The 54,209-nt window shown below is 66.4% G+C and carries 60 protein-coding genes and 2 pseudogenes (1 of these 62 running past the window's edge); 34 read left to right on the top strand and 28 right to left on the bottom strand.

What is annotated here, in order from left to right; translation table 11 throughout:
• A protein-coding gene (locus tag ACZ46K_RS02060; RefSeq protein ID WP_464743575.1) for an MFS transporter crosses the window boundary here: on the bottom strand, nt 1–361 show its start. The gene continues 875 nt to the left of window position 1, outside the view; only the first 361 of its 1,236 coding nucleotides appear in the window; it begins with the start codon at nt 359–361; its stop codon lies off the left edge, out of view.
• Nucleotides 362–366: 5 nt separating this feature from the next.
• Nucleotides 367–1,716 (bottom strand): FAD-dependent oxidoreductase, encoded by a 1,350-nt coding sequence (locus tag ACZ46K_RS02055; RefSeq protein ID WP_464743573.1) that lies wholly within the window; start codon nt 1,714–1,716, stop codon nt 367–369.
• 100 nt (nt 1,717–1,816) lie between these two features.
• Between ACZ46K_RS02055 and ACZ46K_RS02050 the strand changes: the two genes are divergently transcribed.
• Nucleotides 1,817–2,704, top strand: coding sequence for a helix-turn-helix domain-containing GNAT family N-acetyltransferase (locus ACZ46K_RS02050; protein ID WP_330137278.1), 888 nt, complete (start codon nt 1,817–1,819; stop codon nt 2,702–2,704).
• Entirely contained in the window at nt 2,701–3,033 is a 333-nt protein-coding gene (locus ACZ46K_RS02045; RefSeq protein ID WP_330137277.1) for a thioredoxin family protein, read from the top strand. The genes ACZ46K_RS02050 and ACZ46K_RS02045 overlap by 4 nt, the downstream gene beginning before the upstream one ends.
• A 366-nt stretch (nt 3,034–3,399) precedes the next feature.
• Here the strand turns inward: ACZ46K_RS02045 and ACZ46K_RS02040 are convergent, their stop codons facing one another.
• From ACZ46K_RS02040 to ACZ46K_RS02020, 5 genes are all read right to left on the bottom strand, one after another.
• The gene (locus tag ACZ46K_RS02040; protein WP_054807697.1) at nt 3,400–4,248 is read right to left on the bottom strand and encodes a F510_1955 family glycosylhydrolase; all 849 of its coding nucleotides are present in this window, start codon (nt 4,246–4,248) and stop codon (nt 3,400–3,402) included.
• Between the two features lie 39 nt (nt 4,249–4,287).
• A complete protein-coding gene (locus ACZ46K_RS02035; protein WP_464743571.1) occupies nt 4,288–6,420 on the bottom strand; it encodes a copper-translocating P-type ATPase in 2,133 nt (710 codons plus the stop codon).
• 52 nt (nt 6,421–6,472) lie between these two features.
• Nucleotides 6,473–7,138, bottom strand: a complete 666-nt coding sequence (locus ACZ46K_RS02030; protein WP_054807709.1) for a DUF305 domain-containing protein — start codon at nt 7,136–7,138, stop codon at nt 6,473–6,475.
• A 77-nt stretch (nt 7,139–7,215) separates the two neighbouring features.
• Nucleotides 7,216–8,745 (bottom strand): multicopper oxidase family protein, encoded by a 1,530-nt coding sequence (locus ACZ46K_RS02025; protein ID WP_464743569.1) that lies wholly within the window; start codon nt 8,743–8,745, stop codon nt 7,216–7,218.
• Nucleotides 8,738–9,019, bottom strand: a complete 282-nt coding sequence (locus ACZ46K_RS02020) for an SHOCT domain-containing protein (protein ID WP_054807804.1) — start codon at nt 9,017–9,019, stop codon at nt 8,738–8,740. The genes ACZ46K_RS02025 and ACZ46K_RS02020 overlap by 8 nt, the downstream gene beginning before the upstream one ends.
• Nucleotides 9,020–9,234: 215 nt before the next feature.
• On the opposite strand from ACZ46K_RS02020, the gene ACZ46K_RS02015 reads away from it, so the two are divergent.
• Both ACZ46K_RS02015 and ACZ46K_RS02010 read left to right on the top strand, forming a co-directional pair.
• Nucleotides 9,235–9,942 (top strand): winged helix-turn-helix domain-containing protein, encoded by a 708-nt coding sequence (locus ACZ46K_RS02015; protein ID WP_054807803.1) that lies wholly within the window; start codon nt 9,235–9,237, stop codon nt 9,940–9,942.
• Nucleotides 9,939–11,084 (top strand): ATP-binding protein, encoded by a 1,146-nt coding sequence (locus tag ACZ46K_RS02010; RefSeq protein ID WP_054810380.1) that lies wholly within the window; start codon nt 9,939–9,941, stop codon nt 11,082–11,084. The genes ACZ46K_RS02015 and ACZ46K_RS02010 overlap by 4 nt, the downstream gene beginning before the upstream one ends.
• Before the next feature lie 132 nt (nt 11,085–11,216).
• Here ACZ46K_RS02010 and ACZ46K_RS02005 read toward each other — a convergent pair whose 3' ends face one another.
• The 4 genes from ACZ46K_RS02005 to ACZ46K_RS01990 are packed head-to-tail and all read right to left on the bottom strand — an operon-like array spanning nt 11,217 to nt 13,832.
• A complete protein-coding gene (locus tag ACZ46K_RS02005) occupies nt 11,217–11,651 on the bottom strand; it encodes an arsenate reductase ArsC (RefSeq protein ID WP_330137273.1) in 435 nt (144 codons plus the stop codon).
• 27 nt (nt 11,652–11,678) lie between these two features.
• The gene (locus ACZ46K_RS02000) at nt 11,679–12,329 is read right to left on the bottom strand and encodes an arsenate reductase ArsC (RefSeq protein WP_054807253.1); all 651 of its coding nucleotides are present in this window, start codon (nt 12,327–12,329) and stop codon (nt 11,679–11,681) included.
• A gap of 25 nt (nt 12,330–12,354) precedes the next feature.
• Nucleotides 12,355–13,395 carry an ACR3 family arsenite efflux transporter gene (arsB, locus tag ACZ46K_RS01995; RefSeq protein ID WP_330137280.1) on the bottom strand — a complete coding sequence of 347 codons (1,041 nt, stop codon included), beginning with the start codon at nt 13,393–13,395 and terminating at the stop codon, nt 12,355–12,357.
• A 35-nt stretch (nt 13,396–13,430) separates the two neighbouring features.
• A complete protein-coding gene (locus tag ACZ46K_RS01990; RefSeq protein ID WP_054719241.1) occupies nt 13,431–13,832 on the bottom strand; it encodes an ArsR/SmtB family transcription factor in 402 nt (133 codons plus the stop codon).
• 63 nt (nt 13,833–13,895) lie between these two features.
• On the opposite strand from ACZ46K_RS01990, the gene ACZ46K_RS01985 reads away from it, so the two are divergent.
• From ACZ46K_RS01985 to arsA, 3 genes are read left to right on the top strand one after another with little or no spacing between them, the layout of a single operon-like run.
• Nucleotides 13,896–14,318, top strand: a complete 423-nt coding sequence (locus tag ACZ46K_RS01985) for an arsenate-mycothiol transferase ArsC (RefSeq protein ID WP_464743566.1) — start codon at nt 13,896–13,898, stop codon at nt 14,316–14,318.
• A gap of 38 nt (nt 14,319–14,356) precedes the next feature.
• On the top strand, nt 14,357–14,752 hold the full coding sequence (gene arsD / locus ACZ46K_RS01980; protein WP_054807250.1) for an arsenite efflux transporter metallochaperone ArsD: 396 nt from the start codon (nt 14,357–14,359) through the stop codon (nt 14,750–14,752).
• 56 nt (nt 14,753–14,808) lie between these two features.
• Nucleotides 14,809–16,602 (top strand): arsenical pump-driving ATPase, encoded by a 1,794-nt coding sequence (gene arsA, locus ACZ46K_RS01975; RefSeq protein WP_464743564.1) that lies wholly within the window; start codon nt 14,809–14,811, stop codon nt 16,600–16,602.
• Nucleotides 16,603–16,899: 297 nt separating this feature from the next.
• Here the strand turns inward: arsA and ACZ46K_RS01970 are convergent.
• Nucleotides 16,900–17,187, bottom strand: a pseudogene (locus ACZ46K_RS01970) (acyl-CoA thioesterase domain-containing protein); the annotation flags it as partial.
• Nucleotides 17,184–17,453, bottom strand: a complete 270-nt coding sequence (locus ACZ46K_RS01965) for a hypothetical protein (protein WP_054807252.1) — start codon at nt 17,451–17,453, stop codon at nt 17,184–17,186. The pseudogene ACZ46K_RS01970 and the gene ACZ46K_RS01965, both read right to left, overlap by 4 nt.
• A gap of 189 nt (nt 17,454–17,642) precedes the next feature.
• Between ACZ46K_RS01965 and ACZ46K_RS01960 the strand changes: the two genes are divergently transcribed.
• The 19 genes from ACZ46K_RS01960 (at nt 17,643) to ACZ46K_RS01870 (ending at nt 29,105) form a co-directional block, all read left to right on the top strand.
• On the top strand, nt 17,643–18,218 hold the full coding sequence (locus tag ACZ46K_RS01960; protein WP_330137270.1) for a hypothetical protein: 576 nt from the start codon (nt 17,643–17,645) through the stop codon (nt 18,216–18,218).
• A gap of 56 nt (nt 18,219–18,274) precedes the next feature.
• On the top strand, nt 18,275–19,330 hold the full coding sequence (locus tag ACZ46K_RS01955; protein ID WP_464743561.1) for a DUF3560 domain-containing protein: 1,056 nt from the start codon (nt 18,275–18,277) through the stop codon (nt 19,328–19,330).
• Nucleotides 19,331–19,506: 176 nt separating this feature from the next.
• Nucleotides 19,507–19,734, top strand: a complete 228-nt coding sequence (locus tag ACZ46K_RS01950) for a hypothetical protein (RefSeq protein WP_054807945.1) — start codon at nt 19,507–19,509, stop codon at nt 19,732–19,734.
• A gap of 9 nt (nt 19,735–19,743) precedes the next feature.
• Entirely contained in the window at nt 19,744–20,052 is a 309-nt protein-coding gene (locus tag ACZ46K_RS01945) for a hypothetical protein (protein ID WP_464743559.1), read from the top strand.
• Between the two features lie 24 nt (nt 20,053–20,076).
• Complete coding sequence (locus ACZ46K_RS01940; RefSeq protein WP_054807947.1) at nt 20,077–20,367, top strand: hypothetical protein; 291 nt, start codon at nt 20,077–20,079, stop codon at nt 20,365–20,367.
• A gap of 41 nt (nt 20,368–20,408) precedes the next feature.
• Complete coding sequence (locus tag ACZ46K_RS01935) at nt 20,409–21,038, top strand: 3'-5' exonuclease (protein WP_464743556.1); 630 nt, start codon at nt 20,409–20,411, stop codon at nt 21,036–21,038.
• Nucleotides 21,039–21,052: 14 nt separating this feature from the next.
• A complete protein-coding gene (locus ACZ46K_RS01930; RefSeq protein WP_054807975.1) occupies nt 21,053–21,970 on the top strand; it encodes a hypothetical protein in 918 nt (305 codons plus the stop codon).
• Between the two features lie 246 nt (nt 21,971–22,216).
• Entirely contained in the window at nt 22,217–22,426 is a 210-nt protein-coding gene (locus ACZ46K_RS01925; protein ID WP_054807974.1) for a hypothetical protein, read from the top strand.
• A gap of 47 nt (nt 22,427–22,473) precedes the next feature.
• On the top strand, nt 22,474–22,953 hold the full coding sequence (locus tag ACZ46K_RS01920) for a hypothetical protein (protein WP_464743554.1): 480 nt from the start codon (nt 22,474–22,476) through the stop codon (nt 22,951–22,953).
• A 98-nt stretch (nt 22,954–23,051) separates the two neighbouring features.
• Nucleotides 23,052–23,273, top strand: a complete 222-nt coding sequence (locus tag ACZ46K_RS01915; protein WP_464743552.1) for a hypothetical protein — start codon at nt 23,052–23,054, stop codon at nt 23,271–23,273.
• Nucleotides 23,274–23,377: 104 nt separating this feature from the next.
• A complete protein-coding gene (locus tag ACZ46K_RS01910) occupies nt 23,378–23,818 on the top strand; it encodes a helix-turn-helix domain-containing protein (RefSeq protein ID WP_464743550.1) in 441 nt (146 codons plus the stop codon).
• 119 nt (nt 23,819–23,937) lie between these two features.
• Nucleotides 23,938–24,753, top strand: a complete 816-nt coding sequence (locus ACZ46K_RS01905; RefSeq protein WP_464743548.1) for an N-formylglutamate amidohydrolase — start codon at nt 23,938–23,940, stop codon at nt 24,751–24,753.
• On the top strand, nt 24,746–25,873 hold the full coding sequence (locus ACZ46K_RS01900) for a hypothetical protein (RefSeq protein WP_464743546.1): 1,128 nt from the start codon (nt 24,746–24,748) through the stop codon (nt 25,871–25,873). Before ACZ46K_RS01905 ends, ACZ46K_RS01900 begins: the two co-directional genes overlap by 8 nt.
• A 270-nt stretch (nt 25,874–26,143) precedes the next feature.
• The gene (locus tag ACZ46K_RS01895) at nt 26,144–26,293 is read left to right on the top strand and encodes a hypothetical protein (protein WP_330137256.1); all 150 of its coding nucleotides are present in this window, start codon (nt 26,144–26,146) and stop codon (nt 26,291–26,293) included.
• Nucleotides 26,294–26,595: 302 nt separating this feature from the next.
• Nucleotides 26,596–26,808, top strand: a complete 213-nt coding sequence (locus ACZ46K_RS01890) for a hypothetical protein (RefSeq protein ID WP_054807891.1) — start codon at nt 26,596–26,598, stop codon at nt 26,806–26,808.
• Nucleotides 26,809–27,136: 328 nt separating this feature from the next.
• On the top strand, nt 27,137–27,577 hold the full coding sequence (locus tag ACZ46K_RS01885) for a hypothetical protein (RefSeq protein WP_464743544.1): 441 nt from the start codon (nt 27,137–27,139) through the stop codon (nt 27,575–27,577).
• 36 nt (nt 27,578–27,613) lie between these two features.
• Nucleotides 27,614–27,931: a hypothetical protein gene (locus ACZ46K_RS01880; RefSeq protein WP_054808041.1), complete on the top strand. Its 318-nt coding sequence runs from the start codon at nt 27,614–27,616 to the stop codon at nt 27,929–27,931.
• 77 nt (nt 27,932–28,008) lie between these two features.
• The gene (locus tag ACZ46K_RS01875; protein WP_464743542.1) at nt 28,009–28,644 is read left to right on the top strand and encodes a hypothetical protein; all 636 of its coding nucleotides are present in this window, start codon (nt 28,009–28,011) and stop codon (nt 28,642–28,644) included.
• Complete coding sequence (locus ACZ46K_RS01870) at nt 28,641–29,105, top strand: hypothetical protein (protein WP_464743540.1); 465 nt, start codon at nt 28,641–28,643, stop codon at nt 29,103–29,105. The genes ACZ46K_RS01875 and ACZ46K_RS01870 overlap by 4 nt, the downstream gene beginning before the upstream one ends.
• 115 nt (nt 29,106–29,220) lie before the next feature.
• Here ACZ46K_RS01870 and ACZ46K_RS01865 read toward each other — a convergent pair whose 3' ends face one another.
• On the bottom strand, nt 29,221–29,526 hold the full coding sequence (locus tag ACZ46K_RS01865; RefSeq protein ID WP_054807852.1) for a helix-turn-helix domain-containing protein: 306 nt from the start codon (nt 29,524–29,526) through the stop codon (nt 29,221–29,223).
• Nucleotides 29,523–29,873, bottom strand: coding sequence for a type II toxin-antitoxin system RelE/ParE family toxin (locus ACZ46K_RS01860; protein ID WP_054807851.1), 351 nt, complete (start codon nt 29,871–29,873; stop codon nt 29,523–29,525). The genes ACZ46K_RS01865 and ACZ46K_RS01860 overlap by 4 nt, the downstream gene beginning before the upstream one ends.
• A 397-nt stretch (nt 29,874–30,270) precedes the next feature.
• On the opposite strand from ACZ46K_RS01860, the gene ACZ46K_RS01855 reads away from it, so the two are divergent.
• Nucleotides 30,271–30,684 carry a DUF3846 domain-containing protein gene (locus tag ACZ46K_RS01855; RefSeq protein WP_330137249.1) on the top strand — a complete coding sequence of 138 codons (414 nt, stop codon included), beginning with the start codon at nt 30,271–30,273 and terminating at the stop codon, nt 30,682–30,684.
• 334 nt (nt 30,685–31,018) lie between these two features.
• On the opposite strand, the gene ACZ46K_RS01850 is transcribed toward ACZ46K_RS01855, so the two are convergent.
• Nucleotides 31,019–31,969 (bottom strand): phosphatidylserine/phosphatidylglycerophosphate/cardiolipin synthase family protein, encoded by a 951-nt coding sequence (locus tag ACZ46K_RS01850; protein ID WP_464743537.1) that lies wholly within the window; start codon nt 31,967–31,969, stop codon nt 31,019–31,021.
• Between the two features lie 234 nt (nt 31,970–32,203).
• On the opposite strand from ACZ46K_RS01850, the gene ACZ46K_RS01845 reads away from it, so the two are divergent.
• Nucleotides 32,204–32,686: a GNAT family N-acetyltransferase gene (locus ACZ46K_RS01845; RefSeq protein WP_464743579.1), complete on the top strand. Its 483-nt coding sequence runs from the start codon at nt 32,204–32,206 to the stop codon at nt 32,684–32,686.
• A gap of 525 nt (nt 32,687–33,211) precedes the next feature.
• Here the strand turns inward: ACZ46K_RS01845 and ACZ46K_RS01840 are convergent.
• Nucleotides 33,212–33,442 carry a hypothetical protein gene (locus tag ACZ46K_RS01840; RefSeq protein ID WP_464743535.1) on the bottom strand — a complete coding sequence of 77 codons (231 nt, stop codon included), beginning with the start codon at nt 33,440–33,442 and terminating at the stop codon, nt 33,212–33,214.
• A 207-nt stretch (nt 33,443–33,649) separates the two neighbouring features.
• Here ACZ46K_RS01840 and ACZ46K_RS01835 point away from each other — a divergent pair, with 207 nt between their 5' ends.
• On the top strand, nt 33,650–33,898 hold the full coding sequence (locus tag ACZ46K_RS01835) for a glycosyltransferase (protein WP_054805788.1): 249 nt from the start codon (nt 33,650–33,652) through the stop codon (nt 33,896–33,898).
• Between the two features lie 147 nt (nt 33,899–34,045).
• Here ACZ46K_RS01835 and ACZ46K_RS01830 read toward each other — a convergent pair whose 3' ends face one another.
• The 4 genes from ACZ46K_RS01830 to ACZ46K_RS01815 all read right to left on the bottom strand — a co-directional run bounded on the left by ACZ46K_RS01830 (nt 34,046) and on the right by ACZ46K_RS01815 (nt 39,842).
• On the bottom strand, nt 34,046–35,002 hold the full coding sequence (locus tag ACZ46K_RS01830) for a hypothetical protein (RefSeq protein WP_054805789.1): 957 nt from the start codon (nt 35,000–35,002) through the stop codon (nt 34,046–34,048).
• A 276-nt stretch (nt 35,003–35,278) separates the two neighbouring features.
• A complete protein-coding gene (locus ACZ46K_RS01825; protein WP_054805790.1) occupies nt 35,279–38,356 on the bottom strand; it encodes a type I restriction endonuclease subunit R in 3,078 nt (1,025 codons plus the stop codon).
• Between the two features lie 3 nt (nt 38,357–38,359).
• On the bottom strand, nt 38,360–39,553 hold the full coding sequence (locus ACZ46K_RS01820) for a restriction endonuclease subunit S (protein WP_464743532.1): 1,194 nt from the start codon (nt 39,551–39,553) through the stop codon (nt 38,360–38,362).
• On the bottom strand, nt 39,546–39,842 hold the full coding sequence (locus ACZ46K_RS01815; RefSeq protein WP_054810080.1) for a hypothetical protein: 297 nt from the start codon (nt 39,840–39,842) through the stop codon (nt 39,546–39,548). Before ACZ46K_RS01815 ends, ACZ46K_RS01820 begins: the two co-directional genes overlap by 8 nt.
• Nucleotides 39,843–39,906: 64 nt before the next feature.
• On the opposite strand from ACZ46K_RS01815, the pseudogene ACZ46K_RS01810 reads away from it, so the two are divergent.
• A pseudogene (locus ACZ46K_RS01810) lies at nt 39,907–41,115 on the top strand (IS3 family transposase).
• Here ACZ46K_RS01810 and ACZ46K_RS01805 read toward each other — a convergent pair.
• On the bottom strand, nt 41,058–42,437 hold the full coding sequence (locus ACZ46K_RS01805) for a type I restriction-modification system subunit M (RefSeq protein WP_464743530.1): 1,380 nt from the start codon (nt 42,435–42,437) through the stop codon (nt 41,058–41,060). The pseudogene ACZ46K_RS01810 and the gene ACZ46K_RS01805 overlap by 58 nt on opposite strands.
• A gap of 777 nt (nt 42,438–43,214) precedes the next feature.
• Here ACZ46K_RS01805 and ACZ46K_RS01800 point away from each other — a divergent pair.
• Nucleotides 43,215–43,772 (top strand): hypothetical protein, encoded by a 558-nt coding sequence (locus tag ACZ46K_RS01800; protein WP_054805792.1) that lies wholly within the window; start codon nt 43,215–43,217, stop codon nt 43,770–43,772.
• 176 nt (nt 43,773–43,948) lie between these two features.
• Nucleotides 43,949–45,997: a hypothetical protein gene (locus ACZ46K_RS01795; protein WP_054810083.1), complete on the top strand. Its 2,049-nt coding sequence runs from the start codon at nt 43,949–43,951 to the stop codon at nt 45,995–45,997.
• 30 nt (nt 45,998–46,027) lie between these two features.
• Here the strand turns inward: ACZ46K_RS01795 and ACZ46K_RS01790 are convergent, their stop codons facing one another.
• Entirely contained in the window at nt 46,028–46,159 is a 132-nt protein-coding gene (locus ACZ46K_RS01790) for a hypothetical protein (protein WP_464743528.1), read from the bottom strand.
• Between the two features lie 156 nt (nt 46,160–46,315).
• Here ACZ46K_RS01790 and ACZ46K_RS01785 point away from each other — a divergent pair, with 156 nt between their 5' ends.
• Nucleotides 46,316–47,188, top strand: a complete 873-nt coding sequence (locus ACZ46K_RS01785) for a hypothetical protein (RefSeq protein ID WP_464743526.1) — start codon at nt 46,316–46,318, stop codon at nt 47,186–47,188.
• Between the two features lie 464 nt (nt 47,189–47,652).
• On the top strand, nt 47,653–48,552 hold the full coding sequence (locus tag ACZ46K_RS01780; protein WP_054805794.1) for a hypothetical protein: 900 nt from the start codon (nt 47,653–47,655) through the stop codon (nt 48,550–48,552).
• A 201-nt stretch (nt 48,553–48,753) separates the two neighbouring features.
• Here ACZ46K_RS01780 and ACZ46K_RS01775 read toward each other — a convergent pair whose 3' ends face one another.
• The 5 genes from ACZ46K_RS01775 to ACZ46K_RS01755 all read right to left on the bottom strand — a co-directional run bounded on the left by ACZ46K_RS01775 (nt 48,754) and on the right by ACZ46K_RS01755 (nt 53,533).
• The gene (locus ACZ46K_RS01775; RefSeq protein ID WP_054811053.1) at nt 48,754–50,007 is read right to left on the bottom strand and encodes an IS256 family transposase; all 1,254 of its coding nucleotides are present in this window, start codon (nt 50,005–50,007) and stop codon (nt 48,754–48,756) included.
• Between the two features lie 109 nt (nt 50,008–50,116).
• The gene (locus ACZ46K_RS01770; RefSeq protein WP_464743524.1) at nt 50,117–50,326 is read right to left on the bottom strand and encodes a hypothetical protein; all 210 of its coding nucleotides are present in this window, start codon (nt 50,324–50,326) and stop codon (nt 50,117–50,119) included.
• Between the two features lie 128 nt (nt 50,327–50,454).
• The gene (locus ACZ46K_RS01765) at nt 50,455–52,503 is read right to left on the bottom strand and encodes a hypothetical protein (protein WP_054805795.1); all 2,049 of its coding nucleotides are present in this window, start codon (nt 52,501–52,503) and stop codon (nt 50,455–50,457) included.
• Nucleotides 52,504–52,567: 64 nt separating this feature from the next.
• Nucleotides 52,568–53,233: a hypothetical protein gene (locus ACZ46K_RS01760; protein WP_054805796.1), complete on the bottom strand. Its 666-nt coding sequence runs from the start codon at nt 53,231–53,233 to the stop codon at nt 52,568–52,570.
• 90 nt (nt 53,234–53,323) lie between these two features.
• On the bottom strand, nt 53,324–53,533 hold the full coding sequence (locus ACZ46K_RS01755) for a hypothetical protein (RefSeq protein ID WP_054805797.1): 210 nt from the start codon (nt 53,531–53,533) through the stop codon (nt 53,324–53,326).
• Between the last annotated feature and the right edge of the window lie 676 nt (nt 53,534–54,209).

Raw genomic sequence — 54,209 nt, 5'->3', positions numbered from 1 at the left:
TGCCGGCCAGCAGCCACCCGGCGTAGAACACCGGCAGCGTGGGGGCGAGCGCGATCAGGACCAGCGCGGGGACCGCGAGGACCGAGCCGGCGGTCATGATCGTGCGCGGTCCGACCCGGTCGAGGATGCGCCCGACCGGGATACCGGTGGCCGCGGTGGCGAGCTGCCCGAGCGAGAACGCCGCGGTGATCGACGTGGGCGACCAGCCGGTATCGGCGGATATCGAGACCGACAGGACCGGGAACGCGTAGTACAGGATGCCCCAGCTGGTGATCTCGGTCAGGCACAGCACCGCCAGCACCCGCCGCAGCCCGGCGCCGGTGAGAGCGCCGGGCTGCGGGCGGGTCGACGTGTCGGTCACCGGCGTTATCCGCCGGTGCGGGCGGAGAGAGTGACCAACTCCGGCTCGGGCGCACCGCAGCACCCACCGGCCGCGGCCTCGGTGGCGGTGTCGGCGGCGGGGTCGTCGAACACTCCGGCGCCGCCGCACACTCCCGTCTCGGGCAGGGTCAGCTCGACGCGGGCGGCGGCATCATGATCACCGGCCAGGGCGGCGGCGATGCTGCGGACCTGCTCGTAGCCGGTCATCGCCAGGAACGTCGGGGCCCGCCCGTAGCTCTTCATCCCGACCACATAGAAGCCCGGTTCGGGGTGGGTGAGCTCGGCGGCCCCGTGCGGGTAGACGGTCCCGCACGAGTGCACGTTCGGGTCGATCAACGGGGCGAGCGCGGTCGGGGCCTGCAGCACCGGGTCGAGGTCGAGGCGGATTTCCGAGAGCCACGACAGGTCCGGCCGGAAGCCGGTGGAGGCGATGATCTCGTCGACTGCCTCGATGCGGGCGCCGGTATCGGAGACCAATGCGACCTGACCGTCGGTGGCGGGTTCGACGGCGGCGGTGCGGAACCCGGTGACCACGGTGAGCAACCCGTCGTCGACGGCCTTTTTGGCGCGCAGTCCCAGGGCGCCGCGGGCGGGCAGTTGGTCGTCCTGGCCGCCGCCGAACGCGGCGCCGATCTCGCCGCGGCGCACCGCCCAGGTCAGGCGGGTGCCGGGGGCGGTGCGGGCGAGCTCGGCCAGCGCCACGATTGCGTTGAGTGCCGAGTGGCCGCTGCCGGCGATGACGGTGTGGCGGCCGGCGTAGCGGGTGCGCACCGCATCGTCGCCCAGGTCGGGGACGCGGTAAGTGATCTTCTCGGCTGCGGCGCGTTCCCCGAGGGCGGGCAGGCCTTCGCCGCCGAGCGGGTTGGGAGTGCCCCAGGTGCCGGAGGCATCGAGGACGGCGCGGGCGAGCAGGCGGGTGTCCGTGCCGTCGCGGTGGCGCACGTGCACCGACAGGGGTTCGGTGTCGCGGCCGGCGTCGACGATGCGGTCGCGGCCGCGGCGAGCGATGCCGACGACCTCGTGATCGAGGCGGACCGCGTCACCGAGAGCATCCGCCAGTGGGGTCAGGTACTGCCCGGCCCAGTCCTGGCCGATGGGGTAGGCGTCGTCGTCGGGCGCGGTCCAGCCGGTGGTGTCGAGGAGGCGGCGGGCGGCGGGGTCGATCAGTTCGGCCCAGCGGGAGAAGGTGCGGACGCCGTGCCATTGCGTGATGGCGGCTCCGGCGACATCGCCGCGTTCGAGCACCAGCGGTTCGAGGCCGCGTTCGCGCAGGTGGGCGGCGGCGGCCAGGCCGATCGGTCCCGCTCCGACGACGACGACGGGCAACTCGCTCATGACAGATCCTTTCATCGATGGGTATCGATCTAAGCTGCCGTCAGAGTATCGATGGTCGTCGATGTATGCAACCATCGATGCCGATCGATATAGTGGGGGTATGACAGCACTCGGCCTACCGCTCACGGCGCCCCCCGGCGCGGAGGTGGACCTCGACGCCCTGAGCCCGCAGGACGCGGCCACCTACGCCGGATGGTTCGCCTGCCTGGCCGAACCCACGCGGGTGCGGCTGCTGCACCACGTCGCCGCCCATCCGTCCGGCATCACCGTCGGCGAGCTCGCCGACAGGCTCGGGATCGGCCAGCCCACCATCTCCCATCACGTCCGCAAACTCGCCGACGTCGGCTTCGTCACCACCGGCAAACACGGCACCAGCACCGTGGTGCGGGTCAACCCGAGCTGCTGCAGCGACCTGCCCAGTGCCGCCGACGCGGTCATGGGGGTGCTCACCGCCCGCCCGTGCTGCCCCGAGGACGTCCCGGCCGACGTGGCCGTGCGTCCACTTGCAGGCGGTGACTGGGAGGCGGTGCGCCGCATCTACGCCGAGGGCATCGCCACCGGCGCCGCGACGTTCACCACCGAGGTCCCCAGCCGCGACCACCTCGAGCACCAGTGGTTGCCCGAGCATCGCTGGGTCGCCGAGATCGACGGACAGGTCGTCGGCTGGGCGGCGTTGAGCTCGGTGTCGAACCGTGAGTGCTATCGGGGGGTGGCCGAGAATTCGGTGTATGTCGGCGACGGGATGCGCGGGCGCGGCGTCGGCAAGGCGCTGTTGCGCGCCCAGGTCATCGCCGCCGATCAGGGCGGATTGTGGACGCTGCAGACCTCGATTTTCCCGGAGAACCGGGCCAGTCTCGCGCTGCACCATTCGGCGGGTTTCCGCACCGTGGGGGTGCGCGAACGCATCGGCCGGCTCGACGGCATCTGGCGCGACACGGTGCTGCTCGAACGCCGCTCCGAGACCGTTCCCGCCACCGAAAATCAATGAGAGCGACTCGGGTGGAGATGGACATCGAACTGCTGTACTTCGACGGCTGCCCGAACTGGGAGGAGGCGCGAGGCCGCCTCGCCGAGGCCCTGGCAGCGACCGGCAACGCCGGTACCCCGATCCGGCTGCGCCGTATCGAGACCCCGGAGGCCGCCGAACGCGCGGCCTTCCCTGGATCCCCGACGATCTGGATCGACGGGATCGATCCGTTCGCTCCCACTGACGGGGTCGGGTTGAGCTGCCGCGTCTACCGCACCGTCACCGGACTCGGGGGCGCTCCGAGCGTCGCCGATCTGATCCTCGCGTTGCGGCAGGCCGAAGACCGGTAGGGATTCGGCGTCGGCTTGACCTTCGAGTCGACTCGAGGGTTTACCGTCGCGGAGTGAGCATGATGCTGATCTCCCAGTTCGCCGAACACACCGGGGTCCCGGCCACCACTTTGCCCTTGGGCTTGCCATACCCCGTACCCGTTTGTCACGGGCAGCCCACTCGGCGCGTCCGATCCCGCACACCCGCCACGCGATCGCTTACTGAACGGAAAAGGAATTGAGTCCACTCTGGGCGCAGTCTCGGGGCCGCAGTTGCTGCCGATCGCTGCCTGACACATCGGAATCGGAGAGGACCACGCTGGACAGCGTGGTCACCACTGGATTCCTCTGCAGTTCCGCAGGATCCGGACCAGTGCTCCTCCGGGGTCAGTTCAGCGGATAGAGCATCTGGGCGGTCGCGGCGTAGGCGGTGTCGAAGTCGACGGCGAGCACTGCCTCGACCGGCCCGACCACCGCGTGCTGCTCCCAGGCCTGGCCGGTGCGGCTACGCCAGGCAGTGCCGGTGGTGTCGATACCCCACAACGAGCCGTCCCGCGCCGCGGACAACAGCGCCAGCGGTGGGGCGTCGGGCACCACCGTGAAGGTGTGTCCGGCGTCGGTGCTGTGTTGCAGCCCGGCGGTGGTGGCCGCCCACACCCCGGCATCGGTGACAGCGAGGGCGGCCGCGGCCATCGGGGCACCCGCGGTCCAGCTGCTGCCGCCGTCGGTGGAGACCAGCAATCCGGTGACGCCATCGAATCCGACCAGCAACTCACCGTCTGTAGCCAGGGCGTGAAAGTCCACCTCGCCGGTCAAGGATTTCGGTATCCAGGTGCGGCCGCCATCGGCGCTGTCGATCAGCCCCAACGGATTCGGCGCCGAACTCGACGGTCCCGGATGCCCGGACGCGAAGAGGCGGTCAGTTCCCGGAGCGCCGGTCAGTCCCATGAAGTCGTCGTCGGAGACGCCGACGCGGCTGGTGCGCCCGCTGTCGGCGATCTCGACGAGGCCGGTGTGGGTGCCAGCCAGCACCGCACCGCCGGAATCGAGGTGCAGACCGTGCAGATGGTCGAGGGCCGGTTCCAACGCTGTGCCGGGCACCTCCGATGCCAGGGTGGACGAATCCGCATCCGCTGGGGTTGTGGATTGTTCGCCGGTCGCGCAACCGGCGAGCACAGCCACCGCAGCAACAGGCACCAGGACACGCGCCCACCGGCGCAGGAGAAAACTCGACATGAGAAGCAGAAACTCGTTTCGGATCGATCGGGCGGCGGTTCAGGTACGAGCCAGGCGGGTGGGGTCGAGGTCGAGGCGGCGCAACAGCTGGGCGTTGAGCGCCACGACGATGGTGGAGACCGACATCAAAATCGCGGCGACCGCTGGGGAGATCGCGACCCCGGCGAAGGCCAGCACCCCGGCGGCAAGTGGAACGGCGATGACGTTGTAACCGGTCGCCCACACCAGGTTCTGCCACATCTTGCGGTAGCTGGCATGCGAGAGCTCGATGATCGACAGCACCGCCCGCGGATCGTTCGCCGCCAGCACGACCCCGGCGGATTCGATGGCCACATCGGTACCGGCACCGATCGCGACACCGACATCGGCCCGAGCCAACGCCGGGGCGTCATTGACACCGTCGCCAACCATCGCCACCGTGTGCCCACGATTCTGCAGTTCGGTGACCTTGGCGTCCTTGTGCTCGGGCAGCACCTCAGCGAACACCTCGTCGATCCCGAGATCGGCGGCCACCGCGTCGGCGACCTGCCGCGCATCGCCGGTGATCATCGCGACCTTCACCCCACGGGCATGCAGCGCGTCGATCGCCTGACGCGATTCCTCGCGCACGGCGTCCTCGAGCGCCACGGCCCCGAGGACGCGGTCCCCTTCGGCGACGTGCAACACCGAGGCCCCCCGCGCCACCCACTGCTGAGTCACTGCGGTGACGTCGGCGGGCACCGCCAACCGCAGATCGCTGAGCATCGCCGGGCCGCCGACCGTCACCTCGGTGCCGGCGACAAGCGCACGCACCCCGCGGCCGGGCAACGACCGGAAATCGGTAGCAGCGGCGCGCTCGGTGGCCGGCACCCGCTCGTCGGCGGCGGCGACGATGGCCCGGGCGACGGGGTGTTCGCTGTCGGATTCGACCGCCGCCGCCAGCGCGAGCAGGTGTTCTTCGGTGATCCCGTGGGCGGCGACGCCGGTGACCTGGTGTCGGCCCTGGGTCAGGGTGCCGGTCTTGTCGAACAGGACCACGTCGACGGTGCGCATGCGTTCGAGCGCGAGCCGGTCCTTGACCAGCACCCCGGATCTGGCGGCGCGTTCGGTGGAGATCGCGATCACCAGCGGGATCGCCAACCCGAGGGCGTGGGGGCAGGCGATGACGAGCACGGTGACGGTGCGCACCACCGCTTCGTCGAGGTTGCCGAGCAACGCCCATATCGCGAAGGTGAGGATGCCGGCGAGGGTGGCAAAGTAGAACAGGAACGCCGCGGCCTTGTCTGCCAGCGCCTGGGCACGGGACGAGGAGGCCTGGGCGTCGGCGACCATCCGCTGGATCCCGGCCAGGGCCGTGTTCTCGCCGACCGCAGTGATCCGCACCCGCAGCGCGCTGTCGGTCGCGACCGTGCCGGCAACCACGGTGTCGCCTACCTGCCGGGTGACCGCCTTGGATTCGCCGGTGATCATCGATTCGTCGACCTCGGCGCGGCCGTCGGTGACGGTGCCGTCGGCGGGCACCCGCGCCCCGGCGCGCACCAGCACCAGATCCCCGAGTTCGAGTTCCTGCAGCGGAACGTCGGCGGTACCGGTCTCGGTGATCTTCTCCGCGGTGTCCGGCAGCATCGCGGCGAGTGCGTCGAGGGCGCCCGACGCCGAGCCGAGGGCACGCATTTCGAGCCAGTGCCCGAGCAGCATGATCACGATCAGCAGCGCGAGCTCCCACCAGAAGTCCAGGTCGAACCCGCCGAGACCCAAGGTGGTGACCCAGGAGGCGAGGAACGCGACGCTGATCGCCATGGCGATCAGCAGCATCATCCCGGGACGGCGGGTTTTGAGCTCGGCCCAGCCTCCGGTGAGGAACGGGGTGCCGCCGTAGACGAAGATCACCGTGCCCAGTACCGGGGGAATCCACATGGCGCCGGGGAAGTCCGGCATGGTGTAGCCGAGCAGGTCGGCGACCATGTGGCTGAAGAACACCACCGGTATCGCCAGCACCAGCGACACCCAGAACCGGCGGCGGAACATCTCCCCGTGTGCGCCGTGCCCCGCGTGCCGATCGTGCCCGGTGTGCTCACCCGGCCCGGCGTGCGCATCATGCTCGTCGGGGGGCGGGCTCTGGACGTCGGCGCCGTGATTGTGTCCGGCGGGCGCCGGGTCCGGGTGGGGGTGTCCGTGCTGCGGGTGCGACATCGAAAGCCTCCTGGGATGGCGGACGGGCCGAGAGGAACCGTGCGAGGGTGCTCTACAGGGTGGTCAGCAGCTCACGCATCGTCTCGATCTCCTGCTGCTGGGTGTCGACGATGGTGCGGGCCATCTCTACCGCCTCGGGGAACTGTCCGTCCTCGATCTCGGTCTGCGCCATGTCGACTGCGCCTTCGTGGTGGGCGATCATCTGCTCGAGGAACAGGCGAGCGGCGTCGGCGCCCTGCGCCTCGGACAGCGCCTGCATGTCCTCCTCGCTCATCATCCCTTCCATCTGCATCCCCTCCATACCGTCCATGCCCTCGTCCATGTCCATGCCGGGCATGTCGTTGTTGCCGGTCTCGGGCATCTCGGTGGGCTCGCCCCACTGCGCGAGCCAGGATTCGAGCTGTGCGATCTCCGGGCCTTGAGCGGCCTTGATCTGCTCGGCCAGGGCGGTCACGTCCGCGGGGATGTCCTGCTTGTCCAGCAGAATGTCGCTCATCTCGATGGCCTGACTGTGGTGCGGCAGCATCATCTGCGCGAACATCACGTCGGCGTCGTTGTGCGCGGCGGCCTCGTCTGCGGCGGTGGTGGTGGTGGCCGAGGTCGTGGCGGGCGAGGTGGCGACGGTGGTGTCGGTGTCGGTCCCGGTGTCGCTGCATGCCGCCGCGGCGAACACCACCGCGAGCGCCATCGCGCCGACGGCGAGAGTCTTCTTGTTCATGGGATATGTTCCTTTCTCGAACGGTCATAGACCACCGTGAATCCGGCGACCAGTCACGGCCGGTCGGCGTGCTGGGATCAGGCCAGGTAGGACACGGTGGTCATCATCCCGGCTTCCTGGTGATACGCGTTGTGGCAGTGCAGCGCCCACTGGCCGGGATTGTCGGTGTCGAATTCGATCTCCACGGTGCGCATCGGCCCGATCGTGACGGTGTCCTTGCGCAGGCCGGTGTCGGTGAGCGCGAAGGTGTGTCCGTGCAGGTGCATCGGATGGAACATGTCCGACATGTTCCGCATCCGCATCCGCATCCGCACCCGCTGCCCTTCGGCCACGTTCAGCGGCGGGATGTCGGGGTGGGCGCGGCCGTTGAGAGTCCACCGGTACGGCGACATGGTCCCGCCCATGTCCACGCTGTGAAACACATCGTGCTCCCTCTCGAGCAGGCGCACATACTCCCGAGGCGCCAGATCGGTGCCGAGCAACACCTGCCGGTCCAGCTCGCCGGGCCGCGACTGTGCGGGCAGCGCGCCGGCGGCGGTGCGCACCAGGGCCTGTCCGTGCCCGGTCTTGCCTTCGGCCTGCGCGAACAGGGGAAAGACGCCGTCGCCGAGGGTGACGAGCACATCGACGCGTTCGCCCATCCCGATCAGCAGGGCGTCGGTGTCCTGCGGCACGACGGGGAAGCCGTCGGTGTGGGTGACGGTCATCCGGTGCCCGCCGAGGGCGACGCGGAAGGCGGTGTCGGCGCCGGCGTTGATGAACCGGATCCGTGCCCGCTGCCCGGGTGTCGCGGTGAACACGATCGGGTCCTCCGGGACCCGGCCGCCGACCAGGAAATGCGGGTAGCTCACGTCCCCGGCGCCGCCGAGCAGCGGGGAGAGCATCGTCTCCTCACCCATGTCCATGCCGTCCATGTCCATGGCGCCGTGGTCCATCCCGCCCATCCCGCCGTCGCTGCTGTCACCGGTGGCGGCGGCGCCGATGCCCAGGTCGCGGGCCACGTCGTCGGGGGTGCGGCCGGTGCCGTCGAGCCAGTCGTCGAGCACCACGATCCACTCGTGGTCGTAGTCGCCGGGCTCGTTCGGATCATCGATGACCAGGGGCCCGTACAGGCCGCGGTCGAGCTGCAGCCCGGAATGCGAATGGTAGAAGTACGTGCCCGCATCCGGGACGGTGAACTCGTAGGTGAACCGGCCACCGGCGGTGATGGGGTCCTGGGTCAGCCCGGGTACCCCGTCCATGTCGTTGCTCAGCGCCAGCCCGTGCCAGTGCACGCTCGTCTCGACCGGCAGCCGGTTGTCGACCTCGACCCGCAGCAGATCCCCGGCGCGGGCGCGGAGCAACGGCCCGGGCAGACTCTGGTCGTACCCCCAGGTCGACACGACACGTCCGCCGAGGTCCACCTGGACCGGGCGCGGCGTCAACCGGGCCGTGACCACCTGCTGGCCGCCCGGGCGGCGGCGAGCCTGCTCGACGCGGCGCACCAGAGTCGACGAGGGTTGCACGGGGGCGCCGGTCGGCGAGCCTGATCCGGAGCAGGCGGCCAGGACTCCGGTGTCGGCGAGCAGCGAGCCGAGCACGAAAGCCCGGCGGGTCACGCTAGCCACGGCCCTGCGCCTGCCTGAATTCGGGCGTGCCGGTGGTCTGTGTCAGCACCTGTCGGCGGGCCACGAATTCGTCGGAGTCGATGTCGCCGCGGGCGAACCGCGCTTCGAGCAGTCGCAGTGGTTCGGTCTCCTGCGCGGTGCCGGCTGGCCCGTTGGCGCGGTCGGTGCGGAACATCATGGCCACCAGGTAGATCACCACCGCCCAGAACGCGAACATGCACACGGCCATGACGATCCATCCGGTCCAGGTCAGCTCACCTGCCCAGCCCATCATGGTCGCCTCCTTTCCCAAAGTTCGTGTCTTCAGCCTGGCGCGTGTACCCCCCGATTCGTGTGGAGGTCGTATGAAGATTTGCTCAAGAAGCCCCGCCGCGCCGTCGACACCAGGAATGGCTGGTGATGATGGACGCCATGGACTCCTCTCACTCGCAGCCCACCCCGGCCGGCGACCCGGCGGCGCCGCCGCGGCCACCGACGGGGTTGCGGGCGATGGTCGTCGAGGACGAGGCACCGTTGGCGAACCTGATCGGCTCGTATCTCGAACGCGACGGGTTCGAGACCGCGATCACCGGTGACGGCGTCGACGCCGTCACCCTCGCCCGGCAGGTCGACCCCGACGTGGTGGTCCTCGATCTCGGCCTGCCAGGACTCGATGGGGTCGAGGTGTGCCGGCAACTACGCACCTTCTCCGACGCGTACGTGGTGATGCTCACCGCCCGCACCGAAGAGATCGACACCCTCATCGGGCTGTCCGTCGGCGCGGATGACTACATGAGCAAACCGTTCAGCCCCCGCGAGCTGATGGCCCGCATCCAGGCCATGCTGCGTCGCCCCCGCGCCGGCCTCGCCGCACCGAGGCCGGCCGACACCACCACCACCACTGCCGCTGATCTGATGCACCGTGTCGGTGACCTGACCCTCGATGTCGACGGCCGCGAGGTCACCGTCGACGGGCGGCCGGTGGCGTTGACCCGCACCGAATTCGACGTCCTGGCCGCGCTGGTACGCGATCCCGGGGTCGTGCTCACCCGCGCCCAGCTGATCGAGGCGGTGTGGGGGCCGAGCTGGACCGGCGACGCGCATCTGGTCGACGTGCACATCGGTCATCTGCGCCGCAAACTCGGCGACGACGCGACCCGCGGCCGTTACGTGCGCACCGTCCGCGGCGTCGGCTACCGGATGGGCACCGGAGCATGAACCCTCAGACCCCCGCATCGAGGTCGTCGATGCGGCGAGCCCTGACCGGGTCGAGTTTCGGCACCCGACTGTTCCTCGCGTTGACCGTGGTGGTGGTCGGCTGCGCCGCCAGCGCCTGGCTCGTCGCCTCCGCCCTCGCTCCGGGTATCTTCCGCGACCACCTCGGCCAGGCCGGCATCGACCACAACTCCAGTCAGGCCGCCCATGTCGAAGAGGCGTTCGCCTGGGCGATCATCCTGGCCTGGGGTCTGGCGGTCGCGCTCGCGGTGCTGCTGGCGTTGGCGGTGAGCTGGTATATCACCCGCCGTGTGCAACGTTCGTTGACGGCGGTGACCGTCTCGACCGCCCGGATCGCCGGCGGCCACTACGACACCCGCGTGCACAGTCCTGGGTTGGGCCGCGAATTCGACGAGCTCGCCGTCACCGTCAACGAACTCGCTCGCCGTCTCGACGCCACCGAAAGCACCCGTCGCCGGATGCTCGCCGACCTCGGCCACGAGATGCGCACCCCGATCGCGACCCTCGACTCCTACCTCGAAGCCCTCGACGACAGCATCCGCACCCTCGACGACGACACCCAGCAAGTCCTGCGCGATGCCACCCACCGGCTGGGGCGTCTCGCCCAGGACATCACCGCCGTCTCGCGCGCCGAAGAACACCTCACCCGTATCCGGCCGGTGCCCACGACCACCGGCGCCCTGGTCACCGCCGCGGTCGATGCGGCGCGTGAACGGTACGAGAGCAAAGGCGTCGTAGTGCACAGCCGGCTCGACGACTCCCTGATCGTGATGGTCGATCCCGATCGGCTCGGCCAGGTGTTGGGTAATCTGCTCGACAACGCGCTGCGCCACACCCCGGCCGGCGGCACCGTCACCGTCACCAGCAGGCGCGCGAACAATGATCGGGTGGAGATCGCGGTGGCCGATACCGGAGAGGGCATCGCCGCCGATCACCTCGAGCATCTCTTCGACCGTTTCTACCGGGCCGACACCGCCCGCGCCCGCCGACACAGCGGCAGCGGCATCGGCCTGACCATCACCCGTGCCCTCGTCGAAGCCCACCACGGGCGCATCCGAGCACACAGTGACGGGCCGGGCCGTGGGGCACGCTTTACGATCGAACTGCCCGTCATTGCAGTCTGACCTCGGAGCCTGCTTCGGTGTTGCCGTATCCGGCACATCTCAATCCGTGGACTCACGACCTTCGAGCGCGGACCCTCGACTCGAGGGACTGAACGCCTCCGTCATGTTTATTGTCATCGGCGCCCACCCCTGTCAGGCGGGGGCGCCGTCGGGAACGAGCTCGGCGATCAGCGCCTCCACCTTGACTTTGATCTCGTCGCGGATCGGACGTACCGCCTCCACCCCTTGCCCGGCCGGATCCTCGAGCACCCAATCCCGATAGGACGTGCCCGGAAACACCGGGCAGGTGTCGCCGCACCCCATGGTGATCACCACATCGGAGGCATGCACCGCGTCGACGGTGAGGATCTTCGGGTTCTGTGCGGAGATGTCGATGCCCACCTCGGCCATGGCTTCGACGGCGGCCGGGTTGACCTGCTCGGCCGGTGCCGAGCCCGCGGAGCGGACCTCGACCCGGTCGCCGGCCAGCGCAGTGAGGAACCCCGCGGCCATCTGGGAACGGCCCGCGTTGTGCACACACACGAACAACACCGACGGTGTGCGGTCGGTCGAGGAATCAGTGGTCATGAAAACAGACGTCCTTTCGAAGAGAATTCAGGCAGGAACGGTGTCGAGTTCCGCCAGCAAAGCCCGCACGCGAGTGTCGATATCGTCGCGGATGCTGCGCACCGTCTCGAGCGACTCGTCCTCCGGGTCGACCAGCGACCAATCGAGGTAACGCTTTCCGGGATACACCGCGCACGCATCGCCGCACCCCATGGTGACCACGACGTCGGCGGCTGCCACCACATCGTCGGTCAGTGGTTTGGGGTATTCGGCGCCGAGATCGAGACCTATCTCGGCCATCGCCTCGATCACGACGGGGTGAATCGTCGACGCAGGAGCCGATCCGGCGGAGCGAACGTGTACCCGTCCGCCACCGTGATGGGCCAACAGCGCCGCAGCCATCTGGGAGCGGCCACTGTTGTGCACGCACACGAACAGCACCTCCGGCACATCCTTCGGCACGGCCCCTTCGGTCTGGGCCAGGGCAGTGAGACGTTCACCGGCGAAGCGGGTGGCCAGCGAGGACAGATGCGTGTGGACCTTCGCGGTGCGGCGCAGCGCCGCGTACGACTCGAAGACCATCCGCTCGACCGTTTGAGGGGAGAACACTCCGGCGTACTTCTCGGCGAGATGTTCGGCGCTGCGGTGCAGCACAGCCTGAGGCATCAGTAATTCCGGCTGGGCAGCGTGCTGGGACATCGACATCTCCTGACGTGATCGATCCTTACGACACAGCGGGGGCGGGCGAACGGGTAAAACGTTTCCGCAGGGCGAGCGAGACGTAGATCAGGGCAACGAGGACGGGCACCTCGATGAGCGGACCGACTACCCCGGCCAAAGCCTGACCGGAGGTGACACCGAAGGTGCCGATCGCCACTGCGATGGCCAGCTCGAAATTGTTACCGGCGGCAGTGAACGCCAAGGTGGTGGTGCGCTCGTAACCGAGGCCGACCGCAGCACCGAACAGGAACCCACCACCCCACATGAGGATGAAGTACGCGAGCAGCGGCAACGCGATCCGTACGACGTCCCACGGCCGCGAGGTGATCTGTTCACCCTGCAGGGCGAACAGGATCACGATGGTGAACAACAGTCCGTAGAGCGCCCACGGTCCGATCTTCGGCAGGAACGTGTCCTCATACCACTGGCGGCCCTTGGCTTTCTCGCCGAAGTGGCGGGTCAAGAAGCCGGCGACCAGAGGGATGCCGAGGAAGATCAGCACCGATTTCGCGATCTGCCACGGGGAGACGTCGAGGGTGGTCTGTTCGAGTCCGAGCCAGCCGGGCAGGATCGACAGATAGAACCAGCCGAGGACGGCGAACATGATCACCTGGAAGACGGAGTTGATCGCGACCAGTACGGCGGCGGCTTCGCGGTCGCCGCACGCGAGGTCGTTCCAGATGATGACCATCGCGATGCAGCGGGCCAGGCCGACGATGATCAGGCCGGTGCGGTATTCGGGCAGGTCGGGCAGCAGTAGCCAGGCGAGGGCGAACATCAGCGCCGGGCCGAGCACCCAGTTGAGGATCAGCGACGAGATCAGCAGCGTGCGATCGCCCGTGACGGTGTCGAGGCGGTCGTAGCGCACCTTCGCGAGCACCGGGTACATCATGATCAACAGACCGAGCGCGATCGGCAGGGAGATGTTGTCGATCTCGATGACGCTCAACGCGTCGCCGAGCCCGGGAATGAGTCGGCCGAGCAGCAGGCCGGCGACCATGGCGATGCCGATCCACACGGCCAAGAACCGGTCGAGGACCGACATCTTGCCGGCGACAGACCGGTTGTCGGTCGTGGTGGTCACGAGAGAGTCTCCGCGAGTGCGGCGGTCGGGGTGCAAGCCGATGCGGGCAGGACCCCGGATTCGGTGGCGAGTACCGCGGACAGTTGTTCCAGGGCAGTAGGGAGCACCCGGTAGTACACCCAAGTGCCGCGGCGTTCGCAGTCGAGTAGACCGGCTTCGCGCAGCACCTTGAGGTGATGCGAGATGGTCGGCTGCGACAGGTCGAAGGCGGGGCTGATGTCGCACACACAGCTCTCGCCGCCCTGGTGGCTGGCGATCATGCTGAGCATGCGCAGGCGGACCGGATCTCCCAATGCCTTGAACATGCGGGCCAGGTCGGTGGCCCAATCCGAGGTGAGCGGCTCACGCGAGAGGGGCGGGCAGCACGGCTCGGCCCCGCTCGACATCTGATTCGACATGCGTCTATATTGACTCGTATCTATTCAAGCGTCAATCCGAGTTCGTCGGAAAGGATCACCCTCGTGCCCGCTGCTTCGGTGCTGTTCGTGTGTGTGAAGAACGGCGGCAAGTCCCAGATGGCTGCCGCCCTCACGCGCCAGGCCGCCGGCGACCGCGTCGCCGTTCATTCGGCCGGCACCGTACCCGGCTCGTCCCTCAATGCTCTGTCGATGCAGGTCCTCGAGGAGATCGGGGCACCCGTGGACGGTGAGTATCCCAAGCCGATCGATCCGCAGCTGCTCGGCGAGGTCGACCTGGTGATCACCCTCGGCGGCGAAGCCCGCGTCGACGCGCCCACCGGGGTGCGCGTCGAGAACTGGGACACCGATGAGCCGTCCGAGCGTGGCATCGACGGCATCGAGCGGATGCGCCTGGTCCGCGACGACATCGCCGCCCGGGTCGGCGAGCTGACCGCCCGACTGCTTGCCGCTACCGACGCCCGATAGCTTTCTTCGCCTCGATCACTCCAGGAGTACAGACACCTATGAGTACCATCGCAGTCTTCGAACCGGCCCTGTGCTGCAACACTGGCGTGTGCGGCGAGGACCTCGACCAGAACCTGGTCACCTTCACCGCCGACATGGCCGCGCTGACCGAGCAGGGCGCCACCATTACCCGCCATAACCTGGCCAATGATCCGCTCTCGTTCGCCCACAACGAGACGGTCAAGAGGTTCCTTGAACTCGCCGGATCCGAGGGCTTGCCGCTCGTGCTCGTCGACGATGTCACCGTGGCTACCGGCCGCTACCCGACTCGCACCGAACTCGCCACCTGGGCCGGCCTCGAGGTGCCCGCCGCAGCACCGTCCGGGGTGACGATGCTCGGGCTCGCCGACGACAGCGACTCCTGCTGCACCCCGGGCGAGTCCACCTGCTGCTGACCATGTAGATCCGTATCCTGCCCGCCGATACCTTCCGACGAGGAGTACTCGCTTTCATGGCTGCCGATCCGACGTTCCTGACCGCTCCGCCCCGGTTCGTGTTCTTCACCGGTAAAGGTGGGGTCGGCAAGACCTCCATCGCGTGCGCGTCGGCGCTGCGCCTGGCCCGGGCGGGCAAGAAGGTGCTGCTCGTCTCGACCGACCCCGCGTCGAATGTCGGGCAGGTCTTCGGTCTGAGCATCGGCAACACGATCACCGAGGTCCCCGCGGTGCCGGGGCTCTCCGCGCTCGAGATCGACCCCGAGCAGGCCGCTGCCGCCTACCGCGAACGCATCGTCGGCCCCGTCCGCGGACTGCTACCGGATGCGGAGATCGCCTCGATCACCGAACAGTTGTCCGGCTCGTGCACCACCGAAGTCGCGTCGTTCGACGAATTCACCTCTCTGCTCACCGATCCCGACGACCAGGTCGCCGGGTTCGATCACGTGCTGTTCGACACCGCCCCCACCGGCCACACCATCCGGCTGCTACAACTACCCGGCAACTGGACCGAATTCCTCGACCACGGCAAAGGCGACGCGTCCTGCCTCGGACCGCTCGCCGGACTCGACAAGCAGAAAGCCATGTATGCAGGCGCGGTCGAGGCCTTATCGGATCCTGAACGTACCCGCCTGGTGCTCGTGGCCCGCGCCAATCGTGCCGCTCTCGCCGAGATCGCCCGCACCCACAGCGAACTCGCCGCGATCGGCATGACCGGACAGCATGTGGTCGTCAACGGCGTACTGCCCGCCCCGGCTGAGGACACCGACCCGCTCGCGACCGCCGTGTACCAGCGTGAACAGGCCGCATTGGCGGGTCGCGGCGCCGCGATCGCTGCTCTGCCCACCGATCTGGTGGAGCTCAAGCCGGTCAACATGGTCGGTCTCGATGCTTTGAGCACCCTGTTCGACACCACCACCACCACGGCAATGACCACCGGGACCGATCCGGGGCTTGCCGCGGTCGCCGACGCCCCGTTAGCGGATCTGGTCGATGCGATCGAGGCCGACGGGCCCGGACTGGTGATGTGCATGGGCAAAGGCGGGGTCGGCAAGACCACTGTTGCCGCCGCGATCGCGGTGGCCCTGGCCTGCCGTGGCCATGACGTGCACCTGACCACCACCGACCCCGCCGCACATCTGACCGACACTCTCGCCGGGGAACTCGGCCACCTCGAGGTCTCCCGCATCGACCCTCATGAGGCGAGCGAGACCTACCGCGACCGGGTACTGGCTACCAAGGGTGCCGGGCTCGATGAGGCCGGCCGCGCCACTCTCGCCGAGGACCTGCTCTCCCCGTGCACCGAGGAGGTCGCGGTGTTCCAGGCCTTCTCGAAGGTGATTCACGAATCACGCCGCAAGTTCGTTGTCGTCGATACCGCCCCGACCGGGCATACTCTGCTGTTGCTCGATGCGACCGGCTCGTATCACCGGGAGATCGCCCGGCAGATGGGCAACGGCGGGCACTTCACCACACCGCTGATGCGGCTGCAGGACCCGGCACAGACCAAGATTGTGCTGGTGACCCTGGCCGAGACCACCCCGGTGCTCGAGGCGGCCGGTTTGCAGGATGATTTGCGGCGCGCCGGTATCGAGCCGTGGGCGTGGGTGGTCAACAATTCTCTGGCAGCGGCAACACCAACCTCGCTGCTGCTGCGGCAGCGAGCGGTCGCCGAATTCGAGCAGATCGATACGGTCCGGGGTGAGCTTGCCGATCGGTTCGCGGTGATTCCGTTGCAGAGCACCGAACCGGTCGGCGTCGAGGCACTGCGCGATCTCACCGCGACACAGGTCGTTTCGTCGACGGTGTAGCAAACCCACCGTCGAACGCTTCTTCCGCGCCCTGCGAGACTGGTGGTCTTCGGCCATGGCCGAAGCGCGTTGAAAAGGTGACATGACTTCGCTGGCGATCAGTGGTGGAAAGTTCTGCCACACTGACTTCCGTCCCGGTTTCTGATGCGCCGAAAAGTCGCCGCTCCACGGACCGTCACCACTCTTGAATACCGGAGGTGCGACCACGTCGACAGTGTCCGGCGCATCGGGGAGCGAATCGTTCGAGTGCCACAGTTCTCCCTGCGGTTTGTCACCAACCGTAACGAACAGAGCGCTCGCGCGGGCCTTCACTTCGCCGTTCTGGACGATGTTGCTGTCGATGACTTCGATCCGTGGTCCGCTGCGAACGCTGACACTTCGCGTATCGAGCAGCTCGGTGCGGACCGGTGTGAACAGATCCACCGTCAGTCGAACCGACATGAACTCGAACGCTTGCTGGCTTCGCTCGATTGCGCGCGCGAGAGTTCCACAGGTCGCGTAGCCGCCGATCTGTGACCGTGACCAAGGACTGCTACCCCCGGCGAGTCGGCAGGCTCGGAAAACGACAGGAAAGGCCGACCTTATTCGGTCGTGCCTGGCGTGTCGGTGGTCTTGGTGCGCCGGCGTGGCTTACGTAGGTCGGTGCGCGCGCCGCGTCCTGGCCGGTTGCGGGCCCATTCGACGATCTCGCTGCGCTTCCACAACGGGGTGCTGCCGATCTTCTCGACCGGTTTGGGGGCGTGGCCGCGGTTGACGTACGCGTGGAAGGTCACCGGCTTGATTTCGTCGCCCGTTTCTTCTTTGAGCAGGTCGACGCACTGCTGGGCAGTGAGGCGGTTCGGGTTCGCCATCGCTACTGGCCTTTCGTGTCTCGGGCACGGCCGTGGTGGTGTGCCTGCGGTTCGGTCCCTGAAACTTTACATACCGGAATTGCTTTGTGAAAAAGCATGCGCGCATCCCGAGCGGCATCCGGGTTGCAACAATACAATTGGGTATTGTAAGGTTGAGAATGAAAGAGCGGTCACGGGAAGGGAAACCGAATGTCGATCATCACCGCAATCGCGGCACTCGCGCTGGCAGCACTGCTCATCTGGACGATCGGCGCCCCCATCACCCGCATCGGTGGCGCCCTGCTGACGATCGCCTCGCTGCTCTGCATCGTCCTCGGTGACTCGATCGCCACCCGCGCCCCGCTGCTCATCGCCGGTGTGGCGCTGTGGCTGGCAGGACACTTCCTGACCGCCTACAAGACCCGGACCTGGTCCTCCCGCCTGGCCGAGAACATCGTCACCCGCACCCCGCTGCGCAACCTCGACCCGGTCAGCGGCCGCGAGCACCGCCAGGCGCGCCGCGCCGCCACGGGCGACACGCCGAAGCCGAGCACAGGCCGGACCCAGGCCCCGGTCGACGACTTCGCACAGTGGGAACGCGAACTCGCCACCGCCGCTCCGGCCCCGACCGGCCGCCCCGTGGCGAAACGCGTCCCCGCGCGTTCGGCCACGCCGTCCCGGAGTGCCGTGTACGGCACGCGCGCCGCCAAGGCCGCGGGCAACCTCGCGGTCCGCACAGTCCCCGGGGCCCGCGCCGCGCGCTCGGCCTGGCGGTTCGTCCGCTGACCCGCAACCCCGACCTTCTGACCTGCACCACATCATCGAGAAAGGACGGACCGCTCATGTCCGCACTGACCATCACCCACACCCACCCTGACGGGACTCTCGTCGACGGCACCGCCCGCGGCGACGGTTCCGGCGAGATCCTCAAGGCCCATCGCTGGCGCTGGTCCCGCAATCTCGGGTCCTGGTACATCCCGCAGTCCCGCGACCGCCGCGCGAAGCTGGCCCAGATCAACACCACCGCCGCCGCGCTGCGCGCCGCAGGCTTCACCGTCGAGGTCGATATCGACGACGACTACCGCACCACCGCGCAGGTCGAAGCCGATAAGATCGCGCGTCAGGCCGGCCGCGTCGACGCTCTGGGTGCCAAGGCCGAGCGCAAGGCCGGTGCCGCCGAATCCGCCTGGGCCGCTGACCAGGCAGCGCATGACGCGTTGCCCGAAGGCGGAGAACCGATCAAGGTCGGTCACAGCAGCGAGGCGCGGCATCGCCGGGCGGTGGAGAAGTCCTGGAGCACGCTCGGTAAGGCCGTTGCCTCCGAGCGTGAGGCCGCCGCGGCGCGGGGTCGCGGCGATGCTGCCGCGAAGACCACGCAGGCGCGTTATGCCCCGGTGACCGTGGCGCGGCGGATCGACACGCTCGCCGCCGAGCTGCGGCGCCTCGAGCGCGTGCGCGATGGCTACAGCCGCACGCTGCACACCAACTCGCAGACCGGGCAGAAGTATGTCGAGACCCACGAGCCGGCGACCGGCAGCTACCGCGCTCGGGTGCTTGCCGAGATCGAGCACACTGTCGACGAGCTCGCCTACTGGGAAGGTGTGCGCGCGGCGCAGCTCGCCGACGGTGCGGTCAACGCCTACAGCCGCGAGGTCATCGCCAAGGGTGATCTGGTCCGCTATGCCGGGCACCACCACCGGGTGCTGAGAGTCAATGCGAAGTCGGTGACCATCGGCTCGATCGTCGGCGGTTCGTGGACAGATCGCGTCCCCTACAGCGAGATCCGCGGGCTGCGCGCCGCCGACGGTCATGTGGTGCGCATCGTCGACGGCGCGCGGGTCATCGAGACCGAGGCCAGCACCGACGCCGGGAGCGCCGCCGAGACCGGCGCGGCCTGACCGCTGCTTCTCCCGGGCGCCCACCGAGGGCGCCTGGGAGAGAGCCTCACGGCGGCGTGACCTGCTCTTCTCCTAACCCGGGAGGAACTTCCCTGATTCAGGGTGCCGCACCTGGAGAAGCAGTTTCGTACGGTGCGCACCGCACATCGACCCACCCCGACAGGAAGAGATCTGCCATGACCGAGTCCTCCACGATCCCCACGATCGAGATTGCCCGTACCGACGTCGCCCTCCGGAAGGTGGGCCAGTTCTTCGCCGCCCACATCAGTGACGTGTCCGCGAAGGTGATGGGAACAGCCGAGCTGTGCGAACAGATCGAGGCTGTGGCCCTGCACATCCGTGGTCCGCACGCCCGCCGTCGCCGCGATCAACTCCCACCCCTCGCTTCGCGTACGGCGCGGTGACCTCCCTCGGTGACCGGGACGGTGCGGCGCGTCTGCTCAGGGAAACCAGGCTTCTCGAGCACCTGGCCGCCACGCCCCGCCGTCGTGGCCGCGGCTATGCCCGCGCTCCTGGCCGCCGCCGAGCAGCAGCACCGCGCCACTGACGGTGTCGAGGTGTGGTTCGGGTTCGTCGACGACCGTGAACGTGACGCCTTGGGGTTGTACCGGCACGTCGGATTCGAGATCGCCGCCAGCGCCGCAGAGCTGCCCGGCGCCGCGAACATCCTCCGCCGTGCCCGGATCAGCCGTACGGGCACGTGGATCTACAAGAAGCTCTGACCTGCGACCACTGAAGGGACATCCATGACCGAGACCCTCACCAACCGCCACGGCGACCGGATCCACCTCGGGCAGCTCTGGACCGACGACCCGCGCCGGACCACCCGCCGGACGCTGCGCGTCGACGGATTCACCGGCGCCGGCCACCTCGGTGCCCGCGCGGTGTGCACCGTCATCCGCTCCCACGACACCGACACCGGGCAGGTCACCGAACCCGGCCGGGTCGTGTCGATCAACATCGACAGCCTGCACACCACCACCGGTGGCCGCGGCTACCGCCTCGCCGCCGTGGACGATTCGCGTCCCTCGCGCTGATGTCGGAGCCGTCCACCATGATCGAAAGCCGAGGAGGAATCATGTCGTTGCAGATGCTGTCCCCGCGTGAGTGGGCCGCCGCGATGCTCGTCGACGGGGCGGCCTGCATCCTCGATGTCGAGTCGTCAGGGCTGGCCGGATCGATCCTCGAGGTCGCGGTCATCGACGCCGCGAGCGGCGCGGTCCTGCTCGACACCCTCGTCGACTGCGGCCCGGTGCAGATCGAACCCGACGCGCATGCGGTGCACGGCATTGCCGCCGCCGACCTCGATGGCGCGCCGCGCTGGCCGGAGGTGTTCGCGCAGCTCGAAGCGGCCACCTCTGGACGTCTGGTGTTGGGTTACAACGCCCAGTTCGATCGTGGCCGGCTCCTGCATGACTGTCACCGGGCAGGTATCGATCCCGGCCATCTCGCCGAGGAGGCTCGTTGGCAGTGCGTGATGGCGCGGCGCTGTGAAGCACTCGGGCTCGGGGCAGAGGGGCGTCTGCGGCTCGGTGGCGGTCACCGCGCGCTCGCCGACGTCCAGGCGACCCGCGCGCTGGTGCAGTTGCTCGCCGCGGGGCTGCCCGACACGGCCGGACTCGCCGCACTCGAGGACCGGCACGAACACGCCCGGCACGAGGACCGGATACCCACTGCGCTCCTCGTCGAGAATCGAGGTAGGGAATGACTCGAGGGGAGGACATGACACCGACCGACGCCGAGGACGCGATCGTCGTGCGGGCCACCCGGCGTCGCAAGAGCTTCGCCGAACGAATGCGGGAGGCCAGCGGCATCGTGTTGGTGGAGCCCGGGACGAACCTGAGGTCTCTGTACGTCGCGCGTGTGCTCGGCACGCCGTTGTCGCTGGTCGGGATCGGCGCGATGACTGTCGGATCTCTGCTGGCCGTCACCGGCCTGGTCGCTGATCCCGCCGGTTCCGTGGCGTTTGTGGGGGAGTTGTTCACCGGAGAGCAGGCCGAGAATGCGGTGCTGTCCACCGCGGGGCTGACCTTCTTCGGCGGTATGGGCTCCTACCTGGCCGGTGCCGGTCTCATCCGCGGCGCGCGGCACAGAGCCTGCGTCAGTGGGGTGTTGACCGTCACAGAGATGGTGTACGGACCGAAGAGCATCAAGGAGTCGATGACCCGCGCGCTGGCCGCTGCGGAGACGATCCGCGGATCGGTGGCCTACCGCGAACGCTGGCTGGCCGATTTCGATCTCGATGCGGCGCTGTGGGATCTGGCCCGGCACCTGCACAGCGCGATCAGGTTGCGCGACGAGTTGGGCACGGTCCCGGCACGCCTCGAGCAGGACACGCAGGTCGAGCGCGCCCGTGCCGCGCTTCAGACGTGTGTCGTGCATGTGGAGGAGGGGGCCGACCGGCTCGCGGCCCTGGCAGATCGGGTCGAGGCGTTCGATCGGGAGCTGGCCGCGCCCGCGCGCCGCGTCGAGCTCGAAAAGGCCCGCGAGTTGCGTGCGCAGCGAGATGCTGAGCAGATCGGGCGACTGTCCGCTGCCGCAGCTGAAGTCGCGGCCATCGAACCGGCGCTCGGTGGTGTCACCGACCAGGTGACCGGCGTGCTCGATGCGTACGACGAGTTACCGAGAAACAAATTCTGACCTGAATAAATGGCACGTCCCGCGTGAGCTACGCAGCGCGAAGGTGAATCCACGTCTTGGTGCGCTGAAAGTGGCTGTGAGCAGTGCCGATGGCACGTCCCGGAATCGGGGGCGTGCCATCTTCCGTATCGGGGTCGGAGTCTTCTTTCATGGCGTCAGGAAATAGACACCGCTCAGGGGTTGCAACATTACAATGACATTTTGTATGGTTGCGTCTGTCGAAAACATCGAACAAAGGAGCATCGAATGTCGAATACCGCTGTTGCAGAACACGTCACCGTCACCATCACCGGAACGCCGGTACGCGCCGAGATCGCCGAGATTCTCGAATACCGCACCGACTTCTTCGGCGGCAGGGTCGCTGATGTGCGCCTGGCCGACGGCACCGTCACCCGGCACGTGGACACCCTCGACATCGAAGTGAGCGCCGCGCGCGGCGTACTCGCCGCCGCCTGATTCATTCCCCGAACTCGAAACCCCACCCCCAGTACAGGAGGTCGCCCATGACTGCATCCCTCACCGCACTGCCCACCGGTGTCGCCGCCGAGGTCGACGGGACCGCCGCGCTCGTCGTCGGCTACCTCCACGCCTTCCCGCGGCATCCGCAGCGCGGCGCGCTGGTGCAGCCGCTGCGCGGCGCGCAGACCTCGGTCTCGGAGACCGGGGTGATCGGCGTACCGCTCTACGCGCTGGTCTCGGTCGACTGGGCCACCGAAGTGACCACCATCGAACCGGGTGGCCGCACGCGGACGGTGTTCGCCACCGGCTGGCTGGGCACCCCGCAGGGAACCACCTGGTACCTGCACCCGGTCGCGCACCGCGCGGACCTGGGCCTGTACGTGCTCGACCCCGAGGCGTGGTACGCCGCGAGCGGGCGCGACGCAGAGGTGCCTATGCGGGTGCGTGAGGCGGTCCGGTCGTGGGGTTTCGGCGGCGCCGAGGGGGTCCCGGCCCGTGTGGCGGTGCACAACTTCGTGTTGTAGCGGGATGTGCTGGTCATCGACTCGGACACCTCAGGAGTTGTCAAACGACAACTAGACATGTATGGTCAAGTTGTCAAGCAACAACGGAGGTGGAAGTATTGGACCGGTTCAAGGGGATCGACAAGGACACCCGCAAAGTGCTCAAGGCACTCGAGGAGGCAGGATTCGTGATTCGCCGAGCGAAGAGCGGCCACCCGATGGTCTACAAGGACAACATGCTGATCAGCACGTTCTCGGGTACCGCGAGCGATTCGCGCGCCTTCCGTAACTCCCTCGCGCCGCTGAGGCGCGCAGGGTTCGAGTGGCCACCGCGCCGCTGACACCGGCGAGGGCCGGGGGTGTACCTAGCACCCCCGGCCCGATCCCCATTGTCCACCACCGCACCCGACAGCCCCACAACCAGCACAGGAAGGACTTTAGCGCCATGACGACCGCACAGTCGTACAACGTCGTAGCCGAGATCGACGTCAGCTTCGACGAACACACCGCCGAGCAGCTGCTCGACCCCATCGCCGACTACAGCGGATCCGCCGGCCGCTCCGAACTCGGCCACACCGAAGTCGTCTTCACCCTCCCGGCCGAGACGCTCCGGCAGGCCACCACCACCGCCCTGGCCATCCTCGAGACCTACCCCTGGCCGCTGCGCTCACTGCGCGTGCTGCCGACCAGCGACTACGACCGGCTCGTCGACGCGATCGACGTCCCGCCGCTGGTCTCGGTCCAGGAAGCCGCCGACCAGCTCGGTATCAGCCGCCAGGGCGTCCTCAAGGCGATCACCACCGGCTCGCTGCCCGCGATCCGCGTCGGCAGCACCTGGATCGTGCGCGAATCCTCTGTGCGCGCCCGCAAACAGCGCAGCGCCTGACCACCCCACCTGCTTGGTGAATCGCCCCCACCTCGAGGACAATTCGCGTCCCCGGGTGCACCGTCGTGCCCCGGCCCGCCGCGAGGTCACCACCTCGACACCCGAGAAGGGGGAACCCAGTGCCCAGCACTGCACTCATCACACCCGGAGACGACCGGTCGCCGGTACTCATCCACGTCCCGCACGCCTCCCGCATCATCCCACCCGAGGTGCGCGCGGACCTGCTGCTCACCGATACCGAACTGGCCGCCGAACTCGACGAATCGACCGACACCGCCACCGACGAGATCGCAGCAGCAGCACTGCGCCACACCCACCTGAGGCCCACGACCGTGGTCAACACACTCTCGCGCCTGGTGATCGACCCCGAACGGTTCCCCGACGCCGGGGAACCGGCCAACGCCGTCGGCCGGGGCGCCGTCTACACCCGCACCTGCACCGGCACGCCGCTACGACCCGAGCCGTACCCGCACGCCGAGCACCTCATCGACGGCTATTTCCGTCCCTACGCCGACGCCGTCACCAAAGCGGTCGAGGAGCGGCTGCGCGTGTGCGGGCGCGCGGTGATCATCGACCTGCACTCCTACCCCGAGACACCGTCCGGGTTCGAGGACCCCGCCGCCGCCCGCCCCGCACTGTGCATCGGCACCGACCCGGTCCACACCCCCGAATGGCTGGCCGAGGCGACCCGTGGCGCATTCGCGTCCCTGCCCGAGTTCGACGAGATCGGCGAGAACACGCCGTATTCGGGGTGTTACGTGCCGCTGCGCCACTACGGCCGCGACGAACGCGTGACCTCGGTGATGATCGAGCTGCGGCGCGATGTTTACCTCACCGACCCGCGCACCCCACACCCCGAGCGGGTGGAGCGGATCGGCCGCGCCCTCGCCACCCTCATCGACCAGGTCACCGCGCAGGTGGCCGCCGATGTGTAAACCCAAACCGGGCCCGCGCTGCACCCCGCACATGCGTGCCCGCCTCGATCAGGTCGCCGCGCGCGTCGCGGTTGCGCGCACGCGGCTGGCCGAGAACCCGACACATGCGCGGTTGCAACGTCGCCTCGCCGCCGCCGAGGCCGACCACGCGCAGACCCTCGCGCTCTACGACTCCACCCCGGGCGGGCAGGACGAGCTGCGCGCGGCGATCGAGGCATCCGGCGATCTGAGTGACCGGGACGCGCTGACCGCGCGTCTACGGGACGCTGAGAGGCTCAGAGCCGAGCAAACTGCCGCCCTGCGCCGCGCGCGGTCCGCCGCGGACAATGACCATGAGGAAGGGATCGACCATGTACGACGAGCCGATGACACAACAGCGCCGGGAAGCGTTCTGGAGGACGTTCGGGTGGAGCCCGGACCTACCGGAGGACCAGCGCAAGAAGATCGAGGACTACTGGAGCGACCCGGAGATCCAGGAGGCCGAAGCGCTCGGCTTCTGATCAACGGCCAGCAGATCACCCCCGTGGCCACGCACACCCTGCCGGACTCCACCCGAGCAGGACTCGAGGCCCGTGGCCTGTCCGCGCCGCCGCTGCATGAGCTGGCACCGGCCGATTCCGGGATCTACCGCGAACAGATGCTCGAGCTGACCCGCAAGAACCCGCACGCCGCGTCGGTCTACGTCTACGACGAGGACGAATACCGGACCATGCGGCTGCTGGTCACCGACGACGGCAAGGCCGGTGTTGCCCTCAAAGGCGACGAGGTCGTCTCCGCATTCGCGCACAAGGACTGCGCACACCCCCGAGCTTCCCGTGCCATGCTGCGTCACGCGACCGCGCTCGGTGGTCGTCGTCTCGACTGCTTCGACACGGTCTTGCCCAAGTTCTATGCCGACGCCGGTTTCGTTCCGGTCGCGCGGCTGAAGTGGAACGACGAGTACGCCCCCGACGGCTGGGACTACGACACCTTCCGCACCTTCAACGACGGCCGCCCCGATGTGGTGTTCATGGCGTATGACCCGGACCGTGTCGGTGGCAAGTACACGCCCGGAGTGGGGGAGTACGTCGACGACTACGACGACGGCATCGCCCGCGCCCAGCAGTACCGGCCGCACTGACGACCCTTGCCGCGTGCTGTGGCTCGAATCCGTCCCCGCACCCGATGATTCGGGCGCGGGGACGGAGCGCCCGGCGCCGTGATCGGCACAGGGGCCTGTCCTTGGCAGCGCTGACGTCAGTGAATCCGATGGTGACCTGCGGTGAGGGCATGTCCCGACGCGGTCGGCGATCGGGAGGTGTTCGCGCGTGTGAATTCGTGCGTCGCTCGGAGTTGACACGTTACAAAACAACATTGTATGGTTGTGGAACACCGACGAAAGGGGAATGACATGGCAGGCAAGAGCATCGAGGTCCTTCACGCGGACTACGCAGCCGCAATCGCCAGCGGAAACCACGAGACCTTCGTGTCCGCGAAGGTGGCGCTGATCGAGGCCAAGACCGGCCGCGCCCTCACCGCCGACGAGATCGCCTACATCTAGACCGGGCGACAAGGGGTCCACCGGAAACGGTGGGCCCCTTTCTTTTTCCCTTCCCCCTGTCCTGTTCCCGCCGATAACACTCGGTCGCTCCCGGCCGCGCTCCTGGATGGCCGGTGCGGGCGAACCTGGTCGGCACAGGTGCACATGTCGCGCGTCGGCTTCGTCGACACTCGCAGGCACGCGCATCGACTGGGGGCTCGATGTATCCCGAAATAGCCCTGTGAGCTGCACTGATGACACGTCCCACACCGCCGCGGGCGTGAGGCCGGCCCGCGTGGCACCTCATCTGTAGAAGGAGAATCATGGCCGCAGTGACCGGACTGCTCGTCGACCGACTCGGCGAGATCCTGACCACGACCGTGCGGTGTCCGTGCGGCGCGAGCGTCACCGCACGCCGCCGCGTCGTACTCGATACCCGCAACCCCGCACTCAATACCTGCGTCGATCTCGATTTCGGTCCCACACGAGCGTTTCTGATCGAGCATCGCCCCCATCGCGCCAGGGGGAATCGGTGACGGGTGCCGCGCTCGGCTGCGCGCCACGGTCGGTGTCGTTTCTGTCTGTGACCTGGGGTGATGGCACGTCCCGGTGGCGCGCCGGGCCGCAGGAGTGGCGTAGCGGGCGCGCCGGGCGAGGTGAAATCCCGTCCCCCGGTTGCAACAATACAAAATGACATTGTATAGTTAAATCGTGCGGCAGCCGGAAGGTCCGATGCGACAGTCGGATCCCCTCGCTGCGCGCGCCGCGCACTGCTTACGCCTGAAAAGGCAACGTTCCCGAGTCAAACAATGCAAATACTGTTTGTTATGTCATCGCCGAGTCGGCGGGAAGAGGAGCACGACCATGACGAACACACTCGCAACGGTCCGGATCGACCTCGACCCCATCACCGCACCGCACCCCGCCCAGATACTGCGCCCGCCCACCGACTACCGCACCCTGCTGCGCCTGCGCCGCAGCCTCCCCGCCGCCGCGCTCACCAGCGCATTGGCCGCGATCTTCGATGACACGGACCTGCACACCCTCGCCGCGCGCGGGATGTACCTCGCCCGCCGCGCGCACGCCGACACCGCAGCGGCACGCGAACTGGCCGCCGTCGCAACAGTCCTGGCCGACGCCCTCGCCGCACCCACCGCAACCCCCGTCACCACCGCGATCGACGCACTGCGCACCGACCCGCGTCACGCACACCGAGGCGCCCGCGAGCTGCTGATGCTCGCCTACCGCGCCCTGCTCACTGACCTCGCGTTCGTGGGCGCCCCGCCGCTGCACGCGGCGCACTGAACCACCACCACAACCCCGAGAGACAGGACACCTGCGATGACCACCACCGAGAACCTCACCGACGAGCAGCACATGACCGGCGGCGAGCGCGCAGCCGCACGCGGCGCGCACTACATCGAAGAGTCCGTGAGCGTGTACCTCATGCGTGATCTGGCAGGCACCAACACGTGGGTCATCGACCCCGCCAACTTCGACGTCGCCCTCGAGACGAACTACGACATGCCCGTCAACGCCGAATGCCCGTGCGCCGTGCCCGAGATCCGCCACCGGATGCACTTCGTGTCCACGCCCGACGGCGAGGAACTGATGCACATGCTCGCCGACGCGCTCGGCTACACCGTCACCAAGCCCTGACCAGCCGACAGTCGGGCCGCGTCGACGCGGCCCGACCGTCGGCTGTGTGCTGTACCCGACAAGACAAGGACCAGAGCATGACTTCTCCCCACCCGTTCGCCGCTGTCCGCACGCTCGCCGATCTGGCCGCTGTCCGCGACGCACACACCTCGAACCACACTGATGCCTCCACGACCCTGGACCCGGCCGCCGCGCGCGCTGTGCGGGCCTGTGAGGCGCTTGTTGCGGTGGTGCCGTACGGCGAGCGCACCCATGCCGACACGGACGATCTCGAGTCCGTGTTGGCCGACCTCGCGGGCGACCTGCGGCACCTGGCCGACCAGCTCCGCCTCGACTGGCACGACATCGACCGCCGCGCCCAGAGCTATTACGGCGACGAAACCGGTCGTGACCATGACACCGAACCCGCTGTGGCACCCGAGGTGGAGATTGTTGCTGTCAGGGATCCTGACGGACCGACAAGCTTCGAGTTATTCGTGGACGGTATGCCCGTGGTCGCGACCGAGTACGTCATCGATGCCGGTGCGGGTTGGGGGTGGGAGGAATGGAAGGAAACCCGCGATCACAACCTGGCTGCGGCGTCGCCCGCCGTACGGGCGGTGTTGCTCGAGCGTTACGTCGACCCGCCCGGGGGTAAGTACGTCGAGGGTCGCGAGGACGCCCCGTGGATCGACCCCGAACCCGCCCTCGACGCGGCAGGAACCGAGCGGTGACCGCCACGGCAACGGACCGGCGCACCGGATCGACGGTGCGCCGGGCATTCGCCCCGGCCGCGCAGCGCTACCGCGCCCTGTTGCGGCGGGGCGACACCCTCGCCGACGTGCCGGACTACCTGCGCCTGTTCGACTGGGTCGACATCGCCGCGGTCGCTGCGCGGGGGGTGCGGCTGGCCGTTCAGGACGCCCGAGGAACCACCGCGCAGACCGTCACGCTGGAGCTGCGCGGAGGAGACGACGAGGTCGTCGTCCGCCGCGTCGGCGTCGAGTTGTTCGCGGCCGCGACGATTCTCGGCGAGTATCTGCGCGTGCCTGCCACCGACGGCCTCCTCGCCGACATGATGGCCGCGCTCGGCCGCGATCCGGGCTTCGCTCGGCGCACGCAGGTCGAGCAGCTGATGTTCGTCTACCGGATGTTGCTCAGCGAACCAGGATCAGAGCTCGAAAATGCGTTGTGAACAGGGGAGATGACACGTCCCGGTGCAGCGCAGTGGTCCCGACGTCGTATCGGCTTCGGGACCGATCTGTGCATTCGCGCTCCGTGACGCGCGCTGCTGCGGCGGGGTGGTGTGTTCAGTGGTGGGTGAGGGTGGGGTCGGTGTCGATGCGGACGTCGATGTGGACGCCGACTTTGCTGCCGAGGTTGACGAGGGCGTCGAGGGAGAACTTGCTGAGTTTGCCCCGGTAGAGATCCGAGATTCGTGGTTGGGTGACGCCGAGGTTGTCGGCGGCGACGGCTTGGGACCAGCCGAAGCGGTCGACCTGTGAGCGGATGGCGGTCATCAGGTCGGCGCGCAGCTGCCGGTTGTATGCCTCGCCGGGGGTGTCGCTGATCGCCTCCCACACGGAGGTGGTCTCGGTGATGTTGTTGTCGTTCATGGTTGCTCCTGTGCGTGTGTGCGGGCTGCTTTGTAGCGGCGTCGACCGAGGTCGATATCGGCTTTCGAGGTCTTCTGCGTTTTCTTCTGGAAGCAGTGCAGGACGTAGATCGCGTCGCCGAGTTGGGCGAGGTAGAACGTGCGGAATGCGCCGTCGGGTGTGCGGACCCGAATTTCGCGGCATCCGGGCCCGACGTCCTTCATCGGTTTCCAGTCATCCGGATCCAGTCCTTGTTGGACGCGTCCGAGTTGGTAGCCGAGGTCGTCTTGGGCTTCGGCGGGCAGATCGCGTAGGTCGTCGAGTGTGCTGCCTACCCATCGGATCGGTTTCTCGTCGCCTCGTGCCATGTCCACAGAGTATATCAGTATGGATATATGCCGAGGTAGTGAGAATTCACTGGGTGACGCCCCTGTCTCAATGCCGGGATCCTGTTCTCCCGCCAGGCCCTGCGCTCCGGTCGAGTGCGGGGCCGAAAACATGCCGTGACCTGGGTAGATGACACGTCCCAGGGGGCCGGCAGGTGTTCGACGGGGTGGGGCAGTGCGTGTTCGCTCCGGTGACCAGTGGAAACGGCACGTCCGACAGTGGCCTCCCGGCAGATCCGCTCCCGGCCCGCTGCCGGGTTCGGCAACATCCCCAAGGTTGTACAATACAAACAGACATTGTAAGGTGGTTCGTGTCGGGAGGGGTACTGACCGGCACGAATAACGTCCCACTGAGCGCAGTGGAGAAGAGGGGTTCACGATGGCGAACACGGTGCTGGGAGTCCGGCTCGATGTGGACGGAACCGCGACGATGATCGATCTGGAGAAGACGGAGTCGGGTGTCGACGCAGCCTTGCGTGCGGCGCTGGATTGCCGCGTGTTCGATGTGGTGCGGCTGGGGCGGGGTCTGGATATGTGGCTCGATGATGAGGGCCTGTGCGTCGGTGAGCCGGTGGTCAATGAGGTGGCGACGCGTATTGCGCAGTTCCACGGCTTCACGTGGCAGCCGTATGTCGGGCCGGTGGTGTTCGCGTCTGTTGATGACGAGGGTGAGACTCGGTCGTTGGTGGGTGAGCAGATCGCAGCGTTGTTGGCGACTGCGCATGTGGGGGGCCTTGCGGTGCTCGATGCGTCCCTCGACGCAGTCGACGAAACTGCGGGGGTAGATGCGTGATGCGTTCGGTGGTGATTTCGTGGACGGAGGTGTCCACGCACAGCGTCACGGTGACTGTGCCTGCCGATTGCCGTCCGGAGGATGCGGGCCTGGGCGATGCGCTGGGGGAGCCTCGAGGATGATGGTTTCCTCGGGGTCGAGCGGGAAAGCATCCGGGTGATCTCGATGCGATTGATCCGGGTGCGGAGTTGTTGGTTCGGGAGTGATGCAGGTGGGGACCGGCCCGTCCGCTCGCAGGGTCCGGTCCGATCAAGGCCATCCCTATAACCCCTATGGGAGCTATGGGTGTGTCGCTACGATGTGTCCTCTGCCCGGAGGTGATGGCCGCCGCTGGTCACAGTTTCCACAGTCGCAGCAGGGCCGTGCGCAGGCCCGGGGAGATGACGCGGTGGTCGTGGTGCAGGCGCGGGTTGGGGTGATCATCCTCGGCGAGGGTGCGTGCGGCGTCCGCCACGGGTAGGGGGTCGAGGTCGGTGCGGGAGCGTAGCCGGTAGGCCACGGCACGACGGGTGTGCGGGATGTGGTGTGGCCCGGTGTCGACGACCGCCGGCGGGTGGAGCCAGGTGTCGTCGTCGCTGATCCGGATTACGACGTCGCCAGGGGCGAGGCGACTGCGGCGGTCGGTGCCAGGAGCGTCGTCGCGCAGCCACTGGGTGCGGTACCGCAGGTTCGGGCCATTCGTTTCCGGTGCGGACCTGGCCTCGGTGTTCTCGTCTTCGGCGGTCGGGGTGTAGTCGCCGAGATGCCGCAGGAACATCCGGCGCACCGGGGTGGGGAGGAAGTCGTGGCCTGTGCGGGTGCTGCTGCCGATCCCGGCCAAAGGTACGACACGGCCGATCCGCCAGATTTCGGTGGCGCTGTCGAGAAATACCTCGTCGACGTCGGTGGTGTCGTCGAGACCGTCGAGGAAGACGTGGGCCGCGGCGTGGGCGTCGGGATCGTCGGTGGCCAGGGCGGTTTCGTCGGCCACCGTGGAGCTGTGCGAGGCGCTGGCGGGGCCGACGATCACGCAGTGGGGAGTGACGATCAGGCCGGTGTGCAGGTTCGGGGTCGACAGCACCCGCACCCCGGCGTCGAGGAAACGGGCGAGGGCGGTGGGGGAGGTGGCGTGCGCACGTACGGCGGGTCGGGCGGCGTTGACGATCAACTGGTCCCCGGCGCGCAGCGGAAGCAGTTCGGGTGCGGTGTGGTCGAGGTAGGCGATGGCGACGCGGCGGGGGCCGGGGCCACGCAGGGCTGCGGTGATGTGCGGCCAGGGATGGGGTGCGTACAGGGTAGTGCCCACGATGGGTCACCTTAACGGCAACATGGCCTTTGATGACGCCCTTGATCGTGCTGCTGCGTCGGTCCCGACGTCGATGCCCCGTTCTCGTCGCTTCTCTGCGCCCGCGGGTGGGAGTCGTGTGGTCTCCGCGGCGCCGAATCGAGGCCCCTCCGCGCGCGGTGCGGCGTGTGTTCCCGGACCGAGCCCCGGTATGTCGTCGGCGAACTGGTCTACTGGGCTGCTCCCGCAATCCGAATCCGACGCGGTGTCATCCGCATTTCACCCAGGAGAACCATGGCTGTGGAAATTCAGCAGGTCAGCGAAGTCAACGAGGAGATCGTCGCTGCCTTCGCGCATCTCGTTCCCCAACTGTCCCGCTCCGCCGCACCGGTAACGGTCGAGACACTCCGCAACGTCGTCGGGTGCCCGGCGAACACGCTCTTCGTCGCCCGGCTGGACGGCCGCGTCGTCGGCACCCTGACCCTGGTGGTCTTCCCCATCCCGACCGGAGTCCGGGCCTGGATCGAGGACGTGGTGGTGGACACCGAAGCACGGGGGCAGCAGGCCGGCGCCGCGCTGACCCGCGCCGCGATGGACCGGGCAGCCGAACTCGGCGCCCGGACGGTCGATCTCACCTCGCGTGCGTCGCGGGAGGCGGCCAATCGCCTGTACCGCCGGCTCGGCTTCGAGGAGCGGGACTCCAGCCTTCTCCGGTACACCCCGAGCGGCCGTGTCTGATCACATACCGGATGAAGGGGTCAGATTAGGCAACTCGTGCGCTGCGGTGTTGCCCTGGAGGGGTGTCGATCGGTGGCCAGGCACCCGGATGCCGCCTGAGCGCCGAACTGTGGAGAAGATGGTCCGATGAACCGTCCCACGCACGACGACGCCGCTCGGATCCTGCACCGCTGGACCGGCGACGCGGGTCCTGTGTTGGTCGGCCACGGGATGGAGGGCTCTGTTTACGAGATCGACCACGATCGTGTCGCGAAGATTTGGCTCGGTGAATCGGAAGCATCCCTCCAGCGGATGCGGGTGTTCTACGACGCACTGGCAGCCAAGCCGTTCCGCTTCGAGACCCCGCACCTCCACGAGGTTCACGTCATCGAGGACCGGTGCGTGACGAACGTCGGCATGATCGGCATCTCCTACTTCGACAACGGGTTCCTGTTCGAGCACGTGAGCAAGATCGAGCAGCGGCTGGCTCACCATTGCCCGGGCCAGATCGCGGCCTCGGCGAGGTGTTGTCGTAGAACTGGGCGGCTATGCGCCGGTCTCGGTCCAGATGACGACGGCATCGCGGGAAGTCGGCGAGTCGACGCAGTCAAGGTAGTCGAGCACCATCGCGCGGGCGGTGTCGAGGTCCCGGGTGCCGTAGGTCTGGGTGGTGCCGTATCCGTCGATCTCCAACACGAGACCGGGCATGCGTCGCCGCCCGCGCCACCACGGTCTGCGGGTCTGCCACCGGCTCACGGTCACACGAATTTCCGTCATCGCAGAAGCATCCCACTACCGGCGAAAGATGGCGGGCCACGATTGGTGCTTGCTCGGATCCGAGCCAATGAGAGGGATCCCGGTCGCCGCCGACAACATCCGAATCGAACAGTTCGTACCTCAGTCGGTAGTGCTGCCGCACTGCGATCTTGTCGTCAACCATGCCGGTCGGGCAGTGTCATCGGCGCGCTGGTCCAAGAGGTTCCGGTGATCGCACTGCCCATGGGGGCAGACCAAGAACTCAACGCCCAGCGCCTGACGGCTCTGAATGCCGGGGTCGCACTAGATCCGATCACCATGTCGTCCGACGAGCTCCGCGACGCTGCACTCACCACCTTGTCGTCGGCGTCTCTGCGGGCTGGTGCGCAGCGTGTGTGTGACGAGATCGCAGCGCTGCCTGATCCGGCATCGATAGTGCCGGTGTTGGAGAATTTGATGACGACGACGCTGCGCTGATGCACGGACACAGGGTTGTTCAGGTCAGTCGGATGCGCCGATCCGAACCCACGTCACGCCGTGCCTGATCCGGCATCGATAGTGCCGGTGTTGGAGAATTTGATGACGACGACGCTGCGCTGATGCACGGACACAGGGTTGTTCAGGTCAGTCGGATGCGCCGATCCGAACCCACGTCACGCCGTCGACCACAGTGGCCGACCGAAACTGGGGAGGTTCGACGAAGATACCAGCGACGGAGTGCGCTGCGGTTCGGGCCCGCGGATCATCGAGCTCGTTGCGCCGATGCGCCCGGACGCCGTCGAGGTCGATGTCGAGCGCGATCTTTCGGTCTTCCCCGATCAGATGCCAGATATAGCGGACGACGACTCGGTTCCGGCCGTGGAGACGGACCTCCTCGAAAGTGAACTGCCGATCATCGCCGAGACGGCCGATCCGATCAGCAAGGTTGGCCGTGAGGTAGGAGACGAATTCGAGAGCCCACACCCCCGGCGGCCGCTCCTGCGGACGGGGGACCGTGTCGGGGTCGATCAGATCGCCGTGACGACGCAGGTGCCTCAGCAGGTCGGAATTCTGGGGAACCACCTTCTCTGGGTAGGCGCGGCGGCCTCCACTACCGGCGAGTGCCCAGTTGAAATCTCGAGGAGCGAGCCGGGGCGTGGCGTCGGAATCGACAAGCACAACGAAAAATGCGGGCCGAACCCGCAATTGCGCTAGGTCGGTAACGATCCGGTAGGCATAATCCGCTAGGTCCCCTAGGACGATTCGCACCCACGCGGTTTGTTCTCTGACCGGCAGGTCCACCGTCCTCGGCGCGCCGCTCGGTGTCTGCGCCGGTCGTCGGGCGTTGACCGCTACGAGGATCATGCGGGGCTCGGCGGTGCGGTCGAAGGTGCCCAGATATTGCGGGTCTTGCATGGACACTGCCGCCGTGACTTCGGCGTCGTCGACTTCGATGCTGGGGCCGGCGATCGATGGTCCGAGCGTGCGCACGGGTTGTCGATCGGTGCCCACCGCAGCTGCGAGGTAGCGGCGCATCGGCTCGAGATCGACGTCGGCGCGCTGATGTATGACTGCGGCGATTTCTGCGGGAGTCTTGTCCACGCTGTTTCACATTGCCACGCTGTCGTGCGCTGTCCGGGTTACACGCCGTGCGAGACCTATCCGACGTGATCGCACGCGGGCGTCCGCAGTGGGGTGCCCGTACGATCTAACGAAACGAGGTCACGCACTCTTTCGAGTTCGTGACCTCGTTCGTCGCAGTTTGTGGAACTGCTCTGACCGCCGGGTTGGGGACGTGTCATAGATACTGGTCATGGCCAGGACGTGCGGCGCGACGAGGCCGGCAGCCATCACGGGTCAGGGGTCTCGGTGGATCTGTCAGTCGACGAGGTAGTGGGCTTCGATGTACGCGACGGTCGAGTCGTACGGCTCACCGACCGGTTTTATCCTGTACTTGCGGAACACCGCGGCCGTCGCGCGGCGAGCACCTCGGTTGCGGGCGTCGGCGTTGTCCCACGATTGCGCGAGGGTGCGGGTGACCACCTGGTCGATCTCCTCCGCGAGGTTCTTCTCGGTCACGGTCAGCCCGGACGGTGCGTGGTCTTCGATGATGCGCGACAGGACACCGACGTGGTCGTCGTCGAGCACCACGACGGCGTCATCGGGGTGTTTTTCGGCGTTGACGATGGCGCGGGCGACCCGCAGTGCTTCGGCCAGGAACTCCAGCGCGTCCTGGGAGTTCTGGATGATCCGGTCTCGCAGCAGTTTGATGCGTTCGGCAAGGGCGGTGTACTTCGCCGAGCCCGGTTCGATGCCTTTGTCGAGGGCGGCTTTGATGTGGTCGAGGATTTCCGCGGCCGACGGCGGTGCCTGATCTTCTTCGTCACTTGTGTTCGCCTTGGGGCGGACGAGGGACAGCAGTTCCTTCAAGACAGCGATGCCCTGCGCGTCGAGGACCAGAGGCTCTTCTTGGCCGGCGACCACCGAAAAGGAATGGACGTGGGCGTTGATGATCTCGAGGACCATCGGGCCCAGCTCCCCGAGGCGTTCCTTGCGTTCCTCATCGGACGATTTTTTGAACAGGGTCGTGTACACGGACCCGAACAGCCCGAACCCACTCTGGTACTTGGTGATCCGTTTGTCGGTGTTGATCAGCGGATACAGCCGCGCCAACAACCGGTAATCCTTCGAGAACACCTCAGCCGCACCGGGATGGGTGTCGAGGAAACTGTTGATCGCGCGTACCGATTCGTACCCGTGCACGCTCAAGTCCAGATCGTCGACGTCGGCGAGGAGATCTTCGATGCGCGCGAAGGTGGTGCGGAACTCGGCGACCAGCTCGGTCAGGTCGGTGACGAACCCACCACCTTTGCTGGTCTCCTCGGCGGTGGGATCGGTGACGGCCCGCTGGACTTCCTCGGCCAGGCCGATGTAGTCCACGACCACCCCGGAGGTTTTCACGAACCCGGTGGGGGAGACCCAGGTGCGGTTGGGGCGGGTGATGGTCTGGAACAGGTTGTGGGCCTTGAGCGGCTTGTCCAGATACAGCACGCCCTCGTTGGGGGCATCGAATCCGGTCAGCAGCTTCGCGGTCACCACCAGGAAACACAGCGGATCATTCGGGGTCAGAAACCGCCGCTTCTGTTCTTCTTCCTCGGCCTCCGACAACGCGAACACCCGCAGAGTGGGGTCTTCGTCCTTGGACTCAGAGACCGAGATGTTCACCTCGGCAGTGATCTTCTCGTGCACGCTGACCTCCGCGAGCACCTGCGTGGCCTCGAAGCCGGCCAGCAGCTCGTTGAGCTTGTCTGTGTACGCCACGGCCATCTCACGGTTGTACGCGACGACCTGCGCCTTGAGACCGTTACGGTAGGCGCCGGCCAGATAGTGATCCACGATGTCCTGACACACCGCCTCGATCCGCTCAGGGTTCGCGAACACCGACGTCAAACGCCCGAACTTGCGCGAGAGGGTCTCCCGGTCGGGATCGTCGAGGTCGAAGTCGTCGGCGAACTGGTCGAACTCGGCCTGCAACGCCTGATCGTCGAGCTCGAACGCCACCGGGTGAGGATCCAGCATCACCGGCACGGTCGCCCCGTCCCGCAGAGACCGGGACACCGAGTACCGGTGCAGCACCTGACCAGGGTCGCTCTCCTCCCCGAACAACGCGAAGGTGTCGGTGGCCAAGTTCTTGACGGGGGTGCCGGTCATGCCGAAGAACTTCGCGTGCGGCAGGGCGGCGCGCATCTGCCCGGCCAACGACTTCGACCGGGCGGACTGGGTACGGTGCGCCTCGTCGACCAACACGATGATGTTGCCGCGGGTCGACAGGTTCTTGCCGGCGTCGGCGAACTTGTGCACGGTCGTCGAGATCACCCCGCGCACATCACCACCCAGCAACGAGCGCAGCTCCGCGCTGGTGGCAGGCTGGTGGAAGTAAGCATCACCCATCGCAGACGTGAACACCCCGGAAGTCTGCCGCACCAGCTGGGTCCGGTCCGAGAGCAGAATGATCGTCGGCGACTCGGCGCGGGTGTCGGCCAGCAGCAGCGACGCAGCGAACACCATCAACAGCGTCTTCCCACTGCCCTGGTGATGCCAGATCAACCCCTTCGACCCGCCGGCGACGACGCGCTCATGGATCAGGCGTGCGGCCTCCATCTGCGGGTACCGGGGCAGATACTTCTTGTCGACTCCGCCGCCGGAGGTGTCGAAGAGCGCGAAGTCAGCGAGCATGTCCAACACGGTGACCGGATTCAGCAGCAACTCGACGGAGCGCTGCACGTCGGCCTGCCCGTCGAGATCCTCGGCGTCGGCGGTGGATCGGAACGGCTGCCACAGGTTCGTCGGCGCGCCGGCGGCACCGAACCGCAACTTGAGCCCGTCGGAAGCGACCGCGAAGACGTTGGCGGCGAAAAACCACGGATATTCGGCGGCGTAGACGTCGTTGATCTCGCGCGCGGCATCGGCCCACCCGGATTTCGCGGTCGGGGACTTCACCTCGACCACCACCAGGGGTAGCCCGTTGACCCAGTAGACGAGATCGAACCGGCGCGAGGTCTTACCCGGCACGGTGATCGGAACCTCGTCGGACACAACCAGCGTGTTCGCCGTCGGATTGTCGAAGTCGACCAGGCGAAGGGCATGCCACGCCCCGTCGGCGTCCCGGAACTCCTTGCGGCCGCGCAGCAGGTGCAGGACCTGCTCGTTGGCTCGCACCAGTCCGCCTTCGACGGCGTTGACGATCGCGACGATCTCATCGACAACCGCGTCGACATCGAACCCGTCGATCATCGCCGGGTTGAGCCGGATGATGGCGTCCCGCAGCTGACTGGTCAGCACCGTCTGCGTTGTGTCGCGCGGTAGTAACCTGCCTGCGGTGTAACCCCAGCCGAGGGGAAGGGACCACTGGATCATCAGGTTCTGGAACTCGCGCTCGCGGATACCCTTGGCCACGGTTCAGACTCCCAACTCGGCGGATTCGATGTCGATGGTGCGATCCAACAATCCCGACAGCAGCGATGCCCGGACTTCGCGGAGATGTGTGGCTTCCGCGCGGACTGCCTTCAATGCAGACTCCATCGCATCAAGTTCGGCCGCTATCTCCCGTTGACGATCGAGCGACGGTAGTCGTACGGTCATGCCTTTGGCCCGTTTGGCGCTGATGTGCTTGATGTTGGTGCCGCCCGCGATGTCGAGAAATGCTCTCGATTCGTACGCCCACATGCACCAGTGAAAGACGAACTCGGGAATGCAGATCTCTTCCAGCGCCCGGAGACGGAGCAGAGTCATTTGGGTGCAGACAGGACCTGGTAGTTCGTCTCGCCACATGGCGGGCATCCCGACTGCATTCGCGCTGGCGCTACCTTCGGACACTAAGACGTCGCCGTAGCGAAGGGCGAACTTCTTGCGCTCCGATGGGTCGTAGTTCATTTCCAGCACGTCGGACAGATCGAGTGTTCCGTACCCGACGTTCGCGGAACGGAGATAGGGCGTCATGTATGGGCCCGTCGCCCTGTCTGGTGTCCGCCGCACACCGGTGGAGAAGTCAAAGGCCTGTTCGGCTCGCACGGCTTCAATCGAGTCGTCGGTGGCGAGGTCGGCCCGCCGGCGCCGTAGAACCATTGTCAATGCCCTGGATTCAGTGTCGAGCGCCGTGATTTCGTCGTCGACCGCGCCGATGATCTCGGCGATCCGCTCCTGCACCGACAGCGGAGGCAGCGAGAAGGTGAATGCCAGCGCATCCGCTGCCTTCGATCTCTTTCGGCTTCCGGTGGTGCCAGTTGATCTTTCGTCAAGCATCGAGGCGAAGTTGCTCGACCGGCAAAGGCAGTAGAGGAAGGCCAGTCCGATTCGAAGGTCGATTGGTCGAAGAACTGCGAATTCGGTCGATGCTAGAGCGTTCCTCGATCCCTGCGCGAACCACACTCGAGGGATTCTTGGGTTCAACATCGAGACAAGAACGCTGTCTTTCTCGACGCGGAACTTGTGGCTACGGATCCCATTCGCCGGCTCGACGGCCGGAGTCATACCGGCGTCGAAAGCCGGGATACTGAAATGTAGAACCTCAGTGTCCCCGAGATCTGAAGGATCAACTCGCACGCGAAATGATTCGACAACCTCACCCAGACGCACCCGATTCCAATCACTCATCGAATCCCTCGATCCCAGCTCCAGCAAGGACTGCAAGCATTCGGGCCTCGGCCTTCCGCCGCTCGGCCCGGGCGGTGCTATAGGCGTTGATGAGGGTTCCGAGATCTTCCTGTTCGACGGCAGCCCGCCTGATGTACCTGCCGATGTTGAGGTCGTACCCGGCCTCCACGATCTCCGACATGGGCACGAAGCCCGCTGCCAACCCACCCTTGCCATCTGGATCCACCGGGTTGCCATCAGAATCAAAGCTCGAATGGTAGGACATCACCACATCGGCGATGTCGGGCATTCCCCCCGGAGTGTGGACATCCTGAACACTGGGCCATGAAGGGCCCAGAAGGAGTGATGTCACGATGGTGATGAAGGCGTATTCGGCGGAGTTCAAGGCCGATGCCGTCGCGCTGTACTTGTCCGACCCGAGCCACACCTTCGAGGGCATCGGCAAGGACCTGGGCGTCAGCCGCGAAACCCTGCGCAACTGGGTGCGTGCGGAACGTAAACGCACCGGCACTGCGTCCGCAGCGGACCGGCCCCGGAAGCCGGCACCGGCGGGCGGGGTATCGTCCGAGTCCGTGTTGGAAGAGGAAAACAGGCAGCTCAAAGCGCAGATCCGCAAGCTGGAGACCGAGCGGGAAATTCTGCGGAGGGCCGCGAAATATTTCGCGGGCGAGACCAACTGGTGAGCCGCTTCCAGTTCGTCGACGACCACCGCAACACCGCGCCGGTGAAGTGGCTGTGCCAGATCCTCGAGGTGTCCCGATCCGGTTTTCGCCGCCGCGCCTGCCCGGGCCGAACGTGCCCGTGCCGACGAGGAGCTCGCGACGCGGATCCGTGGGATTCACGACGAGTTCGACGGCACCTACGGTGCCCCGCGCATCACGGCTGAGTTGCGCGACGCCGGGATCGAGGTGAACCACAAGCGGGTCGAACGGGTGATGCGTGCGAACGGGATCGTCGGGGTGCACCTGCGCAACACCGTGCGCACCACAGTCCCCGAACCTTCCGCGAGCCCGGTGCCGGACCTGATCCGGCGGGACTTCACCGCGAGCGCACCGAACACCAAGTACGTCGGCGACATCACTTACCTCCCCGTCGGGGACGGTGACTTCCTCTATCTGGCAACAGTATTGGACCTGAACTCCAAACGGTTGGCGGGGTGGTCGATCGCACCGCATATGCGCACCGAGCTGGTCACCGACGCCCTGCGGGCAGCGGCCGCCGCCCGCGGTGCCGCCGGTCTCGACGGCGCGATCTTCCACTCCGACAACGGTGCCCAATACGTCTCGCAGAACTTCGCGGATGTCTGCCGCGAGCTGGGCGTGACCCGGTCGCGAGGTGCGGTCGGAACGTCGGCGGACAACGCCGCCGCCGAATCATGGAACGCGACGTTGAAGCGGGAGACACTCCAGGGCCGGAAACGGTGGAACAGCGCAGGTGAGGCCCGCACCGCCGTCTTCCGTTGGATCACGCGTTACAACACGCGAAGGAGGCATTCCGCTCTCGGTCAGATCTGTCCTATCGAGTTCGAGCAGAGATCGACTATGATGGCTTCCGCCGCATAGGTATTGGTGTCCACATCTCGGGGGGAACGCCCGTCCGCCTCAGTCAGGACGTTGCGGTTCTTGGCCTTGGTGAACCGCGTGGATGCATCGATGAATAGCACGCCGTTTTGCCGCTCGGGAACCTTGGCGCCGGATGCCCGGAATACCAGGATCGCTGTGGGAATGCTGGTGTTGTAGAAGAGATTCGCTGGTAGACCGATGACGGCTTCGAGAAGGTCGTCGTCCAGAATGCGTTGGCGAATGGCTGCTTCCTGGCCGCCGCGGAAGAGAACACCGTGAGGTAGGACGACGCCGGCGCGACCCTTCTTCGGGTCCATGCTGGCGATCATGTGCTGCACGAACGCCCAATCCGCTGACGACTGCGGGGCGATACCGCCGAGGGCGCGCGGGTCGTTGGTCCAGGGCTTCCACTTCAGGCTGTACGGAGGATTGGCGAGGATCACGTCGAACTGAGCAACGGATCCGTCCGGCTTCTTGAAGCGCGGTTCTTTGAGGGTGTCGCCGATCTCGACCTGGAACTGGGTGAGGTTGTGCATGAACAGGTTCATGCGGGCCACACCAGCGGTGTCGGCGACGGCTTCCTGCCCGTACAGGTCGAGTGAGTAGCCGCGTTTGCCGCGGGCCTTGAGGAAACCAGCAGAGGCGATGAGCATGCCGCCGGATCCGCAGGTCGGGTCGTACACCGACTCGTAGTCGTGGGGATCGAGGATCTCGACGATCAGCTCGACGACCTCGCGTGGGGTGAAGAACTGGCCGGCGCGGGTGCCGGACCCGTCGGAGAACCGTTTGAGCAGATACTCGTACGCCCCGCCGAGCACATCGTGGGACATGTTGCCCTCGTGCATCTTCGGGGTGCGGTCCATCGCCTGCATCACCGCCGCCAACACCTCACCGGAGAGCACTTCCTCGGAGGTCCACGTCATCGACCCGAACAGGCGGGAGAACTTGTCCGGATTCGCCGTCTCGATGGCCTGAAGGGACGCGCGGACCCGTTGGCCGAGGCCCGGCTGAGTAATGGTGGCCAGGATCGAGGCCCAGGAGGCGCGGCGTTCGTGGACGGTGCCGGGGTGGATCAGCGGGATCTCGAACGACTGGTAGTCGCGGTATTCGATCTCGCGGGCTTCCTCGGCGGACAGATCCTCGAGCAGTCCGTCGTTATCGGCCAGGAACAACTCGTGCTGATGCTCCCACGTATCCGACAGGTATTTCCAGAACATCAGCGGGAAGACGACCGAGGAGTACTGCGCTTCGGGCATCGCCACGCGCAGCTGGTCGGCGGCATCCCAGAGCCGGTTCTCGATCTCCTGCTGGGTCACTGTCATCTGTCGAGGTGTCCTTGCTGGTGAGGGGCGGCCCGAGGGCCGGGGTGGTTCGGTGCTCCACCCTATTTCGGGCGCTCAGGGCAGAAGGAGGCAGGGACGCATTCCGGCCACGGCGGCGATCAATCATCGCCGCTGCCGACGACGGCAAACACCCGGCGGCGTTCCGATCGGGAAGGTCGTTGATCTCCGTTGGCTTCGAGCATCATTGTCGTCGAGTTCGGTCCTGCGCTCGGTGAGGAGCCGACCGCGGCCCTTGTGCCGGTCGGAGACCGTCGGCCCCGGTGGCAGGTCGGGTCGACACGGGTGCTGCGTATGGGTGGACATTCCCAGGTCGCGCCCACTGTCGGGACTGGGTAAGATGAGGGAAGATGGAGGAAGATATGAGACGGTCAATCGCCGATCTCGAGGAATTGTTCCCGGCCGAGGTCACCCTCGCGGTCGATGCGTTGACCCGCCGCCCTGGGGGCTCCGGTCGCCTATTACACCCGTGTGCGGGCAGTGCCCGTTGGCGTTGACGTTCAAACTCGCGGACATGGTCGACAACAGTGACCCGCAGCGCCTGGCCCGGCTCGACGCCGCCACCCGCGTTCGCCTGATTGCCAAGTACGCCCGCGCGCGGGCTGAGCTGACCGCCGGTGTGTAGGGCCGAGGACGAAGGCGGCCGCTGGGTGCAGGTCCCCATCCACCCGGACTCGCGGAACTGTCAGAACTTGGCGGCTGTCCGGTCGCCCCGAAGAACTACGCACCACGGAAGATGAATTTCGGAAGGGACGCACGATGAGCCTCTACACCGTCAGTTACCTCGGTCAGGATCAGTGGCTTGCCTACGAGGACACGCAGGCCGCCCGGATCTACGCCTACGTTCCGAGCCTGGGCAGGTTCGTGCTGCACCGTCAGCTCGGCCAGGACTTCTACTGGGACAACGAACTCGACTGGACCCCGGTCGATGCTGCGGCCGGCCACGGCATTGTCGAGGCCGGGCAGCTCGGCCAGCTCGATGGCAGCCGGCACAGTGACCTTCTGAACGAGTTGGCCGCCGAACCGGATTGCCGCGCCGTGGACGAGGTGTTCGGCGCTCAGCCGTTGCCCGATCGGATACCTACCCCGCAGGAGTTCGCTACGGCGAAGATCAACGCCTTGGCCGCCGCCGCGCCGGGCAAGTGGCTCACCTACAAGGTCTACGACCGCGACAAGCGCAAGGCGGCCAGTGTTGCCGCCCGGGAGTTGCGCATCGGAAAGATCGCTGCGGTCCGCAAGTCCGGTCTGCACATCGACTCCCGCGTTACCTCGACCGTCGATGGTCGCTTCGCTGTGGAGATCGCCCGTACCGCCTGAACAGGGAGCAGGAAACGACACGCCCGCCCTCAGTGTGGAAGGCATGCGTCAGTGATCGTGTCGGGCAGGTGGATCGCCGATGTCTTGATCATGCAGCCTCGGGCCGTGCCGCCTGCCTAGGATTGTCTGACGTCGCTGGCACGGTGAGCGGCGCCGAGATGGGAAAGAAGGACGAAATGGCGGCGATGACGACGTCCCTTCGGGGACGAGTCAAGAACACCGGCCTGCCGAAGAGCCACGCGCTTCTCCCGCTGCTGGAGGCCGTTGTCAACGGGATACAGGCCATCGATGCGAGGTTCGAAGAGGACAGCTCCCAGGGGCGCCTCGACGTGAGGATCGTGCGTAGTCCGCAGGTGGGATTCGATCTCGGCATCACCGCGCCCGGGCGTATTCCGCTGGAACCGATCGTCGGGTTCGTAGTCACCGACAACGGCGTGGGATTCACTGCGGAGAACATGAAGTCGTTCGAGACGCTGGACAGTGACTACAAGTCGGCCGAGGGATGCCGAGGCGTGGGACGCCTGTTGTGGCTGAAGGCGTTCAGCAAGGTGGTGGTCAAGAGCACCTACGAGGGCGAGAACGGCACCCTCCAGGGCCGACAGTTTCGGTTCTCGGTCGATCGAGAGGTGGAGTTCATCGAACCCGCCGAGACGCTCGCCGACACCGGGACGATCGTCGAGCTGGACGGCTTCGGCACCGCGTACCAGAAGAGCGCCCACAAGACAGCAGCGGCAATTGCGAGAGAAGTGTTCGAGCACTGCATCTGGTACTTCCTGCGGCCTGGCGGCGCGCCCGAGATCCGGGTCGTCGACGATGGTGAGACCGTCTTACTCAGGGAACTGATGGACGAGTTTGTCTACTCGGCGATGCCGACGAAGACGATCGAAGTCAAGGGCGAGAAGTTCGATATGGTCAACCTCTGCCTGAAGTCGTCGACCCGTAATCAGACGCCGAGGCTCTACTGGTGCGCCGCGAGCCGTGTGGTGACCGAAGAGAACATCACCGGGAAGGTCCCCGGGCTTTACGGCCGGCTCAAGGACGAGAAGGGCGCGGACTTCACCTACGTTTGCTACCTCGCCTCCGACTACCTCGACGCCAACGTCCGCGCTGACAGGACGGCGTTCGACATCGACGAGACCATCGAGGGCAACACGATCGAGGGTGAGATCACGCTCGCCGACGTACGCACGGCTGTACTCAACGAGATAGAAGTTCTGCTCGCCGATGAGCTGGCGGCAGCCCGGGACGAGGGTAAGTCGCGGGTCAATGACTACGTCAGCAATCATGCGCCTCGGTACCGACCTCTGCTGAAGCGAATGGGATCGCTGGGGCTGACAGTCGATCCGGCGATGAAGAACACGGAGCTGGAAGTGGTTCTTCACCGCGAACTCCGGAAGCTCGAAGCCGAAACTCTCGTCGAGGCGCAGCAGATCTTCGCTGAAGACGGTGCCGAGCGGCCCGCGGACTACCAGGAGCGGCTCGACGAGTACCTGGCGAAGGTCACCGACATCAATCAGTCGGACTTGGCAGCGTACGTGGCGCGTCGCCGGGTGATCCTTGATGTTCTGGCGAAGCTCATCCGCTCGAACGACGAGGGCAAGTACTGCCGCGAGGATGAGATCCACAATCTGCTGATCCCGATGCGGAAAGACTCGAACGAGATCGGTACGGACGCCTCGAACCTGTGGATCATCGACGAGAGATTGGCCTTCCACGACTATCTCGCGTCGGACAAGACGTTCAACAGCATGCCCATCACCGACTCGAAGTCGACGAAGGAACCGGACATCATCGCCACGCGGCTCGCCGGCCGCGCTGTGCTCGCAGCTGAGCGCCAGAGCGTCCCGCTCAGTTCGATCGTCGTCGTCGAGATCAAGCGCCCCATGCGGACCGACGCCTCCGAGGACAACAATCCGATCGACCAGTGCCTCGGCTACGTGAAGCAGATTCGCGAAGGCGGCGCCAAGACTAGCGATGGCCGACCGATTCCGAAGTCGGAGCAGGCGCCAGCGTTCTGCTACATAATCGCTGATCTGACTCCCAAGATGATCGACCGTTGCGAGCTCGCGAGTCTGCGTCCGACCCAGGACGGCCTCGCGTATTTTGGGTTCAACGATGCGCGGCGGGTGTACATCGAGGTCATCAGCTTCGATGGTCTAGTAAATGGGGCCACGGAACGTAATCGTGCGTTCTTCGACAGGCTAGGACTGCCTGCAAGCAGGTAGTCCTCGTGCATGCGTTCGCCTTCACGGAATTCAGGAGATTCCGTGGGGCTCTGTGAGTCGCGCGCCGCCGCCCTTGACGGTGTCGAGCGGTGGTTGGAGTACTTCCACCGCCGGGGCGACGGTCGGTGATTCGGCGTCCGGATGCTCATCGAGCGGTGGCATGGGATTCGATGGCAACACGGTGCTCTGGGCCCCGCGAGTAGGACTGCAAGCAGTCCGTCGGCGCCCGGCGGGCATGTCACAGTCGGCGACGTGGGAGCGATGTCCTGTTCGACCGTTACGCGTCCGGTGACCGGGCATAGGCCGAACAGGAAGATCATGAATTTCAGCAGGGACGACAATGCACCGTCATTGTGGCGGAGGAACCGCCGCAAGAACGTCGACGACCGCATCCTAGAGCTTCAGGACGTGGTGATCCTCGGTCCGTCCGCGCGCGGGGTACGGCTGCGTTCGGTGCGGTGGATCGGTGCGGCGGTGACAGTGGCCGGGTTGTGCGTGGCGGCAGTGGGCCTGCTGTCGGTCATCATCACCGCAGCGGATGAGCATTCGTCCGGCGCGGCGATGGGGAGGGCGTCTTTCATCCTGTTCTGTGGCGCGATGGTGTTCATTGCGGGCCGCCTGATCCTGGCCTTCGCGCGCAGGCGTGCGATCAAGCGCGGCGCGGTGACGCGGGAGACGCTGACTGCTGCACCGCAGGAGTTCGCCGATGCCTTCCGCCGGGCGGTCAACGCGGCCGACATCATCGGTGAATCCCTCGCCTACCGAGAGGGCTGGCTGGCTGAGGTAGACCTCGACGTGGCGTTGTGGGATCTCGCCCAGCATCTCGAGACCGGCACACGGCTTCACGACGTTCTCGACGCTGCACCGGCGGGGTTGGAGTATCGCGAGCAGATCGAGCGGGCCCGCGCCGCTTTGGACGGGTGCTTGACGCATCTGGTGGCCGGGGCAGATCGTCTGACCAGCTTGGTTGGCCGTGTCGAGGCTCTGGACATGGAATTGACCGCGCCTGTGCGCCGTGCCGAGTTGGAGGCGATGCGCGAGCTGCGCGCGCGCCGCGACGCCGAGCGAATGAGTCGACTGTCTGCTGCCGCAGCGGAAGTCGAATCTATCGAGCATGCGTTCGGTGATGTCGCGGACGCGGTGACCGGGATGCTCGATGCGTACGACGAACTACCGAAGAATAGGCTCTGAACTGCATAGATGGCACGTCCCGCCGGATGGTCGATCTCGGGACGGTGAATGCCGGAGTAGGGATGGTTCCCTGTACCCGGCATTTTCCTATGGGTTTCGAGCAGGCCGCCACGATCGTCACCGTTCCCGCGGAGGCCCCCGCCGTGCCGGAATCGGACCCCCGTCAGCAGCAGCCATCCTTCGGCAGCTGCCGACCCGGGTGAACTCGACGAATCTCCACCTCGCGTTGTCCGATCGAGTCAGCGAACCGCCGGGGTCACGTCACTGCTCCGTGTCGTTCTTTTCTGTCAGCGGACAGACCCCAAACCCAACTCTGGACGTTGTGGCGCGGGTCCAGGGGACATGTCGTCAATCCAGGTCAGAGGCGCTGATATGGGAGGGTTGATCGACGGCGGAGTCGGGTCCGGATGTCGGTGGCCACCGATATTGTTCGCGGTCTACCTCGAAGTCGGGAGTTGGAGCGCGTGGGGGTTCAGGATGACGGGCAGATGTCCGATGCGCAGCTGCTGGTGCCGGCGGATCAGCTTCGGCAGTGGGCCGCGAACACGTACCGGGTTCGGTCGTGCGAGATGGTGCTGAACCGGACTGTTGATCCGACGCCGGGCAGCCAGCTGGATCAGGCCGACGCGATCTACCACTGGGAGAAAATCTCGGTGTGGGCGCGCAGCTATCTGCTCGCGGCGACCGAGAGTCTGTGCATGTGGGCGGATCTGGTGGCGCCATACGATTTTGCCTCGGATGCGGTCAACAGGGTGCGGATGCGCCCGTATCTGCTGCTGGCCAGGTCCGGGCTTGAGGCAGCGGCACACGCCATCTGGTTGCTCGACGTTCCGAACGGGACGTTCGAGGAGTGTGTGAAACGGCATGTCCGGCTGATGCACCACGACTTCACCCTGCACAAGCAAGCACTGGAGGCGCGCGGGAGCGATGCCAGCCGGATCGAGGAACGGATCACGAAGTTGAAGGAACGTGCTGCCGGACTTCCTTTCGAGGTTACGCCGACCGACAGGCCGCCGGGATACGAGAAATTGGTGTGCAACGCAGCCACTGTGGTCGGCAAGGACGCGAACGAGTGGGCGTACCTCTGGAAGGCCGCCAGTGGAGCCGGGCACGGTCAGAACTGGTTCGGTATCGAGGGCTTCGACCTTCGACCGACTCGGGAGTACCAGCCGGGGCACTTCCGGACGATGTCGGTGCCGGACCCGGTCTACATCACCGAAATGATCGAGGTCGCGGCCGGTGCGCTTGCGTGGGGAACCACGCGGTGGCTGGACTGTGGCGGCCATGACCGGAGCCTGATGTTCACAGCTATGCGAGAGGTCCACGCCAAGATGCCGAAGAAACCAGGGTTCACAAGGTCGTAGGACGTTGCGAACCTGCGCGTTTCTGTCGGGGTAACTGGCTGCCGCCCCGCCCCGATCCGTTGGATGTCGGATGGGGCGGGAGCGGGCGAGTCAGCGGGTTCTAACAGACCGTCTGCGGCCGGCATGGGGCGGTCAGCCGAGGAGCTGTTCGGTCAAGCCCCAGAAGGTGGTGTAGGACGGTGATCCCTTCTCCTGTCCTGACTATGCAGCAGGAATCGCGGCAGCAGGTTCCGTAACCACCTCCCCGACACTCTCCGGCGCGGTGCCCACAGCACGACAACGAGCCAGCACCTCGAGCCCGAGATACCGCCGGCCCTCCGCCCATTCATCGGTCTGCTCGGCCAGGACAGCACCGACCAACCGGACGACGGCGTCACGGTTGGGGAAGATCCCCACCGCATCGGTCCGACGCCGGATCTCTCGATTGAGACGCTCGGCAGGATTATTCGACCACACCTGAGTCCACACATCCTTCGGAAATACGCTGAACGACAACAGATCCGGGCGAGCATTACCCAGATGCTCAGCGACCGTCGGGAGCCGGTCCTCGGTGTACTCGACAAGACGATCGAACTGGGCATCGACCGCATCGGCGGTCGGCTGGTCGTAGACCGAGTGCAACATCGCTTTGACCGCCGGCCACATGCTCTTCGGACACACACTTATCAGGTTTGCCGCGTAGTGGGTCCGGCATCGCTGCCACGCAGTACCGGGCAGGTTCGCCGCGATCGCATCGACCAGACCACGGTGTGCATCGGAGGTGACCAACCGGACCCCGCTCAGGCCGCGGGCGACCAGGTCGGCGAAGAAGGTGTTCCATGCCGGACCGGTCTCGCTGGTGGCCACGTGCAGGCCCAGCACTTCGCGGTGCCCGTCGGCGTTGACTCCGGTGGCGACCATCGCGACTGCATTCACGACCTGCTTGTTCTCGCGGACTTTCATCGTCAATGCGTCGGCGGCGACGAACGTGAACGGGCCCGCGTGATCGAGTCGCCGTTGCCGGAACGCGGCGACCTGTTCGTCGAGGTCCTCGGCCATGCGTGAGACCTGGGACTTCGACAGTGCGTTGATACCGAGGGTTTTGACCAGCTTGTCCATCCGGCGGGTGGAGACCCCGGCCAGGTAGCAGTCGGCGACCACGGTGATCAATGCGGCCTCGGCGCGTTTACGGCGTTCGAGAAGCCATTCGGGGAAATACGTGCCGGATCGGAGTTTGGGGACGGCGACGTCGATGGTGCCGACACGGGTGTCGAGCGGACGGTGCCGGTATCCGTTGCGCTGATTGACTCGTTCGGTGGACTGTTGGCCCCATTCGGCGCCGCAGACCGCGTCGGCTTCGGCGGACAGCAGGGCGTTGATCATGGTTTGTAGCAGTTCACGCATCAGATCGGGAGACGCGTCGGTCAGGGCTTGGTGCAATACGCCCGCAGGGTCGACAATGTGGGGTGCGGTCATCGTGATGACTCCGTTCGAGGATTCTGTGGAAGGTTGACTCGAAGGATCACGCGGTGACCGTTTCACGTCCAGCAGCGACACGCTGTCGGTTGTGGTGCTGGTCACCGGGTTACACCACTCTATGGGGCACTACTAGCTGTTCGCCTGCCCACTTCATGCCTTCCCACAGGAGCCGGCCGCCGATGCCGGCGAGCAATCCGTCCGTCAGCGCGCGGATGCGACGGGTCTTCGATGCGGAATCCGCCTCACGTCCACGTCCACGTCCACGTTCTCGGTCCGATCCGTGCGATGCGGCTTCGTTGTTCTGGTCTGTACTCACTCGGGTTTCCTGTCGTCCGGCCACTCGTCGGTCCCGCGCTCTGTCCGGCGGGAGAAATGGCGCCTGACCTCAGAAAACAGCCTGATTTTCGAGGCGAACTATCGTCGGTGGCACAATCTCCAGCAAGATCACGGGCGGTGGAGGTGCGCGAACTGGCGCGCGGCGGCGCGGACGGCTTGCTCCATGTCGCGGTCAAGCTCTCGGGTGTAGACCTTGATCAGGTGAGTGGCGAGCCAGTGGAGGCGATCGGGGTCGGTCTCGACTTGGTCGGACAGGGAAGGGACGTACCAACACCACGCTGCGGACACCGGGTAGAAGTCGACGCCCAGTTTTCGGGCCAGCGTGGAAAACCGGGCAGGATCGTTCGTCGCCTTCTGGAGCGCAGCCTGCTCGGCCGGTTGACACGTGCGTGAGGCCTCGCGGAGGGCCGAGGTCATCCTGGTCTTGGTTCGCGACTGGGCGTCCTCGATCAGTTGCTGGGCGTGTTCATCGTCGATGAAGCCGAGCCGCTGGGCCGTTTCGACGGGAACGAACACCGGCATCGGACGAAACGTCTTAGTGGTCGAGTCCTGCCACTGGTGATACCAGTCCAGTTCCGCGGTCCGAGCATCGGGCGCGTCGTCAGGTCGAGCGCCGTGCTTCGCTACGTTCGACCGCGGTGTGCGGGTGAAGTCCGGCAGCGGTGGCACGTCTGCGGGGGGCCGGGGAGCCGGGGTCGATCGCTCGTCAGCTGACGTAGACGAGGCCGAGGGGATACAGCCCTCCGATTGCTCTGCCGAGATGGGAGGCCAGACGTTTGCGTGGGAGAAGTCGTCGGTGTCCTGTGGCGTGACCACCGCGCGGTCGGGTCGTGTTCGGCCGGCAGTCGCAGGGCCTGGGTACAGTTCCAGAAGCAGGATCTCGGCGACCTTGCGCGGGTCTCGGATGTGCTCGAGCAGTGCTGCGAGGACGGTCTGAAGTCCGGCAACAGGAACCGGTTCCCCGTGCTCGTCGTCGACGGTGGGCCAGACCATGTGCACGCGAGATCCAGAGGCCTGTGCACCGGGGGGCCGTTCCTGGTCGAGATCGAAGTAGAGCACGCGGCGTGCGGCGATGTGCTCGACCCACCCTTCTTGAAGCAGGTCTCGGGGAAAGGCCGGGTTCCAGCCCTCGGGCAGCGCGAGTTGCCAGCCCGGAGGATGGACAATCCATGTCCGCTCGCTGGTGGAGGCTGCCGAGGTGCTGAGCCAGTCGACGATCGCAGGTAGCGCCAGGATGCGTTGTGCTCGCCATACGGCTCCGCCGCCGCGGCCCTCGAAGCTGATCCCGACGGCCCCTGGGCGGGGCCGGCCCGTGCGGCGTCGCATGCCTCGGGGCCTCGGTCCCAGCTCGATGGCGTCGGCACGCAACTGGTGCCAGTCCTCGCCCTCCTGGTCGTACAGAGCCTGTTCCCAGCGTTTCGGATTGCACCTCGAGGATGTCGAGAGGACGCGGGCGGCGAGGAACTGCGCGTGCAGAAATCGGTGATCGTGGTGCCACACGGCTTCGTCGTCGAGATTGTTCATCTCGAGGAGGGCGGCCACGTCTTCCACGTATTTCGGTGCCAGTTCGATGGACCCCTCGGATCGCGCTGTGCGCACCTCGCGGTCCACCCTGGAGGCTTCCGCTTCGCTGAGGATGGCTCTTTCCGCACCGGTCCTGGTCGCGTCGACGACCAGTCTCCACAGGCCGAGGGCGGCCTGGTGCCGAAGCAGCGGGCAGACACCCGCAAGCACGTGATCGGTGATCGGGTCCAGGCCGAGTTCATGACACTCGACGGCGATCGACGTCATCACGGCGTCGGTGAGCAGTCGTGACTGGTAGTCGGTGTGCCCGCGGGTCTTTGCCTGGCCGGGGAGGCGAAAAGCCAGGTCGCGGGCTTGTGTCGAGTCGGACGGCGTAATTCGCAGGCGAAGGCGGCGAATGGGGTCGACAGGGTCTTCATCCGGCAGGGGCGGTAGCGGATGGCGCATGACGGTGGAGACGTGGGTGAGCCGATCCGCCGCCGGCAGGGGTGCGTTGCGCTCGATGTACTTCCGGAGCAGGTAGCGAGAGGTCTGGTCGCGCGACTTGTGGCCGAGCGCCCAGTCAATTTCGGAGAGTCGATCCAGGGCGGGCTTCGTGATAGCCACGTTGGTGTCGCTTCGCTGCTCTCGCACGCGACGATCCTATGCGCCCCTTGACCTGCACTGATGACACGTCCCGCGTGATTGTCGCGCGGACCTAGTGGTCGGAGGGGCCGTCGGTGGGGTTCTGAGCCTTGGCTCTGGAACCGATGGACTTGGCTGTCGCGTCGCGTGTGGTCTTCGTCCAGTAGTACAGGCCCTGTTGGAACTCGACTTCTCCATGACCGAGAGAATCAACGTCGGAGGGTTCTAGCGGGGACGGGCCGAGTGGCTGGGATGGATTAAGTGTGAAGCGGATGGCTGTCGTTTCTCCTGTCCCAAGTAGTCGCTTTTCGCGCGTCTTTCCTTCCCCGAACGGATGCTCGGAATCGGCAGCGACAGCGTCGAATCTGCGGATATAGATGGGTTGCATGGATTCGTTCGTGACCGTGAGGTGTACACAATCGAGGGTCCACTTTCCACCGAACGACCTCAGGCCGGGGGTTGCATCAAACTGCACGCGGACGTCGTCTGCATCCCCCTGCGCGATACCCCGCTCGTTTTCGGCTTCGGTCGTCGCAGCCCTTTGATCCCGGTAGAAGAGATAAAGGGCCCAGGCGATCGCTGAGGTGCTTGCAATTGCCCCGGCCCAGGAACCGATGGCGCCATACCACCCCTCGTCGAGGCTGCCCAATCCGTTCCATGCCAGGGCGACGCCAGTAGGTATCGCCACGCTGGCAAAGAGGATGACGATTGCGATCAGAATGACATGCAGTTTGGTCACGGTGTTCCTGTCGGCTGTGCACGTGGTTAGTAGGCAAGACCCTATAGAGGGTCTTGACCTGGGGTGATGGTATGTCCCGTGGTGAGGTTGTCAGTCTTCGTTGTCGTCCTGGCCGTTGTCGCTGTCGTCGGTTTCCTCTTCGTCGTGGGGCCAGGTGATGCGGAGGAGGAGGACGTCGAGTACGAGTGCGATGGCGCAGGTGATGGTGGCGGCGTCGGTGAGGCCGGTGTAAGCGAGGATCTCGCTGGTGATCTCTGCGGTGAGTCGTGCGAGGTCGAGGAGAAGTGCGGTGTGCTTCATGGGTGTTCCTGTCCGTGACGAGGACGGGAACGGCTCCCGTCATTCATTCCTCCGCGACTCAGGAGCTGATTCACATGACGGTGCGGTGGGGTGTTCGGTTTGGGGGGCTTTGAGCTGGGGTGTTGGTATGTCCCGGGGTGTGGGTGGGGTGGGGTGCCGGCAGATCTGTTGCCGGCGATCGGGTGGTGTTCGGTGCGCTTGAGGGGGTACCGATGCCCGATTTGCCCGTTTTTGAAATATGTTGTGCTGCAACGTGTTTGCGTATTACGATATTGCACGGTTGATTTGGTAGTGTTTGCGCGGTGTGTGTCGGTGTTGTTGCCGTATCAGGTTGTTAATTACCAATTTCGTGATTTCGGGTTACGAGGAGTCCTCGGTGCTTGTCGGGGTTGGGGGGTATGATGAGTGCATGGCATCGGGACGGGTTGAGGGCGACGGAGTGGTGATGGGTGCGGCGCGCGCAGCGCGTCCCGTCCCCTCGGTGGGTGCTGGTGCTGCTCGGGTGGTGACGATGAAAAACTCTGATGAGGTGGTATTTTCGGGTTCTAACGGAGCGCAGCGACGCGGGTGACGGCAACGTGACTGGACCACGCGCGAGCCGCGCAGCGGCTCCCTGGCGGGGAGCGCAGCGACCCGCTCCGTTCCCTGGCGCGGAGCGCCGGGGAGAGCGCCGCGG

It is taken from the genome of Rhodococcus sp. JCM 9793 (assembly GCF_055380405.1).
Note: the sequence above shows the minus strand (reverse complement) of the source record. Positions and strands in the feature narration are given on the sequence as shown.

What these genes read in the sequence shown, in the direction of transcription:
- ACZ46K_RS02055 (WP_464743573.1), bottom strand. Translation starts at nt 1,716, where the DNA reads ATGAGCGAGTTGCCCGTCGTCGTCGTCGGAGCGGGACCGATCGGCCTG.
- ACZ46K_RS02050 (WP_330137278.1), top strand. Translation starts at nt 1,817, where the DNA reads ATGACAGCACTCGGCCTACCGCTCACGGCGCCCCCCGGCGCGGAGGTG.
- ACZ46K_RS02045 (WP_330137277.1), top strand. Translation starts at nt 2,701, where the DNA reads ATGAGAGCGACTCGGGTGGAGATGGACATCGAACTGCTGTACTTCGAC.
- ACZ46K_RS02040 (WP_054807697.1), bottom strand. Translation starts at nt 4,248, where the DNA reads ATGTCGAGTTTTCTCCTGCGCCGGTGGGCGCGTGTCCTGGTGCCTGTT.
- ACZ46K_RS02035 (WP_464743571.1), bottom strand. Translation starts at nt 6,420, where the DNA reads ATGTCGCACCCGCAGCACGGACACCCCCACCCGGACCCGGCGCCCGCC.
- ACZ46K_RS02030 (WP_054807709.1), bottom strand. Translation starts at nt 7,138, where the DNA reads ATGAACAAGAAGACTCTCGCCGTCGGCGCGATGGCGCTCGCGGTGGTG.
- ACZ46K_RS02020 (WP_054807804.1), bottom strand. Translation starts at nt 9,019, where the DNA reads ATGATGGGCTGGGCAGGTGAGCTGACCTGGACCGGATGGATCGTCATG.
- ACZ46K_RS02015 (WP_054807803.1), top strand. Translation starts at nt 9,235, where the DNA reads ATGGTCGTCGAGGACGAGGCACCGTTGGCGAACCTGATCGGCTCGTAT.
- ACZ46K_RS02010 (WP_054810380.1), top strand. Translation starts at nt 9,939, where the DNA reads ATGAACCCTCAGACCCCCGCATCGAGGTCGTCGATGCGGCGAGCCCTG.
- ACZ46K_RS02005 (WP_330137273.1), bottom strand. Translation starts at nt 11,651, where the DNA reads ATGACCACTGATTCCTCGACCGACCGCACACCGTCGGTGTTGTTCGTG.
- ACZ46K_RS02000 (WP_054807253.1), bottom strand. Translation starts at nt 12,329, where the DNA reads ATGTCCCAGCACGCTGCCCAGCCGGAATTACTGATGCCTCAGGCTGTG.
- arsB (WP_330137280.1), bottom strand. Translation starts at nt 13,395, where the DNA reads ATGTCGGTCCTCGACCGGTTCTTGGCCGTGTGGATCGGCATCGCCATG.
- ACZ46K_RS01990 (WP_054719241.1), bottom strand. Translation starts at nt 13,832, where the DNA reads ATGTCGAATCAGATGTCGAGCGGGGCCGAGCCGTGCTGCCCGCCCCTC.
- arsD (WP_054807250.1), top strand. Translation starts at nt 14,357, where the DNA reads ATGAGTACCATCGCAGTCTTCGAACCGGCCCTGTGCTGCAACACTGGC.
- arsA (WP_464743564.1), top strand. Translation starts at nt 14,809, where the DNA reads ATGGCTGCCGATCCGACGTTCCTGACCGCTCCGCCCCGGTTCGTGTTC.
- ACZ46K_RS01965 (WP_054807252.1), bottom strand. Translation starts at nt 17,453, where the DNA reads ATGGCGAACCCGAACCGCCTCACTGCCCAGCAGTGCGTCGACCTGCTC.
- ACZ46K_RS01960 (WP_330137270.1), top strand. Translation starts at nt 17,643, where the DNA reads ATGTCGATCATCACCGCAATCGCGGCACTCGCGCTGGCAGCACTGCTC.
- ACZ46K_RS01955 (WP_464743561.1), top strand. Translation starts at nt 18,275, where the DNA reads ATGTCCGCACTGACCATCACCCACACCCACCCTGACGGGACTCTCGTC.
- ACZ46K_RS01950 (WP_054807945.1), top strand. Translation starts at nt 19,507, where the DNA reads ATGACCGAGTCCTCCACGATCCCCACGATCGAGATTGCCCGTACCGAC.
- ACZ46K_RS01940 (WP_054807947.1), top strand. Translation starts at nt 20,077, where the DNA reads ATGACCGAGACCCTCACCAACCGCCACGGCGACCGGATCCACCTCGGG.
- ACZ46K_RS01935 (WP_464743556.1), top strand. Translation starts at nt 20,409, where the DNA reads ATGTCGTTGCAGATGCTGTCCCCGCGTGAGTGGGCCGCCGCGATGCTC.
- ACZ46K_RS01930 (WP_054807975.1), top strand. Translation starts at nt 21,053, where the DNA reads ATGACACCGACCGACGCCGAGGACGCGATCGTCGTGCGGGCCACCCGG.
- ACZ46K_RS01925 (WP_054807974.1), top strand. Translation starts at nt 22,217, where the DNA reads ATGTCGAATACCGCTGTTGCAGAACACGTCACCGTCACCATCACCGGA.
- ACZ46K_RS01920 (WP_464743554.1), top strand. Translation starts at nt 22,474, where the DNA reads ATGACTGCATCCCTCACCGCACTGCCCACCGGTGTCGCCGCCGAGGTC.
- ACZ46K_RS01910 (WP_464743550.1), top strand. Translation starts at nt 23,378, where the DNA reads ATGACGACCGCACAGTCGTACAACGTCGTAGCCGAGATCGACGTCAGC.
- ACZ46K_RS01900 (WP_464743546.1), top strand. Translation starts at nt 24,746, where the DNA reads ATGTGTAAACCCAAACCGGGCCCGCGCTGCACCCCGCACATGCGTGCC.
- ACZ46K_RS01895 (WP_330137256.1), top strand. Translation starts at nt 26,144, where the DNA reads ATGGCAGGCAAGAGCATCGAGGTCCTTCACGCGGACTACGCAGCCGCA.
- ACZ46K_RS01890 (WP_054807891.1), top strand. Translation starts at nt 26,596, where the DNA reads ATGGCCGCAGTGACCGGACTGCTCGTCGACCGACTCGGCGAGATCCTG.
- ACZ46K_RS01885 (WP_464743544.1), top strand. Translation starts at nt 27,137, where the DNA reads ATGACGAACACACTCGCAACGGTCCGGATCGACCTCGACCCCATCACC.
- ACZ46K_RS01880 (WP_054808041.1), top strand. Translation starts at nt 27,614, where the DNA reads ATGACCACCACCGAGAACCTCACCGACGAGCAGCACATGACCGGCGGC.
- ACZ46K_RS01875 (WP_464743542.1), top strand. Translation starts at nt 28,009, where the DNA reads ATGACTTCTCCCCACCCGTTCGCCGCTGTCCGCACGCTCGCCGATCTG.
- ACZ46K_RS01865 (WP_054807852.1), bottom strand. Translation starts at nt 29,526, where the DNA reads ATGAACGACAACAACATCACCGAGACCACCTCCGTGTGGGAGGCGATC.
- ACZ46K_RS01860 (WP_054807851.1), bottom strand. Translation starts at nt 29,873, where the DNA reads ATGGCACGAGGCGACGAGAAACCGATCCGATGGGTAGGCAGCACACTC.
- ACZ46K_RS01855 (WP_330137249.1), top strand. Translation starts at nt 30,271, where the DNA reads ATGGCGAACACGGTGCTGGGAGTCCGGCTCGATGTGGACGGAACCGCG.
- ACZ46K_RS01840 (WP_464743535.1), bottom strand. Translation starts at nt 33,442, where the DNA reads ATGACGGAAATTCGTGTGACCGTGAGCCGGTGGCAGACCCGCAGACCG.
- ACZ46K_RS01820 (WP_464743532.1), bottom strand. Translation starts at nt 39,553, where the DNA reads ATGAGTGATTGGAATCGGGTGCGTCTGGGTGAGGTTGTCGAATCATTT.
- ACZ46K_RS01815 (WP_054810080.1), bottom strand. Translation starts at nt 39,842, where the DNA reads ATGCCCGACATCGCCGATGTGGTGATGTCCTACCATTCGAGCTTTGAT.
- ACZ46K_RS01805 (WP_464743530.1), bottom strand. Translation starts at nt 42,437, where the DNA reads ATGACAGTGACCCAGCAGGAGATCGAGAACCGGCTCTGGGATGCCGCC.
- ACZ46K_RS01800 (WP_054805792.1), top strand. Translation starts at nt 43,215, where the DNA reads ATGAGCCTCTACACCGTCAGTTACCTCGGTCAGGATCAGTGGCTTGCC.
- ACZ46K_RS01795 (WP_054810083.1), top strand. Translation starts at nt 43,949, where the DNA reads ATGGCGGCGATGACGACGTCCCTTCGGGGACGAGTCAAGAACACCGGC.
- ACZ46K_RS01790 (WP_464743528.1), bottom strand. Translation starts at nt 46,159, where the DNA reads ATGCCACCGCTCGATGAGCATCCGGACGCCGAATCACCGACCGTCGCC.
- ACZ46K_RS01785 (WP_464743526.1), top strand. Translation starts at nt 46,316, where the DNA reads ATGAATTTCAGCAGGGACGACAATGCACCGTCATTGTGGCGGAGGAAC.
- ACZ46K_RS01775 (WP_054811053.1), bottom strand. Translation starts at nt 50,007, where the DNA reads ATGACCGCACCCCACATTGTCGACCCTGCGGGCGTATTGCACCAAGCC.
- ACZ46K_RS01755 (WP_054805797.1), bottom strand. Translation starts at nt 53,533, where the DNA reads ATGAAGCACACCGCACTTCTCCTCGACCTCGCACGACTCACCGCAGAG.